Genomic DNA, 47,970 nt, shown 5'->3' on the forward strand with positions numbered 1-47,970 from the left:
GCCGCGCCCTTACCCCTGCCCAGCAACGCCAGGCCACCCTCGGTCTGTACCGCCAGCTGGCGCAACACCCATTGTTCCGCCGCGCCCGGCACATTGCCCTGTACCTGCCCAACGACGGCGAAATCGACCCCTGCCTGCTGCTGCGCGAAGCCCAGCGTCGCGGCAAGCGCACCTACTTGCCGGTGCTGCACGCCTGGCCGCGCACGCGCATGGTGTTCCAGCGTTTCGAACAGGGTGAAAAACTCAAGCCCAACCGTTTCCGCATTCCCGAGCCGGTCACTGACCGCAAGCGCCAACGACCGATCTGGGCGCTGGACCTGATCCTGCTGCCGCTGGTCGGTTTTGACGAAGTGGGCGGGCGCCTGGGCATGGGCGGTGGCTTCTATGATCGCAGCCTGGCCTACCAGGCGCGTCGGCAGACCTGGAAAAAGCCATTGCTGCTGGGGTTGGCACATGAATGCCAAAAGGTCGAGCGGCTGGCACAGGCCAGTTGGGATGTACCGCTGCAGGGCACGGTCTCGGACCGTGGCTGGTACCTGGCGCCGCGTTGAGCGGCGCCAGCGGGGGGCATCAACGTTGCGGCTGGCTGGCGTCGACCGGCATCTGATAGGCGTTGTCCAGCTTGCGCTCCCAGAACCCTTGCGCATAACCGGTAGTGACCACACCCAGGCCAAAAATGAACACCAGGATCCACAGCAGATCCGGCTTTTTACGTTGATTCATCGAAGATTGCCCCCCAGGCAAACTGTTCAGTGCTCGGCGATTTTCTGGGTACCGCCGGCGCATAGCGCTTTAAACGGGGCGCATTTTCCGACAACCTGCGCCCACACGCAAACCTTGACGCCAACCGGCTGTCGGTTTCGTGCAACAGGTTATTTCAAACCTTTTCAGGAGCAACATCCATGGCCTACTGGCTGATGAAATCCGAGCCCGACGAGCTCTCCATCGAAGCGCTCGGCCGCCTTGGCGAAGCGCGCTGGGACGGCGTGCGCAACTATCAGGCACGTAATTTCCTGCGGGCCATGAGCGCGGGGGATGAGTTTTTCTTCTATCACTCCAGCTGCCCGCAGCCGGGCATCGCCGGCATTGCCAGAATCACCCGTACAGCCTACCCCGACCCGACCGCGCTGGACCCGCAAAGCCACTATTACGATGCCAAGGCCACGGCCGAGAAGAACCCATGGAGCGCCGTAGATGTGGCCCATGTGCAAACCCTGCCACGGGTGCTGGAGCTGGGTTGGCTGAAACAGCAGGCCGGCCTGGCCGAGTTGCCACTGGTGCAGAAAGGCAGTCGCCTGTCGGTAATGCCGGTAACGCCCGAACAATGGGCGGTGATTGTCGCGTTGCGCTGAATGTGCAGCTAAGGTCAAGGGTTTGACCGATATCAACACGCCACACGCGGCCACAGGCCATGATGTGCTGTGCATGACCGCAAGGATGCAGAACGATGAATCGATACGCCCCCAGAATCTTCGCCACCGCGCTAATCGCCCTGCTCGCCGCAGCTGGCGGGCTGGGGTATTGGAAGTCGCTCCACGACCAGTTGCCCGAGGGCCTGAGCATGGGCAACGGCCGCCTGGAAGCCACCGAAGTGCAGATCGCCAGCAAGATCCCCGGCCGCCTGGCCGAAGTGCTGGTCGATGAAGGCGACAAAGTCACCCGCGGCCAGCTGTTGGCCCGCATCGACACCCGCACCATGGAAGCCCAGCGCAGCCAGGCCGAAGCCGAAGTGCTGCGCGCCCGGGAAAACTACGCCGCCGCCCAGGCCAGCGTGCAACTGCGCCAGAGCGAGCTGCTGCTGGCCAGCCAGGAGCTCAAGCGCGTGCGCGAAATCTTCCAGCGCAAGTACGCCAGCCAGCAACTGCTCGACCAGCAGCAGGCGCGCTTCGACACGGCCAACGCAGCAGTAGTCGCCGCCCGCGCCCAGCTGGCAGCGATCAAGGCCGCCATCGGCGCCGCCGAAGCCCAGGTGGCTCAGCTCACCAGCGAAATCGACGACAGCAGCCTGCGTGCGCCCATCGACGGCATCATCCAGCTGCGCCTGGCCGAACCTGGTGAAGTGCTGGGTGCCGGCGGCCGTGTGCTGATGCTGATCGACCCCAGCGACCAGTACATGAACTTGTACCTGCCGGCCTCCACCAGCGGCCAGCTGACCGTGGGCGACCAGGCGCGCATCGTGCTCGACGCCCTGCCCGAGCGCGCCCTGCCGGCCAAAGTGGCCTTTGTTGCAGCCAAGGCCCAGTTCACCCCCAAACAGGTGGAAACCCGCGACGAGCGGCAAAAGCTGGTGTTCCGGGTCAAACTGCGCCTGACCGACCCAGGTGTCGTGCCCCAGGCCAAACCAGGCATGCCAGGCGCCGGCTATGTGCGCACGGCTGAGGTGGACTGGCCGGCCAACCTGCAATGAACGCCCCGGCACTGCTGGCCGAAGGCATCAGCCACCGCTACGGCGACCTGACGGCTCTGCACACCCTGGGTTTCAGCCTGCCTGCGGGTACCCGCTGCGCGCTGATCGGCCCTGATGGTGCCGGCAAATCGACCCTGCTGGGGCTGATCGCCGGGGTGAAACGCCTGCAACAGGGTGAGCTGCAGGTGCTCGGCGGCTCGATCCGCCAACGGCGCCATCGCGCAGCGCTGTACCCGAAAGTGGCATTCATGCCGCAGGGGCTGGGCAACAACCTGTACCCGGAGCTGTCGATCAGCGAAAACATCCGCTTTTTCGCCACCCTGTTCGGCCTGGGCCGCCGCGAGTGCGAGCAGCGCATGGCCAACCTGCTGCAGGCTACCGACCTGCAGCGCTTTGCCGAGCGCCCAGCCGGCAAGCTGTCGGGCGGCATGAAGCAGAAGCTGGGCCTGTGCTGCGCCTTGATCCACGAGCCGGACCTGCTGATCCTCGACGAACCGACCACCGGCGTCGACCCGCTGTCGCGGCGGCGTTTCTGGGAGCTGGTCGAGCAGGTTCGCGCACAGCGCCCGCAACTGACGTTGCTGGTGGCCACCGCCTACATGGAGGAAGCCGAACAGTTCGAGCACTGCCTGATGCTCGATGGCGGCCGCCTGCTGGCCGCAGGCCTCAGCGACGAATTGGCCGCAGTCACCCCCAGCGGCAAGCTGGACGATGCCTTCACCCACTACCAGGGCGCGGGCAAGGCGCAACAGCAACCCCTGACCATCCCCCCACGCCCGGCCACGGACGGCCCTGTCGCTATCGAAGCGCATGACCTGACTCTGCGCTTTGGCGACTTCACAGCGGTGAACAAGGTCAGTTTCGCCATTGGCCGAGGGGAGATCTTCGGCTTTCTCGGCTCCAACGGCTGCGGCAAGACCACCACCATGAAAGTGCTCACCGGCCTGATGCCGGCCAGCGAGGGCAGCGCCAGCCTGCTGGGGCGCCCGGTGGATGCCAGTGATCTGGCCACGCGCAAGCGGGTCGGCTTCATGTCGCAGAGTTTCTCGCTGTATGGCGAGCTCAGCACCCGGCAGAACCTGGCCCTGCATGCCCGCTTGTTCGATTTGCCCAAGGCCGAGAGCGCCCAGCGCATCGATGAGCTGATCGAGCGCTTCGACCTCGCCGCCATCGCCGACCAGCCATCTGGCGCCCTGCCCCTTGGCCTGCGTCAGCGCCTGTCGTTGGCCGTGGCGGTGCTGCATCGCCCGGAGGTGCTGATTCTCGATGAACCGACTTCCGGCGTCGACCCGGCCGCCCGCGACGACTTCTGGCGCCTGCTGGTGGAGCTGTCGCGCGAGCAGGGCGTGACCATTTTCCTCTCCACCCACTTCATGAACGAAGCCCAGCGCTGCGACCGTATCTCGCTGATGCACGCAGGCCGGGTGCTGGCCTGCGACACACCCGATGCCCTGCAACGCCAGTACCACGGTGCCACGCTGGAGGACGCATTCGTCCGCTGCCTGGAACAAGCCCAGGAGCTCGCGCCGCAAACTACCGATAACACCGTGTTGGAACAGGCGACTTCGGCTACCCCACCGCTGCGCCAGGGTTTCAGCCTGCGCCGTCTGCTGGCAGTGGCCAGCCGCGAGGGCAAGGAGCTGCTGCGCGACAAGGTACGCCTGGCCTTTGCCTTGCTGGGTGCACTGTTCATGATGGTGATCTTCGGCTACGGCATTTCCCTGGACGTGGAAAACCTTGCCTTTGCCGTGCACGACCAGGACCAGAGCCCGCAAAGCCGCGCCTACCTCGAAGCCTTCCGCGGCTCGCGCTACTTCGCCGAACAGGCGCCGATCCGCGACAGCCGCGAGCTGCACCAGCGGCTGCAACGCTCGGAAATAAAACTGGCGCTGGAGATTCCGCCCGGCTTTGGCCGCGACCTGTACGCCGGGCGCCAACCGGTGGTGGCCGCCTGGCTCGACGGCGGCATGCCGTTTCGCGCGGAAACCAGCCGCAACTACGTGGAAGCCGTGCACCAGGCCAACCTTGAGCAACTGGCCAAGGTCAGCCCACAGCCGCAGCCGCGCCAGGACCTGGTGCGCCTGGAGACGCGCTTTCGCTACAACCAGGACGTGGTCAGCGTGAACGCCATCGGCCCAGGCGTGATGGCCCTGATCCTGGCCTTCATCCCGGCCATGCTCACTGCGCTGGGCATCGTTCGCGAGAAGGAGCTCGGCTCCATCACCAACTTCTACGCCACACCCCTCACCCGCCTGGAGTTCCTGCTGGGCAAGCAAATGCCTTACCTGGCGGTGAGCCTGGTCAACCTGGCGCTGCTGGTGGCGATGAACCGCTGGCTGTTCGCCGTACCGCTAAAGGGCAGCGTACTGGCCCTGGCCTGTGGCGGCGTGGCCTACCTGCTGGCGACGACCAGCCTGGGCCTGCTGATTTCAGCATTCACCCGCACGCAGATCGCCGCCATTCTCGGCACCATGATCATTACCAGCCTGCCGACCATCCAGTTTTCCGGGCTGATCGTGCCACGCTCGTCGCTGGACGGCGCGGCGGCGGTGATGGGCCAGCTGTTCCCGGCGGGTTACTTCCTCGACATCGCGGTCGGCACCTTCACCAAGGCGCTGGGCCTGCGCGAGTTGTGGCCGCAGTGCCTGATCCTGTTGGGCTTCTTCGCCGCATTCACCGGCCTGAGCCTGGCCATGCTGAAGAAGCAGGAGGCCTGACATGTCGCGCCTGAACCACACCCTACGGCTGGGCCTGAAGGAACTGACCAGCCTGCGCCATGACAGCGTACTGCTGCTGTTCCTGTTGTATGCCTTCAGCGTAGCGATCTACATGCCAGCAGCCGGCTCGGTGATCGGCGTACACAATGCCAGCGTCGCGGTGGTGGACGAAGACCACAGCCTGCTCTCGCGCAAGCTCGGCGAAGCACTGCAACCGCCCGAGTTTCAGCCCGCCGTGCCGCTGGCCGCGGAACGCCTGGACCAGGCCATGGACAGCGGCCAGTACACCTTCGTGATCAACGTGCCGGTGAACTTCCAGAGTGACCTGCTGGCCGGGCGTTCGCCTGAGCTGCAGATCAACGTCGACGCCACGGCCATGAGCCAGGCGTTCATGGGCGCTGGCTACATCGGCCGCATCTTCGAGCGTGAGCTGCTCGACTATAGCCAGCGCGGCAACGTGCACAGCCCGGTGCTGATCAACCCCAAGGCGCTGTTCAACCCCAACCTGGAGGGTGGCTGGTTCCTGGCGGTGATCCAGATCGTCAACAACATCACCATCCTGGCGATCGTCCTCACCGGTACCGCGCTGCTGCGCGAGCGCGAGCACGGCACCCTCGACCACCTCCTGGTGCTGCCACTGACCGCACTGGAGATCATGCTGGCCAAGATCGGCAGCAACGCCCTGGTGGTGGTGATCTGCACCTGGATTTCGTTGGTGGTGGTGGTGAAAGGCGCGCTGGGCGTGCCGCTGTCCGGCTCGATGGGGTTGTTCCTGGCGGTGACCGCGCTGTACCTGTTCGCCAGCACTGCGCTGGGTATCTTCCTTGCCACCCTGGCACGCTCGACGCCGCAGTTCGGCCTGCTGGCGATCCCGGTGATCATCCCAATGCTGTTGCTGTCCGGCGGCAGCACGCCGCTGGACAGCATGCCGCAGTGGCTGCAATGGGTGATGCAGGGGTCGCCGTCGACACACTTCGTCAGCCTGGGGGCCGCGATCCTGTTCCGCGATGCCGGGTGGACGGTGGTGTGGCCGGATATATTGGCGCTAGGACTGATCGGCCTGGTGTTTTTCAGCGTGGCCCTGGCGCGGTTCCGCCGCAGCCTGGCGTCCTGATGCCATGCGAGATCATGCGGTTGGCAAATTGAAAAATGCCACAAAGACAAAGGGCGCCTTTCGGCGCCCTACTCACAGACAGGTCGGCTTGTCATCGCCATGTACCTGCCCGGCTCTGTAATTGTTGGTTGAACCAGGATCCGCAGAGTCTTACAAGCCCCTTACGGGAGCAGGATGATTATTGCGCATCAAGCGCACGATTGAGAATAGACAGCCCTGTTGCTGGATATGTGCAGCAGAGTGCCCGCCATGATTCTTTTAGCGCCTTCACGATCGAGCGCCGCCCGCGCGGCGCATCGCAAGCTGCGCTCGCTCCTACATCTGTTTCGGGCCAGTATCGCTTGCGCTTGCGCGCGCGACCGCCTTGATCGTACGACGCGATATCAAGCCGTGCGCCAAGGCGTTCGCGTGTAAATTCCACAGAATTAATTGGTCCGAAACAAACGTAGGAGCGAGCGCAGCTCGCGATGCGCCGCGCGGGCGGCGCTCGATGTACGCCTCCCAGAAAACTCAAGACAGGCAGCTGACAGTCTGCACGCAATCACCTAATGCCAATAGCCGGAAAATGGCCGGCAATAGACCTCACACTGTTTCAGTGTCACTGCACGATCAGGTTGTTGAACAGCAGGTCTTCAACGATCGGCTTGCCCTCTTCCGCTTCCAGCACCTGCTGTACTTGTTTCAGCGCTTCTTGGCGGAGGTGCTCCTTGGCCTCGACGTTGCTCATGCTGTCCACTGTCTGCTGGGTGAACAGTGCCACCAGCTGATTGCGGATCAATGGCTCGTGGTGCTGCACCGCCTTGGCCGCTTCATCACCAGTCACACGCAGGGCCACGTCGGCCTTGTACACGCGCAGCCGTGGGCCGCCGTCGAGGGCATAGTTGCCGACAAAGGGCGGGCTCAGGCTGATGTAGGCGACCTTGGGCGCCCCTTCCTTGGCTTCTTCGGCCATGGCCGCAGCCGGCAGCAGCAGCGCCAGCACCATCAAGATCCACGCTTTCACGAATTCGCTCCTCAATACAATTGGCGCCAGCTTACCCAGCACACCGCTCAAACCCAAGCCCAGGCTTATGCCGGCCCATCAGGGCAGGCCATGCTCGTTGACCCGGCAAACGGCCCTCCTACACTTATCGGCCACTACCCGCAAAGGAATAGCCCCAATGAAAGCTGTGTTGTGCAAAACCCTGGGCCCGGCGCGCAACCTGGTGCTGGACGAGGTGGCCAGCCCGCTGCCGAAGAAAAACGAGATCCTGCTGGACGTTCAGGCTGCCGGGGTCAACTTCCCCGACACCCTGATCATCGAAGGCAAGTACCAGTTCCAACCACCGCTGCCGTTCTCCCCTGGCGGTGAGGCGGCGGGCGTGGTGGCCGCAGTCGGGGAAAAAGCAGGCGCATTCAGGGTCGGCGACCGGGTCATGGCTCTCACCGGCTGGGGTGCGTTTCGCCGAGCAGGTGGCGGTGCCGTTCTACAACGTGCTGCCGATCCCGGCGAGCATGGACTTCACCACCGCTGCGGCGTTCGGTATGACCTACGGCACCTCGATGCACGCCCTGCGCCAGCGCGGCCAGTTGCAAGCAGGCGAGACCCTGCTGGTGCTGGGCGCTTCCGGCGGGGTCGGGCTGGCAGCGGTGGAAATTGGCAAGGCCATGGGCGCACGGGTGATCGCGGCCGCCAGCAGTGCCGAGAAACTGGCCGTGGCCAAAGCTGCCGGGGCGGATGAGTTGATCGACTACAGCCAGGCCAGCCTGCGCGAAGAAATCAAGCGCCTGACCGGCGGCCAAGGCGTGGACGTGATCTACGACCCGGTCGGTGGCGAGCTGTTCGAGCAGGCGGTACGCGGGTTGGCCTGGAATGGCCGGCTGCTGGTGGTGGGGTTTGCCAGCGGCAGCATTCCACAGCTGGCGGCCAACCTGGTGCTGCTCAAGGGTGCGGCGGTGCTGGGGGTGTTCTGGGGCGCGTTTGCCCAGCGCCAGCCGGAGGAAAATGCAGCCAACTTCAAGCAGCTGTTTGCCTGGCATGCCGAAGGCAAGTTGAAGCCATTGGTGTCGCAGACTTATCCACTGGCCGAGGCTGGGGCTGCCATCGAGAAGCTGGGGCAGCGGCAGGCTGTGGGTAAGTTGGTGGTGTTGGCCAAGTAAGACAGTTCTGGCCCTTTCGCGGGCAAGCCCGCTCCTACAGGGATAGTACCGGCCTTGAAAAATGTGCAATACCTGTAGGAGTGGGCTTGCCCGCGAAGAGGCCGGTAAGGTTACTCACACTTCGCGCAGGTTATGGCAGCGCCTGAACCGCGCCTCCAGATTGCGATCAGGCATCTGGTGACTGCGCAGGGCATTCAAGGTCTGCTCGACATAATCGCGCGTAGTGCCATAACGCCCCTTGGCACTGGCCAGGATCTGGCTGAGCAAGGTATCCGGCAGATTCCCCGCATAACACGGTAAATGTCGCTCCAGTACAAAGCCCAGGGCCTGCACCTTGCTGCCATCGCCCAATCGGCAGCTAAGCCAGTGCGGCCGGTAGGCCGGGTACGGCATCTCCCGCTGCCACAGGGCCATCAGCGAGTCATCCAAGCTGCTTTCATCCAACCGGTAGGCAAAACCACTGCAGGACCCACCGCGGTCCAGGCCAAACACCAGGCCCGGGGTTTCCGGGGTGCCACGGTGTTCGTGCGACCACAAGTACAGGCCACGGTGATAACCATGTACCCGCGCACGTTGGCGCTCCACTGAACTGCACTCCGGGCGCCAGATCAACGAACCATAGGCAAACAGCCACACCGGCCCGCCCTGATGCCGAGACATCGTAGTCTTCATGGAGTTGAACAATTGTTCGCGTGTATGTTGCTGACCGAAGTCGAGTGCCGGAGGATATGAAACTTCCCAGGACATACTTTCAAGTGCCGACATAAGCTGCCGCCATTATCCCTGTGAACTACGGATGTAGCGAAATTCGATTACGCTGCAGCGCCAGGCCGCTGTACCAAGGGCGCTTGCGTTAACCATAGGCCAGAATTGCAGGAATACTCAAGCCCTCGCGCCAGTGTTTCATGCGCGGTTCCGACGACTGGGAAGTACTGTTTCGGCCACTGTGAAAGTTAATGGCCAAGGCGGTAACAATTACCGCCTTATACCCACACTTGCAAACTTCGGTTATTAACCGCGGGGGGCGTAGGCAAACACATCGGCACGCATGCGGTGCGCATCCATACCGGCTTCGACCAGGGCGTCGAGGGTGGCATAGATCATGTTTGGCGAGCCGCTGGCATACACGTGCACGGTATTGAGGTCGGCAATATCCTCGCAAACCGCCTCATGCAGCATGCCACAGCGGCCTTCCCAACCGCACAGGTCGCTGACCACCTGATGCAGGAACAGGTTAGGCAGGCGCTGCCATTCGTCCCAGTGCTCGATCTGGTAGAAGTCCTCGGGCCGGCGCACGCCCCAATACAGGTGTACCGGGTGCTTGAAGCCCTGGGCCCGGCAGTGCTCGACCAGGCTGTGCATCTGGCCCATGCCGGTGCCGGCGGCAATCAGCACCAGCGGGCCGTCGGGCAGCTCGGCCAGGTGGGTGTCGCCAAACGGCATTTCGATGCGCGCCAGCCCGTCACGCTTGAGCTGCTCGATCAGTTGCAGCGCACTGGGCTCACGCGCCAGCACATGCAGCTCCAGCTCACGCCCGGCATGCGGCGCGGAAGCCAATGAGAAGGCCGCCTGCTTGCCGCCCTCACGCTCGATCATCAGGTACTGCCCGGCGTGGTAGCGCAGTGGCTTGCCGGCAGGCGCACGCAGGCGCACCCGCCAGACGTCGCCACCGACGTCGACGCACTCACTGACGCTGCACGCCAGCTTGCGCACTGGCAGCTCGCCCAGGGCGAGCACACCGTCCCACAGCAACACACAGTCCTCCAACGGTTCGGCAATGCAGGTGAACAACTCGCCATGGTCGCGGACTTCGCCGTCCTGGCGTACCCGGCCTTCGACCAACAACGCGGCGCAAACATGGCAATTGCCATTGCGGCAGCTGTTCGGGCAGTCATAGCCCAGTCGCCGCGCTCCATCCAGGATCCGTTCCCCGGGTTCGAGCGCCAACACCGCCCCGGACGGCTGCAACGTTACCTGCATCAATCTATTCCCAACTGATCCCACAGCTCATCGATACGGCGGGTGACGGCCTCGTCCTTGACGATAACCCGTCCCCATTCGCGTGTAGTCTCGCCCGGCCACTTGTGCGTGGCGTCCAGGCCCATCTTCGACCCAAGCCCCGATACCGGCGACGCGAAGTCCAGGTAGTCGATCGGCGTGTTGTCGATCATCACCGTATCACGCTTGGGGTCCATGCGCGTGGTAATGGCCCAGATCACATCGTTCCAGTCGCGGGCGTTGATATCGTCATCGGTGACAATAACGAACTTGGTGTACATGAACTGTCGCAGGAACGACCACACACCCAGCATCACGCGCTTGGCGTGGCCCGGATACTGCTTTTTCATGGTGACCACCGCCATGCGGTACGAGCAGCCTTCCGGCGGCAAGTAGAAGTCGGTGATTTCCGGGAACTGCTTCTGCAGGATCGGCACGAACACTTCGTTCAGCGCCACGCCGAGAATGGCCGGCTCATCCGGCGGCCGGCCGGTGTAGGTGCTGTGGTAGATCGGTTTCTGCCGGTGAGTGATGCGCTCGACGGTGAACACCGGGAAGCTGTCCACTTCGTTGTAGTAGCCGGTGTGGTCGCCATACGGGCCTTCCGGGGCCATTTCGCCTGGGTGAATCACGCCTTCCAGAATGATTTCGGCGGTGGCCGGCACCTGCAGGTTGCTGCCACGGCACTTGACCAGCTCGGTGCGGTTACCCCGCAGCAGGCCGGCGAAGGCATATTCGGAGAGGGTGTCCGGTACCGGGGTCACGGCACCGAGGATGGTCGCCGGGTCAGCGCCCAGGGCCACGGCAACCGGGAACGGCTGGCCGGGGTTTTTCTCGCACCACTCACGGTAATCGAGGGCACCGCCACGGTGGCTCAGCCAGCGCATGATGACCTTGTTGCGGCCGATCACCTGCTGGCGGTAGATACCCAGGTTCTGGCGGTCCTTGTTCGGCCCACGGGTAACAGTAAGGCCCCAGGTGATCAGCGGCGCCACGTCGCCTGGCCAGCAGTGCTGGATCGGCAGTGCGCCGAGGTCGACATCGTCACCCTCGACCACCACTTCCTGGCACACCGCGTCCTTGACCACTTTCGGCGCCATCGACACGACTTTCTTGAAGATCGGCAGCTTCGACCAGGCGTCCTTCAGGCCCTTGGGCGGCTCTGGCTCCTTGAGGAAGGCCAGCAGCTTGCCGATTTCCCGCAGTTCATCGACCGACTCGGCGCCCATGCCCATGGCCACGCGCTCTGGCGTACCGAACAGGTTGCCCAATACCGGGATGTCGAAACCGGTGGGCTTTTCGAACAGCAACGCCGGGCCTTTGGCACGCAGGGTGCGGTCGCAGACCTCGGTCATTTCCAGGACGGGGGAGATCGGAACCTGGATGCGCTTGAGCTCGCCGCGCTGTTCCAGGCCACGGATGAAGTCGCGCAAGTCGCGATACTGCATGCAGGAGCCTCGTGTTGGCCGTATCGGTCGGGGGTGCAGAGTGTAGCGCCGTTCGGGCCTTGTTTGGGGGCAAAAATGCATTGGGGCCGCTTCGCATCCCTTCGCGGGCTCGCCCGCTCCCACCAGGGTCGCATTGAACCTGTGGGAGCGGGCGAGCCCGCGAAGGGGCGCGAAGCGGCCCCAATTACTGCCTGATCGGGAAGCTTACTTGCGCTTCATCGATTATGCGAAACCACCTTCGACAGCCCGATACCAAGAGCTTGCAGCACCTTCAGGACGGTCGACAGTTTTGGATCACCATCCGCTGCCAATGCTCGATAGAGATTGGGACGTGCAAGCCCGGTAGCCTGAGAAAGGTTACCCATACCGCCGCGCGCTTCAGCCACGCGCCGAACCGCCGTCAGAAAGCCGGCAGCGCCACCAGGCTCATCGATCTCCTCAAGTGCCACGGCGAGATAGTCGATGGCGAAGAACTCATCGTTACGGAGCATTTCAAGGACACTTTCGTCATGGGAGCACGTACCGGTCATAGCTTCACTTTACTCCTGCGCCAAAGTGATCTGGCTTGGTCAATATCGGCCTGCTGCCGGTCTTTCGAACCACCCCCGAGCAGGAAAATTATCCTCCGCCCAAAGGTGGCGTAATAGATGCGGTAGCCTGGCCCGAAGTCCAGTTTCATCTCGAATACGCCATCCCCAACTGGCTCGGTTACGCCAAAATAGCCCTGCGCTGCCCGGTCGACCCTTGTTGTGATTCGCGCTTTCACCCTTGTATCGAGAATGGTGTCCAGCCATGTCTGGTAGAGATCCACGCCATTGGTGGATAGAACGTGATGAACTGCATACATCCATACTGTACCTTAAAAGAGACAATCCTGTGTCTATTTTTTAACCAGCCGGTTATCCGAGATTTTGGTGGGAGGCGCATGCCCTCGGACAGCAGGGTGGCCTGCGTTCAGGGTGTTGGCGAACAGTCTTTTGTGACAAGCAGCAAAAAGCCGGGTTTCCCCGGCTTTCTGTACGATCGAACGAAGCTTACTTGCGCTTCATCGACAGGAAGAACTCGTCGTTGGTCTTGGTCTGCTTGAGCTTGTCGACCAGGAACTCGATGGCGGCGATTTCGTCCATCGGGTGCAGCAGCTTGCGCAGGATCCACATGCGCTGAAGTTCGTCGTCGGCGGTCAGCAACTCTTCGCGGCGGGTACCGGAGCGGTTGATGTTGATGGCCGGGAACACACGCTTCTCGGCGATGCGGCGATCCAGCGGCAGCTCCATGTTGCCGGTGCCCTTGAACTCTTCGTAGATCACTTCGTCCATCTTCGAGCCGGTTTCGACCAACGCGGTGGCGATAATGGTCAGCGAACCGCCTTCCTCGATGTTACGCGCAGCGCCGAAGAAGCGCTTCGGCTTCTCCAGGGCGTGGGCGTCGACACCACCGGTCAGCACCTTGCCGGAGCTCGGGATCACGGTGTTGTAGGCACGCGCCAGACGGGTGATGGAGTCCAGCAGGATGACCACGTCCTTCTTGTGCTCGACCAGGCGCTTGGCCTTCTCGATCACCATTTCGGCAACCTGCACGTGGCGGGTTGGCGGCTCGTCGAAGGTGGACGCAACCACTTCGCCGCGCACGGTGCGCTGCATTTCGGTCACTTCTTCCGGGCGCTCGTCGATCAGCAGGACGATCAGGTGGCACTCGGGGTTGTTACGGGTGATGTTGGCCGCGATGTTCTGCAGCATGATCGTCTTACCGGCTTTCGGCGGAGCGACGATCAGGCCGCGCTGGCCTTTGCCGATCGGGGCGCACAGGTCGATGACACGACCGGTCAAGTCCTCGGTGGAGCCGTTACCGGCCTCCATCTTCAGGCGCTTGTTCGGGAACAGCGGCGTCAGGTTTTCGAACAGGATCTTGTTCTTCGCGTTTTCCGGGCGGTCGAAGTTGATGGTGTCGACCTTCAGCAGGGCGAAGTAACGCTCCCCTTCCTTCGGTGGGCGGATCTTGCCGACGATGGTGTCGCCGGTACGCAGGTTGAAACGGCGGATCTGGCTGGGCGAGACGTAGATATCGTCTGGGCCGGCCAGGTAGGACGCATCAGCCGAACGCAGGAAACCGAAACCATCCTGGAGAATCTCCAGCACGCCGTCACCCGAGATCTCTTCGCCGCTTTTCGCATGCTTCTTCAGCAGGGCGAAAATCACGTCCTGTTTGCGCGAACGGGCCATGTTTTCGATGCCCATCTGTTCGGCCATTTCCAAAAGATCGGTAATCGGCTTTTGCTTGAGTTCAGTCAGGTTCATAAGGGGAGTGACGTAATCATGTAAGAAGGGAGAATTAAGCTTCTGGCTTAATGAGGCCGCGCCGCTAGATGGCGACAGGATCGCGTACTGATTCGAATTAGGGATGCTTCGGCGACGGCGTGTAGAGGGCACTGGAAAAGCAGTGCGAGGCCGAATGTAACACTTGCTTTTTTCTGCGTCTAGTGCTCTGAAAAAGAAAAGCCCCGCATTTGCGGGGCCTTTTCACATCACAGGTGGGCGTCGAGGAACGCGGCCAGCTGCGATTTGGACAGTGCGCCAACCTTGGTGGCTTCGACGTTGCCGTTCTTGAACAGCATCAGCGTCGGGATACCACGCACGCCGTGCTTGGCCGGGGTTTCCTGGTTCTCGTCGATGTTCAGCTTGGCGACGGTCAGTTTGCCCTCGTAGGTGGCAGCGATGTCGTCCAGAACCGGAGCGATCATCTTGCATGGGCCGCACCATTCAGCCCAGTAGTCGACCAGCACCGGGCCTTGAGCCTGCAGTACGTCGGCTTCGAAGCTGGCGTCGGTGACGTGTTTGATTTTGTCGCTCATGGAAATCTCCAAGGTCGTAAGCAATAAAAAACGTTGCCCATCATAGCCGCCCCCGCCGCCTACAGGAAGCCGCGGACGATTGAGTGTAACTATAGTTGTGCAAGAAGCCGCGAATCGAAACTGTCATATCGCCGTCATAGAATCGAATGGCACATTGCCTTGCATCAAGGCCAGCACACCGGCTGAGTGTCACGCGTTGGCGACAGCCTGCTATCGTGGCACGATTGCCAGGTTAACGACCGAGAACAACCAGATCATGCCGCATACCATCGCGAAGAACCTGTCCCTGATCGCCGCCATCGACCTTGGCTCCAACAGTTTCCACATGGTCGTGGCCAAGGCCCACCATACCGAAATCCGCATCCTCGAGCGGCTCGGCGAGAAGGTTCAGCTAGCCGCCGGCATCGACGAAGAACGCAAGCTCAGTGAAGAGTCCATGGAAAGAGGCCTGGAATGCCTCAAGCGCTTTTCCCAACTGATCAACGGCATGCCGCCTGGCTCCGTACGCATCGTCGGTACCAACGCCTTGCGCGAAGCGCGCAACCGTAACGAATTCATCCAGCGCGCCGAGGCCATCCTCGGCCACCCGGTGGAGGTCATCTCCGGCCGCGAAGAAGCACGCCTGATCTACCTGGGCGTATCGCACACCCTGGCCGACACGCCCGGTAAACGCCTGGTCGCCGACATCGGTGGCGGCAGTACCGAGTTCATCATTGGCCAGCGCTTCGAGCCGCTGCTGCGCGAAAGCCTGCAGATGGGCTGCGTAAGCTTCACCCAACGCTACTTCCGCGACGGCAAGATCACCCCGGCCCGCTACGCCCAGGCCTACACCGCCGCGCGCCTGGAGCTGATGAGCATCGAAAATGCCCTGCACCGCCTGACCTGGGACGAGGCCATTGGCTCGTCCGGGACCATTCGCGCCATCGGCGCCGCCATCAAGGCCGGCGGCCTGGGCAATGGCGAGGTCAACGCCGAAGGCCTGGCCTGGGTCAAACGCAAGCTGTTCAAGCTGGGCGAGGTCGACAAGATCGACTTCGACGGCGTCAAGCCGGACCGTCGCACCATCTTCCCCGCAGGCCTGGCCATTCTCGAAGCGATCTTCGATGCCCTGGAGCTGCAGCGCATGGACCACTGCGACGGTGCCCTGCGCGAAGGCGTGCTGTTCGACCTGCTCGGCCGCCACCACCACGAGGATGTGCGCGAGCGCACCCTGAACTCGCTGATGGAGCGCTATCACGTGGATCAGGGCCAGGCGGCGCGTGTCGAGCGCAAGGCCCTGCACGCGTTCGATCAGGTTGCCGAAAGCTGGCAGCTACAAGGTGGAAACTGGCGCGATCTGCTTGGCTGGGCGGCGAAAGTGCACGAAATCGGCTTGGATATCGCCCATTACCATTACCACAAGCACGGTGCCTACCTGATCGAGCACTCCGACCTTTCGGGCTTCTCCCGCGAGGACCAGCAGATGATGGCCTTGCTGGTGCGCGGCCACCGCCGCAACATCCCCAAGGACAAGTTCGCCGAGCTGGGCGAGGAAGGCGTGAAACTGCTGCGCCTGTGCGTGCTGCTGCGCTTCGCCATCCTGTTCCACCACATCCGCGGTAACCAGCAGATGCCAAAGGTAGAACTGAAGGGCGGGGACAACAGCCTGGATGTAGCCTTCCCTGAAGGTTGGCTGGAGCAGAACCAGCTGACCCAGGCCGACTTCGCCAACGAGGCGGAGTGGCTGGCCCGGGTCGGCTTCGTCCTCAGCGTACGTTGAGGACCGGGTTGCTCAGGCGCTCCAGTAGGGTCGCCTGGGCGCTGCGCGGGTTCTGGTTGCCGGTCGGGGTGCTGCGCACGTAGCGCCCGTCAGGCTGCAAGGTCCAGGCGTGGGTGTTGTCGGTCAGGTAGCCTTCCAGCTCCTTCTTCACCCGCAGCAACAGCTTCTTGCCTTCCACCGGGAAGCAGGTCTCGACACGCTTGTCGAGGTTGCGCTCCATCCAGTCGGCGCTGGACAGGTAGATCTGCTCTTCACCGCCATTGAGGAAGTAGAACACCCGCGTGTGCTCGAGGAAGCGGCCGATGATCGAGCGCACCTGGATGTTGTGCGAAACCCCCGGAATGCCTGGGCGCAGGCAGCACATGCCGCGCACCACCAGGTCGATTTTCACGCCCGACTGGCTGGCCTTGTACAGCGCCTTGATGACCTTGGCGTCGGTCAGCGAGTTGAACTTGGCGATGATGTGCGCCGGCTTGCCTTCGAGAGCGAACTGGGTTTCCCGCGCGATCATGTCGAGCATGCCCTTCTTCAGGGTGAACGGCGCGTGCAGCAGCTTTTTCATGCGCAGGGTCTTGCCCATGCCGATCAGCTGGCTGAACAGCTTGCCGACGTCCTCGGTGAGCGCATCGTCAGAGGTCAGCAGGCTGTAGTCGGTGTACAGGCGGGCGTTGCCGGCGTGGTAGTTGCCGGTACCCAGGTGCGCATAACGCACGATCTCGCCCTGCTCGCGGCGCAGGATCAGCATCATCTTGGCGTGGGTCTTGAAGCCGACCACGCCGTAGATCACCACCGCACCGGCCGCTTGCAGGCGGCTGGCCATCTGCAGGTTGGACTCTTCATCGAAGCGCGCCCGCAACTCGATCACCGCAGTGACCTCCTTGCCGTTACGCGCCGCATCCACCAGGGCGTCGACGATTTCCGAGTTGGCCCCGGAGCGGTACAGAGTCTGGCGCACGGCTAGCACGTGCGGGTCCTTGGCGGCCTGGCGCAGCAGGTCGATCACCGGGGTGAAGGACTCGAAGGGGTGCATCAGCAGGATGTCCTGCTTGCCGATGACGCTGAAGATGTTGTCGGCGTTCTGCAGCAGCTTGGGGATCGCCGGGGTGAACGGCGTGTATTGCAGCTCGGGGTGGCTGTCCAGGCCGGTGATGCTGAACAGGCGGGTGAGGTTGACCGGGCCGTTGACCTGGTACAGCTCGCTTTCGCTGAGGCTGAACTGCTTGAGCAGGTAGTCCGACAGGTGTTTCGGGCAGGTGTCGGCCACCTCCAGGCGCACGGCATCGCCGTAACGGCGCGAGAACAGCTCGCCGCGCAGGGCGCGGGCCAGGTCGTCGACTTCTTCGGAGTCCAGCGCCAGGTCGGCGTTTCGGGTCAGGCGGAACTGGTAGCAGCCCTTCACCTTCATGCCCTGGAACAGGTCGTCGGCGTGCGCGTGGATCATCGACGACAGGAACACGTAGTTGGCGCCCGGGCCGCCCACCTCTTCAGGCACACGGATAACCCGCGGCAACAGGCGTGGGGCCGGGATGATCGCCAGGCCCGAGTCGCGGCCGAAGGCGTCGACACCTTCGAGCTCGACGATGAAGTTGAGGCTCTTGTTCACCAGCAGCGGGAACGGGTGGGTCGGGTCGAGCCCGATCGGGGTGATGATCGGGGCGATTTCGTCGCGGAAATAGCGGCGAACCCAGGTCTTGAGCTTGGGCGTCCAGTAACGGCGGCGGATGAAGCGGATCTGGTGCTTTTCCAGCTCCGGCAACAGCACGTCGTTGAGGATCGCGTACTGGCGCTCCACCTCGATGTGCACCAGTTCGCTGATGCGCGCCAGCGCCTGGTGCGGCTGCAGGCCATCGGCACCGGCCTGTTCACGAGCAAAATTGATCTGCTTCTTCAACCCGGCGACGCGGATTTCGAAGAACTCGTCGAGGTTGCTGGAGAAGATCAGCAGGAACTTGAGGCGTTCAAGCAACGGGTAGTTCTCGTCCAGTGCCTGTTCCAGCACACGGATGTTGAACTGCAACTGCGAGAGTTCGCGATGAATGTACAGGCTGCTGTCGTCCAGGCCAGGGACGGTGATTGCCGGAGCAGGCGCGGGGGCCGGCGCCACAGGCTCGGCCACCTGTTCCACGACGGGTTCGGGCGGCAGGTCTGGCGGGGTCTGCACCATCTCTTCTGGGAGCTCCTGGGCATCCTTGATTGCGACAGGGGTGAGCACTTCATTATTCATCTGGCGTTCCTGAGGACGTTAACGCCCTATCATCAATTGAGCGGCAAGATAAGCGCCCATTATGACGCCTGTGTTACACGCCAGGGCAAGCCATGGCGCGTGGCCTCTGGCATTGTCTGCGTAGGCATTGTTCACGTCGAGACACATTTGGACACTTTCACGAACGCGCGCGAAGGGGTAGGCTTCGCGTTCATTTCGCCAGCACCTCAGAAAATGCTTCAACAATTCCTGCAGGATTTCGGCTACTTTGCCCTTTTTCTAGGCACCTTCTTTGAAGGCGAGACCATCCTGGTGCTTGCGGGGTTTCTTGCGTTCCGTGGTTACATGGACATCAAGCTGGTGTGCCTGGTGGCCTTCTTCGGCAGCTACGCAGGCGATCAGCTGTGGTACTTCATGGGCCGTCGCCATGGGCGCAGGATCCTGGCACGCAAGCCGCGCTGGCAGGCAATGGGTGACCGGGCGCTGGACCACATCCGCCGCCATCCTGATATCTGGGTGCTGAGCTTCCGCTTCGTCTATGGCCTGCGCACGGTCATGCCGGTGGCCATTGGCCTGTCGGGCTACCCACCCCGCCGCTACCTGCTGCTCAATGGCATTGGCGCGGCCATCTGGGCAATCGCATTGGGCGCGGCCGCGTACCACTTCGGTGCCATCCTCGAAGGCCTGTTGGGCAACGTGAAGCGTTACGAGCTATGGGTGCTCGGCGGCCTGTTGGCGCTGGGCGGCCTGCTGTGGCTGCGCCGGCGCTTCCGTACCCTGCGCGCGGAGCGCAAAGCGGCGGGCCAGGCCCAGGCCCCAGAGGCTGAACAGGCTGTAAGCCACGAGCAGGAACCAGGCCAGCGGCGCGACCACCGCTAAGCCCAGGGCGCCGGCCAGGTACAATGCCGGCGCATTCAGCAACAGCCGCGCCAGCTCCAGGCGCACAGCCCAGCGCCGGTTCTCCAGCAACGCCCCCAGTACGAACAAGCCAAACGCCATCAGCGACCAGCCGAGCAGCAACGCGGCGGCCGGCACGCGTTCAGCCACGTCCATCAAATAGCTGCCCAAGGCGATGTAAACCACGAACTGTGCCGCCACATAGACTTGTTGCGCACGGCCCAGGGCGATCTCGAACTTGCGAAACAGCAGCAAGTCCTGCTTGGCCTGCGGGTAGCGTGCGGCCACATCGGCCGGGCGCCAGCCGGTGGGCATGAACCAGATGCGCAGCTTGTCCCACAGGCTGGCGGTTCGCCGGGCGTCCTGCCAGAGCTGGGCGTAGAACTGCAGGTTGGCCCACAGCGGGTTCCAACTGGCCAGCGGCGTGGTTACCCCGAACACCACCGGTTCGGCCGGGTCTTCCTCTTTGAAGGTGCCGAACAGACGGTCCCAGAGAATGAACACACCGCCATAATTGCGATCCAAGTAAGCAGGATTTTGCGCATGGTGGACGCGATGGTTGGATGGCGTGATCAACACCCACTCGAGCCAGCCCAGCTTGGGAATGTGCCGGGTATGCACCCAGAACTGGTACAACAGGTTGAGCGATGCCACGGTGATGAACACCAGCGGCGGCACGCCCAGCAGTGCCAGAGGCAGGTAGAACAGCCACGAGAAGATGAACCCGCTGCTGGTCTGGCGCAGCGCCGTGGTGAGGTTGTATTCCTCGCTCTGGTGATGCACCGAATGTGCCGCCCACAGCACGTTGCGCTCATGCCCCAGACGGTGCAGCCAGTAGTAACAGAAGTCGTACAGGACAAAGGCCAGCAACCATACCCACCCTGCCTCTGCCGGCAGGCGCATCAGCGCCAGGTGTTCGAAGGCCAGGGTATAGGTGACCAGCCCTATGCCTTTGGTCAGCAGCCCGGTACTGGTCGACAGCGCACCGGTGCTCAGGCTGTTGATCGAGTCGGCCAGGGTGAAATTGCGCTGGCCACGCACGCGGTCGGCGACCAGCTCGACGGCAATCAGCACGAAAAAGAACGGCACGGCCAGCAGTATCAGGTCCATGGGCACGACCTCAGGCGTTATCTACCAAGATTAGGCCGCACCCGCGGGAATCCCTATGGCGACATCTGCCAAACTAGAGGACATTTAGCGCCTCGGCATTGGAGTAAACAGCATGACAAAAAAAGTAGCGGTGATTCTTTCCGGCTGTGGCGTGTATGACGGCGCCGAAATCCACGAAAGCGTGATCACCCTGCTGCGCCTCGACCAGCGTGGTGCGCAGGTGCAGTGCTTCGCGCCGAACATTGCACAGATGCATGTCATCAACCACCTGACCGGCGAGGAAATGCCCGAGTCGCGCAATGTGCTGGTGGAATCGGCGCGCATTGCCCGTGGCGAGGTCAAGGACATCCGTGAGGCCAAGGCCGAGGACTTCGATGCGCTGATTGTGCCCGGCGGTTTCGGGGCAGCGAAAAACCTGTCCAACTTCGCCGTCGAAGGCGCCAACTGCAGCGTCAACCCGGACGTGCTTGCCCTGGCCGAAGCCTTTGCCGACGCCTGCAAGCCGGTGGGCCTGATCTGCATTTCGCCGGCACTGGCCGCGAAGATCTACGGGCCAGGCGTGGTCTGCACCATCGGTAGCGACGCCGGCACTGCGGCGGCTGTCGTGAAGATGGGTGGCACCCATGAAGAATGCGATGTGCACGATATTGTCGAAGACACCCAGCGCAAGCTGGTGACTACGCCGGCTTACATGGAAGCCAAGTCGATCAGCGAAGCGGCTGGCGGCATCTACAAGCTGGTAGACCGGGTGCTGGAACTGACGCACGAGTAAGCCTGTAGGAGCAGCCTTGTGCTGCGAAAGGGCCGGCGCGGCAATCGAATCAGCGTTGATTTCACTGGCCCCTTCGCAGCGCAAGGCTGCTCCTACAGGTACCGCGTCAGTGCTCAGGGCTTGGACAGCCGGGCAATTATCCGGTCCAGGGCATTGGCAAACGCCTGCTTCTCACGCTCACCGTAAGGCGCCTGCCCTCCCCCCACTTGGCCCTGCTCGCGCAGCTCGGTGAACAAATTGCGCGCCGCCAGGCGGTCGCCCATGTTGCGTTCGTCGAACTCTCGCCCACGCGGGTCCAGTGCCGCCACGCCCTTTTTCACCAGGCGGTCGGCCAGCGGTACGTCACTGCAGATCACCAGCTCGCCAGGCACGGCGTGCTCGACCAGGTAATCGTCGGCTGCATCCATGCCGCTGGGCACCACGATCAGGCGCACGATCGCGAACGCCGGCTTGGCCACAGCCTGCCCCGCCACCATCACCACCTCGAACTTGCGCTTGAGGGCGAACTTGACGATCAGATCCTTGGCCGCTTTGGGGCAGGCATCGGCATCGATCCATACACGCATCGGAAACACTCGACATGAATTCAATGCGCCCATCATGCCTGAAGCGCAGCAAAAGCTGGAGCGCGCGAGCGCTGGAAAAATGGCGCCAAAATTACAATTACCGCTTATCCGACCACGCCACTCAGGCTAAACTCGCCACAGCTTCACTGGCCTGCCCGAGCGCGCAATGAACCACCCTCACGAAATCCGCCCTGACCTGGACGAAGGCATCGACCGCAAGGTCCTGGCGACATTGCGTGCGCGCTTCCTGAGGCTTAACCAGGGTCGGCTGCAACGGGCAATGGAAGGCCTGTCGACACGCCAGCAACAGGTACTGACGCTGCTGCCGCTGCTGTTCCACGTAAACCATCCGCTGTTGCCGGGCTACGTCTCGGGCAGCACGCCTGCCGGCGTATCGGGCTACGAGCCGGGCGCCGAGCTGGTGGCAGAGGCCCAGCGCCTGGCACGTTCGTTCACCTACAAGGCCGCGCATGGCAACCCACCACGCCCGATCCACGGCCTGTTCCTGATGGGCAGCCTGGGCTCGCTGGCCCAGGCCGAGCACAGCGACATGGACCTGTGGGTGTGCCACGCACCCGGCTTGCCCGAACAACGGCTGAATGAACTGCGGCGCAAGTGCCAACTGCTGGAGGCCTGGGCGGCAAGCCTGGGTGCCGAAGCACACTTCTTCCTGATCGACACGCAGGGTTTCGCCCAGGGCCAGCGCGATGGCCAGCTCGGCTCCGACGACTGCGGCACCACCCAGCACTACCTGCTGCTTGACGAGTTCTACCGCACCACCCTGTGGCTGGCCGGGCGCACACCGCTATGGTGGCTGGTGCCGGTGTACCAGGAACACAACTACCACAGCTACACCCAAACCCTGCTGTCCAAGCGTTTCATCCGCAGCCATGACGCCCTCGACCTCGGCAACCTGGCGCACATTCCGCCCGGCGAGTTCATCGGCGCTGGCCTGTGGCAACTGTTCAAAGGCATAGACTCGCCCTACAAGTCGCTGCTCAAGCTGCTGCTGACCGAAGCCTACGCCAGCGAGCACCCCGCCGTGCACTGCCTGAGCCTGGACTACAAGCAGGCCGTGTTTGCCAACCAGCTCGACCTCGACGCACTAGACCCCTACGTGATGGTTTACCGGCGCATCGAACGCTACCTGCTGCAACGTGGCGAACACGCGCGCCTGGAACTGGTACGGCGCAGCCTGTACCTCAAGGTGAACAAGAAGCTCAGCGACCAGAGCCGCAGCGATGGCTGGCAACGCCGGTTGCTGCGGCGCCTGGCCGACGAGTGGGGCTGGGACCAGCACCACCTGGCCCTGCTGGACAGCCGCCGGCAATGGAAAGTGCAGCAGGTGGCCGTGGAGCGTCGCGAGCTGGTGGCCGAGCTGAACCACAGCTACCGCTTCCTCAGCCAGTTTGCGCTGACCCAGAACGCCAACAGCCGCGCCGACCAGCGCGACCTCAACGTGCTGGGCCGACGCCTGTACGCGGCCTTCGAGCGACGCGCAGGCAAGGTCGAAGTGATCAACCCCGGCATCGCCCCCGACCTCGCCGAAAGCACCCTGACCCTGGTTCAGGCGCCTAACCGCAGGGAGCCGGGCAGCCACCACTGGGAGCTGTACAGCGGCAACCTGAGCACCCACGAGGTGGAGCACTTCAGCCCGATCAAGCGCTGCCGCGAGCTGCTGGAACTGCTGGCCTGGGCCCATCGCAACGGGGTGATCGACAGCAGCACCCGCCTGGCGCTGCACCCGGGCACCAGCGACCTCAACGAATACGAGCTGTTCAACCTGCTGGGCTGCCTGCAGCAAAGCATCCCCCTGCCTTTGCCGACCGTCAGTGAAGTGCGCCTGCTGCAGCCCAGCGTTGCCGACGAGGTGCTGTTGTTGGTCAACGTCGCCATCGACCCGCTGCGCCACCACCGCGACCTGAACATCCTGATGACCACAGAGCGCACCGACTCGTTGAGCTACGCCGGCGTGCGCGAAAACCTGGTGCTCACCCTGGACCAGGTCACTATCAATAGCTGGAACGAAGTGCTGGTCCAACGCTATGACGGCGAACACGCGCTGGTGCGCTGCCTGCGCGACTTCCTCAACAGCCCGGCGCTGCGCGGCCACCGGCCACGGGTGCGGGTACGCTGCTTCTGCCAGAGCCGCGCCCAGGCCATCGGCCAGCGTGTGGAAGAGATATTCGACACCGTGCAGTTGCTGCTGAACCAGGGCCTGCACCATCGCTACCTGCTGCAGGTGGCCCAGCACACCCATGTGCTGGAGCTGCTACCCGAGCATGTCAGCCTGACTACGCTGGCCGAGCATGAGGCGCTGCTGAGCTACCTGGGCGAAGAACGCGGCGTCTACAGCCCGCTGTACCTGGACGCCAATGCGCTGCAAGACCACGACCTGCGCCTGGTGCTTGAGCAAGGCCGGCCGGCCTGCATCCAGGTGTTCTACCGCCTGCAAGGCGGCTGGGCCGAGCTGTATGTGCTGGATGAATGCAACGCCCTGTGGCAGCAACGCCTGCCCCTGCACGACGAAGCCCACCTGCTGTTGCCGCTCCAGCGTTTTTTGCGTTCCGTGGTGATGCGCCGCGATGCCCGGCTACCGCTGGATAACCAGCGCGCGGCCTCACTGAACATCCACTACGCACAGCTGTTGCCTGCCGGCCCTGGCAAGGCGCGCAGCATCGAGCCGTGCCTGGCCCCGGTCGAGGGCAGTGACCAGCCCTACTATGAGGTGCAGGCCATCATCCAGGCCGGTGTGGGGGGGGCGGCGCATGTGACGCTGTACTGCGACCAGCAAGAGTTTTCCGAGCTGGAGCATGGTGACCAGTTGTATGCGGTGGTGGCCCGGCAGATCATCGGACAGCGCCAGGGTGCCAGGCGGTACCGGTGCTACATCACCGACCTGGATTTGTCTGAATTGCTGGATGACCGACTGGGGGCGACGCAGATCTACCTGAACTACAAGCGGGTGCTGGAGCAGGCGTTGAATGAGGGGTTGGAGCAGGTTTCGGCGCAGGGATGGTAGGAGCAGCCTTGTGCTGCGAATGGGCCGCAAAGCGGCCCCCAGGCCCTTACAGGTCGAAATCGCCCGCTGCTTCCGGCTGGTATTCCACTTCCAGCAATTTCAACTTGAGGGTTTTGCCCCCCGGCGCCGGCCAGTCGATCTGTTCGCCCACCGACAGCCCCAGCAAAGCACAGCCGATCGGCGCCAGGATCGAGACCTTGCCTTCCGGCCCGGCATCCTTCGGGTACACCAAGGTCAGGTGGTAATCCTTGCCGCTGGCTTCCTCACGGCAATGCACGCGCGAGTTCATGGTCACCACGCCCGCCGGCACTTCCTCGTGACCGACCACCTGCTCGGCGCGGTCCAGCTCGTCCTGCAGGGCGAGCACACCCGGCGTACTCTCGTCGAGGCTGTCGATCAGACGCTCCAGACGTTGTACGTCCAATCGGGTGAGGATGAGGGAAGGCTTGGTGCTCATGATCCAGTCAGACTCCTTTGAACAGGCAGTTTTCAATGTGCAAATAAAGCAAAACCCCGCCCAAGGGCGGGGTTTGAGAAGGCTTTGGCGTCACCGACGCAGAACCTGACACTACCACAGCCGGGCAAATACTCAAGCCCCTGCTGTCAGTGTGCCTTCGCCTGCTCGCGCAAGGCCTGGGCCTCGCGGCAGATCTGCCGGCGCCGATCGTCGTCGGCCGAGCGCCATTCGCGGATGTGCTCGACATGCCGATGGCAACCCGTGCACACCCGCTGTTCGTCCAGCCGGCATACGCTGATGCACGGTGATGGCACTGCGGGGCTGACGTTGCTGTAAAGAGGCTTGGGCGGCCGGGCCTGGGCGCTACTCATGTCAGATTTCGTCGAAGTCCAGCTTCTCGCCGGCCCGCTCCCAGACGATGCGCTCAAGCATTTCGCCCAGCAGCTCTTCGCTCTTCTCGCATACCCACTTGCCGCTGTCTTCGTCGTAATCGAAGTGGAAACCACCGGAACGGTCGGCCAGCCACAACTGGCGCAGCGGCTCCTGGCGGCTGAAGATCAGCTGGGCGCCGCCCTCGAACTTGACGGTGAGGACGCCGGCGGAGTTCTCCATGTCCAGGTCCAGGCCGCTCTCGTCGAACAGGTCTTCCAGGGCCTGTTGGGTCGCGTCGACCAGGTCATGGAAACGCGCTTCACTCAAACTCATTGCAGGAACCTCGAAATTGGCTGCGTTACAGGCAAGCCGGGCAAGATACGGGCGCTTGCCGCCGAATGCAAAGATTAGCCACTGAAGGCGGTAAGAATAGCCCGCCCGGCGGACCGGCCCTTGCATAGGCAAGCCGCCGGTCGCTCGGTATACTCGGGCGCAATACTGCATTTTCTAAGGATTTCACCCATGAAGCGCCTGATTTCCTCCTTCGCGGCGCTGGTCGCTGTTGCCTGCCTCGTTTCGGCCTGCGGCCAGAAAGGCCCGCTGTATCTGCCTGAAGACGGCGATAACGGCAAAGCGCACAAGTCGCACCAGCACCAGCCAAAAGCCAAGCCAGCCCCGGTGCAAGAGCAGCCCGAGCTGCAGTCCGAGCCCGAGCAGTCGCCAGCGCAGTAAGGAAACCAGATGAACGCTTTCAACTACCGCGACGGTGAGCTGTTCGCGGAAGGCGTGGCCCTGTCGGCCATCGCCGAGCGCTTCGGCACCCCCACCTACGTGTATTCGCGCGCCCACATCGAGGCCCAGTACCGCAGCTACGCCGATGCCCTGCAAGGCACCGAGCACCTGGTGTGCTTCGCGGTCAAGGCCAACTCCAACCTGGGCGTGCTGAACGTGCTGGCGCGCCTGGGCGCAGGCTTCGACATTGTCTCTGGCGGTGAGCTGGAGCGTGTGCTGGCCGCCGGTGGGCGCGCCGATCGCGTGGTCTTCTCCGGCGTCGGCAAAACCCGTGAAGACATGCGCCGCGCCCTGGAAGTTGGCGTGCACTGCTTCAACGTCGAATCCACCGACGAACTGGAGCGGCTGCAGGTAGTCGCCGCCGAGATGGGCAAGGTTGCCCCGGTGTCGCTGCGGGTCAACCCCGACGTCGATGCCGGTACCCACCCGTACATCTCCACGGGCCTCAAGGAAAACAAGTTCGGCATCGCCATCGCCGACGCCGAGGCCATCTACGTGCGTGCCGCGCAGCTGCCAAACCTGGAAGTGGTCGGTGTCGACTGCCATATCGGCTCGCAGCTGACTACCGTGGAGCCGTTCCTCGACGCCCTCGACCGCCTGCTGGTACTGGTCGATCGCCTGGCCGAATGCGGCATCCACCTGCGCCATCTGGACCTGGGCGGCGGTGTTGGCGTTCGCTACCGCGATGAACAGCCACCGCTGGTGGCCGACTACATCAAAGCCATTCGCGAGCGCGTGGGCGAGCGCGACCTGGCCCTGGTGTTCGAGCCGGGCCGCTACATCGTGGCCAACGCCGGCGTGCTGCTGACCCGCGTGGAATACCTCAAGCACACCGAACACAAGGACTTCGCCATCATCGATGCGGCGATGAACGACCTGATCCGCCCAGCCCTGTACCAGGCCTGGATGGGTGTCAGCGCGGTCAAGCCCCGTGCAGGCGAAGGCCGTGCCTATGACCTGGTCGGCCCAATCTGCGAGACTGGCGACTTCCTCGGCAAAGACCGCGTGCTGAACCTGGCCGAAGGTGACCTGCTGGCCGTAGCGTCCGCGGGCGCCTATGGTTTTGTCATGAGCTCCAACTACAACACCCGTGGCCGTTGCGCTGAAATCCTGGTCGACGGCGACCAGGCGTTCGAAGTACGCCGCCGCGAGACCGTCGCCGAACTGTACGCTGGCGAAAGCCTGCTGCCGGAGTAAGCCCATGCTGCTGCGTTTTACCAAGATGCATGGGCTGGGCAACGACTTCATGGTCCTCGACCTGGTCAGCCAGCACGCGCACATCCAGCCCAAGCACGCCAAGCAATGGGGTGATCGCCACACCGGCATCGGCTTCGACCAGTTGCTGATCGTCGAGGCGCCAAACAACCCGGAAGTGGACTTCCGCTACCGCATCTTCAATGCCGACGGCTCCGAGGTCGAGCAGTGCGGCAATGGTGCGCGTTGCTTCGCCCGCTTCGTGCTGGACAAACGCCTGACCGCGAAAAAGCGCATTCGTGTGGAAACCAAGAGCGGCATCATCGTGCTGGACGTGCAGAACGACGGCCAGGTGAGTGTCGACATGGGGCCTCCGCGCTTCATCCCTGCCGAAATCCCCTTCGTCGCCGAGGCACAAGCGCTGAACTACCCACTGGACGTTGACGGCCAACTGCATTCGATTGCCGCCGTGTCCATGGGTAACCCGCACGCCGTGCTGCGTGTCGACGACGTGCGTACCGCCCCCGTGCATGAGCTGGGCCCGAAGATCGAAAACCACCCACGCTTCCCACAGCGGGTGAATGCCGGCTTCATCCAGGTCATCGACCGCCACCGCGCCAACCTGCGGGTATGGGAGCGCGGTGCGGGTGAAACCCAGGCCTGCGGCACCGGTGCCTGCGCCGCGGCCGTGGCGGCGATCAGCCAAGGCTGGATGGACTCCCCGGTATCCCTCGACCTGCCTGGTGGCCGCCTGCACATCGAATGGGCCGGCCCCGGCCAGCCCGTACTGATGACCGGCCCGGCCGTACGCGTCTACGAAGGACAGGTTCGTCTCTAAGCGAGTAACCGCCATGACCGATCAGCCCAAGGTTGTACCCAAGCAGTCCGCCGAGCTCGACGCCGAAGCGGTGGTCGCCTACCTGCGCGCCCACCCCACCTTCTTCGCCGAGCACGACGAGCTGCTGATCGAACAGCACATCCCGCACCAGCGGGGTGACAGCGTGTCGCTGGTGGAACGCCAGCTCAAGCTGCTGCGTGACCGCAACATCGAGATGCGCCACCGCCTGTCGCAACTGATGGACGTGGCCCGCGACAACGATCGGCTGTTCGACAAGACCCGCCGGCTGATCCTCGACCTGCTCGATGCCGCCTGCCTGGAAGAAGTGGTCATGGCGGTCGAAGACAGCCTGCGCCAGGAATTCCAGGTGCCCTTCGTCAGCCTGATCCTGTTCGGTGACAACGTCGCGCCAGTCGGGCGCTGGGTCAGCAACGCCGAGGCCCAGCAAGCCATCGGTGCCTTGCTGGGCGGCGGCAAGACGGTCAGCGGTAACCTGCGCGAGCACGAGCTGGCCTTCCTGTTCGGCGAAGAACAACGCCGGGAAGTAGGTTCCAGCGCCGTCGCCGCTTTGGAGTATCAGGGGCTGCACGGGGTGCTGGCCATCGGCAGCCGCGACCCGCAACACTACAAGAGCAGCGTCGGCACCCTGTTCCTCGGCTATATTGCCGAAGTGCTCGGCCGCGTGGTGCCACGCGTCACCCAGACCCTGCGCCCGGTGCGCTGATGGAACGCCAGCTGGAGGCTTATTGCGCACACCTGCGCAACGAGCGCCAGGTGTCGGAGCACACCTTGCTGGGCTACCGTCGCGACCTGGACAAGGTCATGGCCTACTGCAAGGAACACGGCATTGCCGACTGGCCGGCGCTGCAGATCCAGCAACTGCGTCAGCTGATCGCCCGCCTGCACCACCATGGCCAGTCGTCGCGCAGCCTGGCGCGGCTACTGTCGGCCGTGCGCGGTCTGTACCGCTACCTCAACCGCGAGGGCCTGTGCCAGCACGATCCGGCTACAGGCTTGAGCGCACCCAAGGGTGAACGCCGGCTGCCCAAGGTACTGGACACCGACCGCGCCCTGCAGCTGCTCGATGGCGGCGTCGACGACGACTTCATCGCCCGACGTGACCAGGCGATTCTCGAGCTGTTTTACTCGTCCGGCCTGCGCCTGTCCGAGCTGACCAACCTCGACCTCGATCACCTCGACCTCGCCGCCGGCCTGGTGCAGGTACTGGGCAAGGGTGGGAAAGCCCGCGTGCTGCCTGTTGGTCGCAAGGCCCGCGAGGCACTGCAAGCCTGGTACCGCCTGCGCGGCATCGGTAACCCACGCGACCGCGCGGTGTTCATTACCCGCCAGGGCAACCGTATCAGCCCCCAGGCCGTTCGCCTGCGGGTGAAGGCCGCTGGCGAGCGCGAGCTGGGCCAGCACCTGCACCCGCACATGCTTCGCCATTCCTTCGCCAGCCATGTGCTGGAATCGTCCCAGGACCTGCGCGCAGTGCAAGAGCTGCTCGGCCATGCCGATATCAGCACCACGCAGATCTACACCCACCTGGACTTCCAGCACCTGGCCGCGGTGTACGACAGCGCCCACCCTCGGGCCAAACGCAGCAAAGGCAAAGACTCATGAGCATCAAGCTGATCACCTTCGACCTCGACGACACCCTGTGGGACACCGCGCCGGTGATTGCCAGCGCGGAGGTCGTGCTGCGCGACTGGCTAGAGGCCAACGCCCCGATCCTCGGCGGCGTGCCGGTGGAGCACCTGTTCGCCATCCGCGAGCGCTTGGTGCAGGCAGAGCCTGGCCTCAAGCACCGCATAAGCGCCCTGCGTCGCCGCGTGTTGTTCCATGCTTTGGAAGAGGCCGGCTACAGCGAGAAACATGCGCAGGAGCTGGCCAATGAAGGTTTCGAAGTGTTCCTGCATGCTCGCCATCAGGTAGAGATCTTCCCCGAAGTGCAGCCGGTGCTGGAGATTCTGCGCCATCACTACACCTTGGGCGTGGTCACCAACGGCAATGCCGATGTGAGCCGGCTGGGGCTGGCGGACTACTTCCGCTTTGCCCTGTGCGCAGAAGACCTCGGCATCGGCAAGCCGGACCCGGCGCCGTTCCTGGAAGCCCTGCGGCGCGCAGAGGTGAATGCCAGCGCGGCGGTGCACATTGGCGATCACCCCGGCGATGACATCGCCGGCGCCCAGCGCGCCGGGCTACGGGCGGTGTGGTTCAACCCTCAGGGCAAGGCATGGGCGGGTGAGCAGGCACCGGATGCCGAGATCCAGCGCCTGTCGCAGTTGCCCGACGTGCTCGCGCGCTGGCGCTGACTGGGGTCGCCTCGGAATTTGCGGTGGTGCATACATCGAGCGCCGCCCGCGCGGCGCATCGCGAGCGAAGCTCGCTCCTACATTTGTTTCGGGCCAATTATGCCTGTGGGATTTGCGCGCGAACGCCTTGGCGCATGGCTCGATATTGCGTCGTACAAACAAGGCGGTCGCGCGCGCCTGTCACAGACGATACTGGCCCGAAACAAATGTAGGAGCGAGCTTCGCTCGCGATGCGCCGCGCGGGCGGCGCTCGATCCCACAGGCACTAAAAATCTCCCACCGAACACCCACAAAAAAGCCCGCAGCGACGGCGGGCTTTTTTGCGATCAGCCACTCAGATAGGGCGGCTGCCGTACTTGTTGTCCGGCTTCTTGGGCGGGTCGGCGACCACGTTGGCCTCGACTTCCTGCACCTTGCCACCGCGCGAAAGGAATTCTTCCATCGCCTTGGCCAGGGCATCACGCTCTTTCTGCTTGGCTTCCATGCTCGGCATCTCGTCTACCGAGACGGCCGCCTTGGATTTGCCCTTGGCAACGGGTGCCGGGCTGCTGTCGTCATCGCCAGCGTCTTCCACGCCGTCATCAGCCGCCGCTTCGAGGCCTTCATCACCCTCGTCTTCGTCACCTACTTCGAGGTCATCATTTTCCAGATCGTCGTCGCTCATGTTCTACCTCATGACTTGCGAAAAGCAGGTTAGTTATAGACCAGTGCAGCCGTAGACCGGCAGCCACCAGTGAAAATTCAACTGGCCGTGGGTTAGGCCACTGCCCTTGGGTCGGCACTCCTGATGGGAGGCGGCACCCAGCAGGCCCTGCTCCTGGCAGGACCTGACAAATCCATTAACCCCTGCTGGCCACACGCTATTGGCAAGCCTAGCAAAGGCTGGCGAAGTGTGTGGACTGCTCGTCAAACACCCTTCGGCGCGCATTCTAGCGCGCCCGTGGAAAAAGCAAAGCACCATAAACGCCCTAAGACTTGTAAGTTTTTTACCTACGTCGCGAACGTGTCGGATAAACCGTTTGCTGTGCGAGAAATGCTGAAAATCTGACAAAAAAATGCCCGGCAAGCCGGGCAAGTTTTTACCGCGTCGCAGTTACAGGTTGTAGCCGCGCTCGTTGTGCTGAGCCAGGTCAAGGCCGACCGACTCTTCTTCTTCGTTGACCCGCAGGCCCATCACCACATCCAGCACCTTGAGGATCACGTAGGTGACGATGGCGGTGTAGACCACGGTGAAGATCACGCCCTTGGCCTGGATCCAGACCTGCATGCCGATATCGGTGACGGTGCCGAAGCCACCCAGTGCAGGGGCTGCGAACACGCCGGTGAGGATGGCACCGATGATGCCGCCAACGCCGTGCACACCGAAGGCATCCAGCGAGTCGTCATAGCCCAGTTTGCGCTTGAGGGTGGTGGCGCAGAAGTAGCAGATCACACCCGAAGCCAGGCCGATCACCAGGGCGCCCATGGGGCCCACGGTGCCTGCGGCCGGGGTGATGGCAACCAAGCCGGCGACCACACCCGAGGCGATGCCCAAGGCACTGGGTTTACCGTGACCAATCCACTCGGCGAACATCCAGCCCAGCGCCGCGGCGGCGGTGGCGATCTGGGTGACCAGCATGGCCATGCCAGCGGTGCCGTTGGCCGCGGCGGCGGAGCCTGCGTTGAAGCCGAACCAGCCGATCCACAGCATGGCGGCGCCCATCAGGGTGTAGCCCAGGTTATGCGGAGCCATCGGAGTGGTCGGGTAGCCTTTGCGCTTGCCCAGCACCAGGCAGCAGACCAGGCCTGCGATACCGGCGTTGATGTGCACCACGGTGCCGCCAGCGAAGTCCAGTACGCCCCAATCCCACATCAGTGCGCCGTCGCCGCTCCACACCATGTGCGCGATCGGCGCATACACCAGGGTGAACCAGATACCCATGAACACCAGCATCGCGGAGAACTTCATGCGCTCGGCGAAGGCACCGACGATCAGCGCCGGAGTGATGATGGCGAAGGTCATCTGGAAGGTGATGAATACCGCTTCAGGGAACAGTGCGGTGGCCGAGGTCAGGTTCTCGGGCGTGACGCCGCTGAGGAAGGCCTTGGAGAAACCGCCCACGAAGGAGTTGAAGTTGAGCACGCCCTTTTCCATACCGGAGGTATCGAAGGCCATGCTGTAGCCGTAGACGACCCAGAGAATGCTCATCAGGCCGGTGATTGCAAAGCACTGCATCATCACCGACAGCACGTTCTTGGAACGCACCATGCCGCCATAGAACAGGGCCAGGCCCGGAATGGTCATGAACAGCACCAGCGCCGTCGCGGTCAGCATCCAGGCGGTGTCGCCGGAGTTCAGCGCTGGGGCAGCTTCCTCTGCCAGGGCAAGCCCGGGCATTACGAGGGACAATAGGGCTCCTAGCCCTGCGATCTTACGCAGAGTCATGTTGTTTTCTCCTGGGGCGTTGGGTTTGGTGAGGCTTTTTTGCTGCTTAGATCGCGTCGGTATCGGTTTCGCCGGTACGGATACGGATCGCCTGCTCCAGATTCACCACGAAAATCTTGCCGTCACCGATCTTGCCGGTGTTGGCTGCCTTGGTGATGGCTTCGATTACCCGATCAAGGTCCTTGTCATCGATGGCGACATCGATCTTCACCTTGGGCAAAAAATCGACCACATATTCAGCACCGCGGTACAGCTCGGTGTGGCCCTTCTGCCGACCGAAGCCTTTGACTTCGGTGACGGTGATGCCCTGCACGCCGATTTCCGACAGCGACTCGCGCACGTCGTCCAGCTTGAACGGCTTGATGATGGCTGTGACTAGCTTCATGAAACTCTCTCCCGATTTGGTGGACTTGCCCCAGGAAAACAAACCCGTCTCAAGTCTAAGCGCAGCGCTTGGCTTTGTAACGCGTCGTCGGCATCCGGCTCCGCGTGCGCACTGCCTGGTCACAAGGAACTGCATCAGTGCATGGCTCGTTCAGGTCTTTGCAGAAACCTTGCCAGTTCTGGCAAAGCACCAGAAAACAGTGGCTTATGTGAAATGGTCGGGATTGGCCAGTCGCCAGCATGGAAAACATGCACATTTTCGGTGCGCGCCGGCAGGGCGCATTGCGCGAAAAATGTGCAAGGGTGCGAACCCTGAGACGCTGAACGGCCCGTGCTACACTGCCGACCATTTCTCAGATTCAGTGGACCGCCCATGCTCGCGCCCAAAGCCCTTCTCGATGCCCTGAGCGACCAAGCCTCGCGCTTGTTCAGCAACGATGCCGCCCAGCCCCGCGCAGAACTGGAAAGCCAGTTCAAGGTGCTGATGCAAGGTGCCTTCAGCAAGCTGGACTTGGTCAGCCGCGACGAATTCGATAGCCAGATGGTCGTGCTGGCGCGCACCCGTGCACGCCTGGAGGCCTTGGAAAAACAAGTAGCCGAGCTGGAAGCACGGCTGAACCCGACCCCGCAGGGTGAGTGAATGCAGCCCTCCAGCGCATACCCGGTACTGCTGTTTTCCTACGGCACGTTGCAGGACAAAGCCGTGCAACTGGCCAACTTCGGCCGTGAGCTGAGCGGCCAGGCCGACCGTATGCTGGGTTACCGCCAGGACTGGGTCGAGATCACCGACCCGGGCGTGCTGGCGGCCAGTGGCAAGTCCCATCACCCCATCGTTTCCCCCAGCAGCCAGGCCGACGACAGCGTGGCCGGCATGGTCTTCCAGATCAGCGAAGAAGAGCTGGCGGCGGCGGACCGCTATGAAGTTGCCGACTACAAGCGCGCCGCCGTCACCCTTGCCTCGGGCCTGACTGCCTGGGTTTATGTGCGCGCCTGAATCCCTCGGGCGCGGGTTGTTACACGGAGCGTTTCCCCATGAAAGTCAGCGCACGCAATGTTTTCGAAGGCAAAGTCACCAACGTTCAGCCCGGTGCGGTCAATGCCGAAGTCGAGCTAACCCTCGGGGGTGGTGAAAAGCTGGTAGCGGTGGTCACCATGGCCAGCCTGCATAACCTCAACATCAATGTCGGTAAAGACGCCGTGGCACTGGTCAAGGCGCCATGGGTGGTACTGCTGACGGATGCTGCCGGCTACAAGCTGTCGGCCCGTAATGCCCTGGAAGGCGAAGTGGTGCGGGTTGGCGATGGTGCGGTGAACGCCGAAGTGGTGCTGAAGCTGGCCGGTGGCACCGAGGTGTATGCCATCGTGACCCGCGAAGCCGTGCAGGAGCTGGGCCTGGCACCAGGTGTGAAAGCGACTGCGCTGATCAAGGCCTCGCACATTATCCTCGGCGCCAAGGCCTGAATGACAAGGGGCTGCTTTGCAGCCCTTCGCGGGCACGCCCGCTCCCACAGTTTCTGAGCCACCCTGTGGGAGCGGGCGTGCCCGCGAAGGGCCGCAAAGCGGCCCCGATCTAATTCATGCAGAGCTGTTTCGGCGGCAGCTCGCTGGCATGCAAGGTGCCCCGGAACAATGCCGCACCACACTGGGTAAACAACGTTTTCACCCGGTTGTGTGAGTTGAGGATCTCGGCCTGGATGTCTTCGATGGCCGTATCCCCCGGCTGCAATCTGGCCGCCCGGTTGGCCCATTCGATGGCGGCAAAGCGGCTCTGCTTACGGGTGCCACGGCCCTGCATCCAGGCCAGCCCCAGTTCGGCGCTGGCACGCCCGGCAATCCACGGGTCCGGGTGCTCGACCAGGCTCGACAGGTAAGCGACGGCCTCGGCACGCTCCTGCGCTTCGCCAAACTGGCGCAACAGAATTCCCAGGTGCAAGCGCGCACGGGCGTTGGTCTGCGCATTACCCAGTGCGTCGACCAGCAGGCGCCTGACGGCCAACATGGCACTGCGCTCGCTCAGGTCCTCATCGCCATCCATGCGCAGACAGGCGAGGTTGTACTTGGCCTGCCGGCTCCCCGCCTCCACCGCACGCTGCAGCCAGTACTCGGCTGCCTCGTCATCCAGGTAATGCACCGGGGTGTTGGCCAAGCCGCCATTGTGCAGCTCATACAGACCCAGGGCAGCCCCAGGCAAGTTCAATTCCGCGCAACGCTCATACAGATAACAGGCTACTTCATGCCGGTTGGCTGACCACAGCAAGCGTGCCACCTCCAGCACCTCGAACCCCGGGGCCTGACCGGTGCACTGGCGTTTGACCGCCCGCTGCGACCATACCCTTGCCTGCTCGGCCGAGCGTGGCAGCCCCCACAACCCGAATCGGTGCCCAGCAGCGCGCAATGCACAGGCAGCCGCATGTGAGCGGCCTTCGCACAGGCGCTCGATGGCGCTGCGCAACAGGTGCTTCTCATCCGCCATGCCATCGCGCAGTATCAACTCGACCAGGCAACGAAAAGGCTCGCCCATGGCGCGGATGGCGCCGTGCTCGGCATTGCACGCCAAGCTTGCGCAAAAGTCCTGCATGGCGCCGGTGTGGTCTTGCAAGGCACGGCTGCGTAGCGCCCCCCGCCAGGCCAGCACCACAGCGCTTTCCCGGAGCCTTGTCGGGCGCTGCGACCAGCTTTCGAACACCTGCAGCCAGTCGGCAACGGCCTGAAGCTGATCGGCATGCGGCAGCGCCAGCCTGTCCTCGACGGCCATCCAGCGCAGCGCATTGCGCAAGCTTTCGTCCCAGGTTGAACACAACGGGCCATTGGCCAAAAGCTCGAGCGCATCGAAACTGCCACCCCAACGGGGCAGCAGATAAACGGCAAGAGCCTGGATCGCTTCAAAGCAACCGGGGCGAGCAACCAGCGCATGGCGCAGCCAGTAATAGCGGGGGTCTTCATTCTCGTGATCGACGCGCCTGCCCAAACAAGTCGGTAGTACCTGTGGCAGCTCGGCCAAGGGTAGCACCCCATGCTTCACCAGCAATGGCGCTGCGCCTTCCTGTACTTCCACATCGGCATGGGCATTGGGCCTGTAGCGCGCAGGGCGCCCCTGAAACAGCTCGACCAACCAACCAGGCTCGCGTAGCTGCGCACTGATGCGCAGCATGCCAATGACCGCGGCCACAGGCTGCGCAGAGCGGTCCATTGCACGCAACAGGTGCGCGGTCGCGGTTTCACACATTTGCTCGACGGCCAGCAAGCGTGCAGCGTTGCCTTGGCCACCACCCTGCACCTGGCAGGCCCGGTGGAAGCAGTGCATGCCCATTACAACGTGTGGGTGATATGCCTGGGGGCAGGCATCAACCCAGGCTTTTAGCACTTGGCTCAAGGCCCGGCCACCCTGGTTTTCCACATCGACCAGCATGTCCCCGTCGATGGCCGCCAGGTAGGCCGGGAACTCGCCGGCTGGGGCTTGCCGCCAGCGTGCCTCGAGGCTGTCGAAAAAACGGTTGAGTTCAACGAATGCACTGGCCTGCACCAGTTCGCGGATTACCTGGCGCGTGCGGGTGAGCGTTTGCACGGCGCAATACCTCAAGTCCATTTGAAAGAAAACACGGTGCCATTCCATGGCAACGGCAGTTGACCAACAACACTAAGCCATACCTGGCGACTGCGCAAAGTCTATTGGATCCATTTTTGCCAAGCGGCATGAAAACACAGGGAAAACCACTGCCCTGAAAAACCACGACGCACTCTTGTTGCGCCCGTCGTGGCCGTGCTGGCTATTCTTTGCCCAGCCGCAGGAAGCGGCCCTTTCCAGCGACAACGGAGTGTCCATGTCCCTAGCCCTCGTCCACAGTCGTGCCCAGGTGGGCGTGCAGGCACCTGCGGTCAGCGTCGAAACCCACCTGGCCAATGGTTTGCCCCATCTCACCCTGGTCGGTCTGCCAGAAACCACGGTCAAGGAAAGCAAGGACCGGGTGCGCAGTGCCATCGTCAACTCCGGGCTGAACTACCCGCAGCGGCGCATTACCCAGAACCTCGCCCCCGCCGACCTGCCCAAGGATGGCGGGCGTTATGACCTGGCCATTGCCCTGGGCATCCTGGCTGCCGACGGCCAGGTGCCAACTGCCAGCCTTGCCGACGTCGAATGCCTTGGAGAACTGGCATTGTCCGGCAAATTGCGCCCAGTGCAGGGCGTGCTGCCGGCGGCACTGGCGGCACGTGAGGCGGGCCGGGCGCTGGTGGTGCCGCGGGAGAATGCCGAGGAAGCCAGCCTGGCCGGCGGCCTGGTGGTGTACGCGGTGGGGCACCTGCTGGAACTGGTCGCCCACCTGAACGGCCAAGTGCCGCTGCCGCCGTACGCTGCCAACGGCCTGATCCTGCAGCAACGGCCCTACCCGGACCTGAGCGAAGTGCAGGGGCAGTTGGCGGCCAAGCGTGCCCTGTTGCTAGCCGCCGCCGGGGCGCACAACCTACTTAAGTTGTGTAAGAATACACCAACAGCATCAGGATCAGACCGATGAAGCCGAAGGCCTACAGTTACATTCGTTTCAGCAGCCCCGAACAGGCGAAGGGAGATAGCTACCGGCGGCAACGAACGGCGGCCCTTGAGTACTGTGCGGAAAACGGCCTCGAACTGGCCGATACCAAGGAGTACCGATTCTTTGACTCCGGCAGATCGGCCTACAAAGGCAAGCATGTTAGTGACGAAGGGGAATTTGGCCGGTTTCTCGCGCTGGTAAACGATGGAGTAATCAAATCCGGCTCCGTCTTACTAGTCGAGTCCCTGGACCGCTTATCCAGGGATAAAGTAAACATCGCCCTGGGCCAACTCCTTAACCTGCTGGGAGCCGGCATCAAAGTCGTCACCCTTTCGGATAAACGTACCTATTCAAATGACTCACCCGACCTTGCCACGGAATTGATTATCAGCATCGCGGTAATGATGCGAGCACACAACGAATCCAGCGAGAAAGGCAACCGAGTGGCGAAAGCCTGGCGTAATAAACGCGAGCTTGCACGAAGCGAGAAAACCCCACTCGGGGCTGCGTGCCCGTACTGGTTGAAACTCGCGGACGGCGTTTACGAGCAGGTGCCAGAGCGCGTAGAGGTAGTCCGTCGCATTTTCGATATGACGATCCAGGGATATGGCCAGGCGATGATTTCTCGCCGCCTGAACCATGACAACGTGCCCGTGTTCGGTAGCACACGGTCATCAAAGGAAAAACCCAGGAACAAAAGTGGCCTTTGGGGCACAAGCTCGGTAGAAAAAATTCTGAATAACCGGGCGTTGCTGGGCGAATACCAACCGACGCACCTTGTAGGCCGTGTGCGAGAAAACGACGGCGATCCAGTGGAAGGCTTTTACCCGGAAATCATCACCCCGGATTTGTTCCTGCAAGCCAAGGCCGCACGGGAACAGCGGAAGACGGCAGGGGCTACAAAGCAGTCGAAGAACTTCAACGTATGGCAGGGCCTGGCCAAGTGCTATCTATGCGGCGATGCGATGCACCTGATTAACAAGGGGCGCCCGCCCAAGGGGTACACGTACCTACAGTGTTACTCAGCGAAGAAAGGCATTTGCCGTAGCGGCAGTATTCGGATCGAGCAGACGGAGGCCATATTCAAGGAAATCCTGGCTAACGTGGACAGCATGTCGCTGGTGCACGGAAAAAGTGCGGACATTCGTAAAAGCCTGGAGGTAGTGGAGGGCAAACTGGCAGTCATAGCTGGCAACCTTGAGGGGGCAATCGAGGCGCAAACTGCCTTCCCCACGATTGCAGGTGCCAAGGTGCTCTACAAATTTGAGCAGGACCATGCACAGTGCTCGGCAGAACGGGACGAACTCAGGCAGCAGCTTGCATCACACCGCGTCATCAGCCGGGAAGACTTTTTTAGGCAGATCGACCTTGTGACCTACGAAGGCAGGGCCGCTGCTAACAGCCTTCTGAAACGCCTGGGTTTGCAAGTTCTGTTCAGGCGTCACAACCCGAGTCACTGCCAATGCTGGGTACTGGACAAGTCGGACGAGGCGGTTACAGACGAGGTCCAGCAGATGCTGTTCAGCGTACTTTACGAGGACGGCCATGCCACTACCCAACCACTTGACCCCGATATCTACGGCAGGCAGGTCGAGCAGGGACTAACCACAACAGAAGCCGCGTTGCGTGAGCAGGAAGAAGAAGGAATCGGCTGGCAATGGTTTGGCGGCAAACTCTCCCAAGGCCGGAAAATCTAAATATTTTCTGGCACCCTGCTCTGGCGAAAGCGGCATCCAAAAAGCTGGCCAAACTATCACGGCGGGGATTGGGGAAATCGGTGAAAACGGGCCAATTGGTGAGCGGTGCTAAGAGCCATTCCCGTGCCAACTCGTTGCCGACAGCCAGAATCGGCAAATATCGTAGGCCGGGGCCGTTAGCTGCGAAGGCGTTCTATCGCTGTGGCGATGGCATCGGCGTTGCCATCAAGGGCCTGGAGGCAGGTCATTGTGCTGTCGTGTACATGCACGGAGCCTCGCTGACGTATCCATGTACTGACTTCTTCAATCGCTGCCCTCAAAGCAATCTGGTTCATATGCAGCAACTCCAACGTGTCCGCTATTGCTGCGTTCTGGTCGTCCATGTTCCGTCCTCAAGGTGGGTAGGCAACGCATCGTATGGCGCCTGTTAGGCGCCGGCTTTCATTGCACGTTGTACGGTGCTCAGGCTTACGCCAAGGCTTTCTGCGGCCTTGCGGAACGATAGCCCACCACTGACAGCGGCACGTATTGCTTCGTCATCCACGGTCTTCGTGCGGCCCTTATATACGCCTTTCTCCTTGGCCTTGGCGATGCCTTCTCGCTGGCGTTCCTTAATCATCGCACGCTCGAACTGGGCCACCGCTCCCATCATCGACAGCATAAGTTGCTGGGTTGGATTGTCCTCACCGGTGAACTCCAACTGTTCCTTGTGGAAGCGGATGTGGATACCACGCTTGGTTAGGTCTTCCACCAGCTTGAGCAGGTCGGCCAGGGAGCGGGCTAGGCGGTCAATGCTGTGAACAACGATGGTATCCCCCTCCCGCACGTACTCAAGCATCGCCTGGAGTTGGGGGCGGTCAGTCGTAGCACCGCTCACCTTCTCGGTGAAAACCTTGTCCAGGGCGATACCGTCAAGCTGCCGCTCCGTGTTCTGGTCAACCGAGCTAACGCGAATGTACCCGACCTTTGCCATTTCCCTGCCCTCTGTATTCATTTGCTTCTAGATACTGTGAGTGTGCATGTATTCAAATTCTAAATCAAGGCAAATGAATACGGAAAATGGCGGGGTTGTCGTTTTCAGAAGACGGCTGCACTGAACGTCAGAAGCCGACTGCACTATAGCAGCGGAGGGGTTGGATCCATCAGGCAACGACGGGCTGCTGCCGGCCAATAGCCGACAATGACGACACTGGAAATCCCCGCCTGTGAGCGTCGGCTCAGGGCGGGACAGCGTCATCCAGCTACCTGCGCCACTGACTCAGCCTTGTCCAGCCGGCCGCGCCGCACGAACAGACTGACCAGCCGTTGACGGATCGCCACCTGGAGTTCCGCCAGTTGTTCCGGCGTGATGCGAATTTCACCCGCTCGACGAGCGCAACACCGGCGCCGCCTACGCCAAGAACCGGCGAATCGAACTCAAACTCACGAACCGCTGAGCGCCGCGTCACCGCGCTGCTGCGCCAGCCAGTCGCGCGGGGCGCAGCCCATGCGCACGCGGAAGGCGCGCGCCAGAGCGTTCGGGCTGCCGTAGCCGACGCGGTCGGCCACCACCGCCACCGGCCGCCCCTGCTTGAGCAGGGTGCAACTGACGTTCATCCGCCAGTCGGCCAGATAGTCGCCCGGCGTGACGCCCACCGCGTCCTTGAACGCGGCGGCGAAGCGCGCGCGTGACATGCCCGCCTTCGCCGCCAGCGCCTCGAGCGACCACGCGGTCTGCGGCGCATCGTGCATGGCGGTTATGGCGCGCGCGAGTTTCGGGTCGGCCAGGCCCGCCAGCAGTCCGGTGGCGCCAAGCCGCCCATCCATCAGATAACGCAGCAACTGGATCAGTAGCAACTCGCACAAGCGGTCGATGGCGGCCTGCCGACCGCACTGGTCGCGCTCGGCTTCGGCAAACAGCAACTCTAGCGTCGGCCCGAGGCCGGGCAAGTCCGCCAACGGAATCAGCAGCATCGACGGCAAGGCCATGGCCAACGGATTGCCCGTCGAAGCGCCCAGGTCGACCTCCGCACACAACCGCTCAGCGGTATCGCCGGGGGCGGCGACAAAACGATGCGACGCCACGCGCGGATAAAACAGCAGGCTCGGCTCGGTAACCAGCAGATCTTCATGCACGGGCGAACGCACCGTAATCGGGCCGCGCCGCACCAGATGGATATAGCCATGCGGCGCCGCGTAATGATGCTGCCCACAGAAGGCGCCGCTGTGAAAAACGCGCGCCGAAAGCGAGTAGTGCCGGAGCAAGCCGGCCAGTCGATCCGCCATTCCACTCTCCATATAAGACGATAGGTTACGTATTTGATACTTTACGTGCCATATCGTACCAAACAAAGGGCGATCATGCCCACGTGCTCTTGCACCTCACCCACTACGGAGATAGACATGACCCAAATCGCCCCCCTGACCATCGACACCGCTGACGCCGCTACCGCTGCCACACTCAAGGCCGTCAAAGCCAAGCTTGGCATGGTGCCGAACCTGTTCGCCACGCTGGCCCACGCGCCGGCGGCGCTCAATGGCTACCTCGGCTTGTCCGAAACGCTGGGCACCGGCCGCCTGAATGCCTCCCAGCGCGAGATCGTTGCGCTCGCTGCCGGTCAAGCCAATCGCTGCCAGTATTGCCTGAGCGCACACACCCTGATCGGCAAAGGTGCCGGACTGTCGGCAGAGGCCATCGCCGCGGCCCGCACCGGCCAGGCGGCCAACGCACTTGACGATGCAATCGCCGGCTTTGCCCGCGCGCTGGTCGAGCAACGCGGCGTGGTGTCGGCCGACGCCATGGCCAACTACCGCCGCGCGGGGCTCGACGACGGCCTGATACTGGAAGTGATCGCCAACGTCGCGCTGAACACGCTCACCAACTACACCAACCACATCGCCGACACCACGGTGGATTTCCCCGTGGTCGCCGTCTGATCTCCATAGGCATATAAGGAGAACACGATGAAAATCGCACTCACCGGCGCTCTGCTCGCCAGCGCCCTCGTCCTGCCACTGGCCGTCACGGCCGGCGACTTTTCGCCCTATGTGGACAGCCAGGGCGGCATCAGCCGCCCCACAGACTTCCGCACAAACTTCGTCCACCTGGGCTCATATGCGGTGTTGGACGAAAAATCCGCCTCTCGCGGCTTGCACGATGTGTACACCGAAAAGGCCTCGGCCGAGCACTACCGCAAGACCGGCAAGTTCTTGGACGGCGCCACGCTGGTGAAAGAGATCCGCAAGCTCGAAACCAGCGCCATGACCACTGGCAACCCTGTGGTCTGGGGTTCCGATGCGGCCGTGTGGTTCGTGATGGTCTAGGACGCCAAAGGCCGTTTCGCCAGCAACCCCTTGTGGGGCGACGGCTGGGGCTGGGCGCTGTTCAAGGCCGACGCCCCCGCCAAGAATGTCGCCGTCAGCTACGAAGCCGACTGCATGGGCTGCCATGTGCCGGCGGCCAAGACCGACCGCGTATTCATCCAGGGCTATCCGACACTGACCCAGCACTGACTTGCTGCCGGGTTACGCTTCGCGCAGGATGGCACCTCCGTCCTGCGCGAGCCACCCTTTCCGGAAGCGCGCCATGCCGACACTCGACGCCTTTCTGACCGACGTCCGCGCCTGCACGCGCTGCGCACCGCATCTGCCACACGGCGTGCAGCCGGTCTTCCAGTTTCACCCGAGTGCGCCCATCCTCATCGCCGGCCAAGCACCGGGGGCCCGGGTCCATGCCTCAGGCGTGCCCTTCGACGACGCCAGCGGCGCGCGTCTGCGCGCCTGGCTGGGCGTGGACCGCGACACCTTCTACGACCCTACCCGCATCGCCATTCTGCCCATGGGCTTCTGTTATCCGGGCACCGGCAAAAGCGGTGACCTGCCGCTACGCCCGGAGTGCGCCCCCCGCCTGGCGCGAAGCCTTCATGCAGCGTTTCGAGCGCCTGTCGCTGGTCATCGTGCTGGGCAGCTACGCCATGGACTACCACCTCGGTACTGGCAAGACGCCGCTCACCCGGGTGGTCGAAGCCTGGCGCGAGCACTGGCCGCAAGCGTTCCCCCTGCCTCACCCTAGCCCGCGCAACAATCGCTGGCTGGTGCGCAACCCCTGGTTCCAACAAGACGTGCTGCCCGCGCTGCAAGCACGCGTCCAGGCAGTCCTCACCGCCAACCCCAAGGAAACCCCATGACCGACGACACCGCCGCCATTACCGAGCTGCTGCACAAGTACTACGACACCCTGGCCTGGGCGAACGGAGACAGGCACCGGCTTTGGAGCGATGAACGACGGCTTCAGGTGCGGTAGCTGACGCCTGGGACCTCAATCACCGTATGACCGGGTCGAAAGCGGTCCTTTCTCTGACAACATCGCCCTAGCCCGCACTCAACCCCCACAACACATCCAGCACATGTTGCGTAGGCCGCTCGACGTCCCCACCACGGTGGGCAATACCAAGTTGACGCCACAATAAGGGCTGTAATGGCCGCATGACGATCCTGGTATCGGGCAATGGCGTGGAGGCTTCATGCGGCAACAACGTCGCACCATAACCGGCCGCCACTAGGCTTTTGATCGCATCGTTGTAGTTCAGTTGAATACGCGGCGTGGGCTGCCGTCCATCACTGGCGAACCACTCCGAGGTCAAGCGCGAAAGCCGAGTAGTTTTGTCATTCAGAATTAATGGCTGGGCGGCCAGCCAACCGGGGGTCACAACATCCGGGCATTCCCAGCGAGCCGGCAAGAAGGCCATGACCGGGTCCCGCCGCCATGGCTCGATCCGCAATTCCTTCACCGGGGTCTGTGGCAGCGCGACCAGACCGATCTCCAAAGAGCCCTCGGCAAGCTTCTTCAAAGTTTCCTGCGACGTGAGCACCGCGACCTGCACATCGATAGCGGGGTGGCGTTGGCCCAACGTCTCCAAAGCTTGCGGCATCAACTGTGCGATGGCCCCTGTGGAGGCACCCAGCCGCACACGCCCGGCCAAGCCCTGCACCTGACGCTCCACGTCCTCAAGCGCCTGCTCCGCATCCGCCAACAGGCGCCGCGCGCGCTCCACCAGCGTTTCTCCAATCGCCGAAGGCTGAATGCGCCCACGTGTGCGCGACAACAGCTTTCCGCCAACCCGCGACTCCAGGTCGGCAATATGCAAACTGACCGTGGGTGGCGCGAGGTGCAGCACACGGGCCGCCTCGGCAAACGAACCCAGGTCGGCAATGGCCACCAACGTGCGCAGACGGTCCAGGCTGATTTCGCGCATGAGTCACTCCTTGTTCAGAAAAGCTGAATTTCATCGTTTAGAAATTCAACTTTTCCTATCTTAGCCCCTCACTGAAGATTGGAACTCCTGATTTCCTATGTCCGAGAGCATTCCATGGCAAGTCCTCTTATATTCATCGACGGCGACCAAGGCACCACCGGGTTGCAAATCCATCAACGTCTACGCGACCGGACCGATCTGCGGCTTATCACGCTCAGCCCCGAACATCGCAAGGATCCGCAACGTCGCGCCGAAATCATCAACGCCTGCGACATCGCGATTCTCTGCTTGCCCGACCAAGCCGCACGCGACGCTGTAGCGAGCATCGAAAACCCCGCCGTTCGGGTGATCGATGCGAGTTCGGCGCACCGCACCCATCTAGACTGGACCTATGGTTTCGCGGAGATGAACTCGCAGCAGGCCCAACGCATCGCCACGGCACGGCGGGTCAGCAATCCCGGTTGCTATCCCACGGGGGCGATAGGGCTGCTGCGCCCATTGCTGGAGGCCGGGTTGCTGCCCAGGGACTATCCGACGAACATTCATGCTGTGTCGGGCTATTCCGGAAAAGGGCGCGTTGGCGTGCAAGAGCATGAGGGAGAGGGCGCATCACAGGCGCCCGCGTTTCAGGTTTATGGTCTGGGGCTGGCACACAAACATATTCCGGAGATTCAGCAGCAAAGCGGTCTGATGGAGCGGCCGATGTTTGTGCCGGCTTATGGGGCTTTTCGGCAGGGGATCGTGCTGACCATACCGTTGCAACTTCGCTTGTTGGCGCCGGGCGTGGATGCGGTGCGGTTGCATGCGTGTCTTATGCAGCACTACGTCGATGCGGACCATGTACAGGTGATGTCGATGCAGGAGGCCAAAGGGTTGACGTGCCTTGATCCTCAGGCGCTTAACGGGACTGATAGTTTGCGATTGGTGGTGTGTGAAAATGATGAGACGGGGCAGGTTTTGTTGGCTGCGGTGTTTGACAATCTTGGGAAGGGAGCCGCTGGAGCGGCGGTGCAGAATCTGGATTTGATGGTTGCAGGAACATGACTCCGACTACCCACTGGCTCTAGAGTCTATGGCTCGAATTTTCGAGCGGTTGTTTCCTCTCTGTTTATGGCCTGGCATCGACGGCATTAAACGAGTCGAAAACAGAATCTACGCGTGTCAGCAGTTTGCAATCCAGTCAGGCTTTGAAGTTAAACGGTCGTCCACGACAGGCAGCAATCGGCCAACAGCGGCCGTTTTAGAGTAGGGAAAATAAATCCCCTTTTCTGCTGTCTACGCTTCGCAGCGCCGGTTACCCGGTCACCACGCAAGACTCGCTTCCGGTCGGTGGCTAACCTTTACCGGGCGGGGGTCATACCCGCTGGGTTTCTTACGCCATTTCGTGACGGCTTGCGCCGTCATTCCCAGGCGACCAAGCTTTGCCTGGCGCACATAAATCAGTCCCCTTTTTCTCTTTGCGCAGCAATGGCGTCGATCCTTCGCGCCTGCAAACCTTTGGTGCAGGCTCCAGCTCGCCCATTGCCCCCAACGACACCGCCGAGGGTCGCGCCCAAAATCGCCGCGTTGAAATCAAACTGGTGCCCCGTAGCGGCGCTGTAGCTCAAGGGTAATGGTGCCTTGGTGCTCTTTTCGTCGGATGCCCAGCTATCTTTTAATGGGTTACGGGCGATTTGCAGTGGGCTCCAAAACCTGGCCTCAGGAGGTGCAAGCTCCCGTGGCACCGGCTTTGGACTGGGCAGACCAATACGCCGGCCCATAAGCCCATAAGGATCCCGGCCTCGGCCGGGTTCTTTATGCCCGCTTCGCGGGCTTGAGCCCAGAAGGGAGCGGCGTGCGCCGGATTCGCATCTGCCAGCCAGTACGCAGCCCGTTTGGAACTCAGTTGATCCGTCTTTTTCAACGGTTTAACAGCCAAATCAATACGTTCACAAGTACACTCGCCACCCTAGGGATGGTGAAGCATCCACGAGCGGTACTAGAATTTTCAGCTTTTCGGTGCCGCCGCACGAATTCAAGGGGCAAGCATGGATTACGAACAACTGCCGAGGGCCGCCTTGGTCCGTATGCTGCAGGAGCATGATGCGGCGCTTGCCGATGCTGGCAAGAATGGCATCGTTATGAGTTACACCGGGCGGGCTGCTCCCTGGCAGATCATCCGCCAGGTCAAGCCGAAGCTGCATCGTATTATCAAGAAAGTATCCTTTGGAGAGGAAACCGCCCAGTCAGAGAATGAGATCTGGGACGGTGAAAACCTTTCTGCGATGGTCACGCTCTATAAATATCGTGGTCAAGTTGATCTTGTAGTAACAGACCCGCCGTACAACACCGGCGAGGACTTCCGCTATAACGACAAGTGGGACAAGGATCCAAACGATCCAGATCTCGGCGATGTAGTTCCTAAAGATGATGGGTCCAAGCACAGCAAATGGTTGCGCTTCATGACACCCAGAATCTGGATGATGCGTGAGATGCTAACCCCAGGCGGGGTTATGGCTATCTGTATTGATCATAGGGAACTATTTAGACTTGGCATGCTCATGGACGAAATCTTCGGCGAAGAGAATCGCATTGGCATAATCAATTGGCAGAAAAGCTATTCACCTCGCAGTGATAATAAGGGGGCGGCGGCGAAAACTGAGTGCAACACCTGACCTTTCCGGTACGGTGCTGTCCCTATGTCTTATTCCGAACTCAGCGTTGAAGAGCGCGCCACCATTCAAATCGGTCATG

Annotated in this window: 46 protein-coding genes and 5 pseudogenes (1 of these 51 cut by a window edge); 28 read left to right on the forward strand and 23 right to left on the reverse strand. The window is 62.4% G+C overall.

Going from position 1 to position 47,970, the window contains the following annotated elements:
- A protein-coding gene (locus tag ACNFBR_RS02785) for a 5-formyltetrahydrofolate cyclo-ligase (RefSeq protein WP_416733573.1) crosses the window boundary here: on the forward strand, nucleotides 1-551 show its 3' portion. The gene continues 58 nt to the left of window position 1, outside the view; only the last 551 of its 609 coding nucleotides appear in the window; the start codon falls outside the window, past its left edge; the stop codon is at nucleotides 549-551.
- A gap of 19 nt (nucleotides 552-570) precedes the next feature.
- On the opposite strand, the gene ACNFBR_RS02790 is transcribed toward ACNFBR_RS02785, so the two are convergent.
- The gene (locus ACNFBR_RS02790; protein WP_003253683.1) at nucleotides 571-723 is read right to left on the reverse strand and encodes a hypothetical protein; all 153 of its coding nucleotides are present in this window, start codon (nucleotides 721-723) and stop codon (nucleotides 571-573) included.
- A gap of 179 nt (nucleotides 724-902) precedes the next feature.
- Here ACNFBR_RS02790 and ACNFBR_RS02795 point away from each other — a divergent pair, with 179 nt between their 5' ends.
- The 4 genes from ACNFBR_RS02795 to ACNFBR_RS02810 all read left to right on the forward strand — a co-directional run bounded on the left by ACNFBR_RS02795 (nucleotide 903) and on the right by ACNFBR_RS02810 (nucleotide 6,238).
- Nucleotides 903-1,352: an EVE domain-containing protein gene (locus tag ACNFBR_RS02795; protein WP_416733574.1), complete on the forward strand. Its 450-nt coding sequence runs from the start codon at nucleotides 903-905 to the stop codon at nucleotides 1,350-1,352.
- Between the two features lie 95 nt (nucleotides 1,353-1,447).
- Complete coding sequence (locus ACNFBR_RS02800; RefSeq protein ID WP_012274760.1) at nucleotides 1,448-2,407, forward strand: HlyD family secretion protein; 960 nt, start codon at nucleotides 1,448-1,450, stop codon at nucleotides 2,405-2,407.
- The gene (gene rbbA, locus ACNFBR_RS02805; protein WP_416733575.1) at nucleotides 2,404-5,124 is read left to right on the forward strand and encodes a ribosome-associated ATPase/putative transporter RbbA; all 2,721 of its coding nucleotides are present in this window, start codon (nucleotides 2,404-2,406) and stop codon (nucleotides 5,122-5,124) included. The genes ACNFBR_RS02800 and rbbA overlap by 4 nt, the downstream gene beginning before the upstream one ends.
- Nucleotide 5,125: 1 nt before the next feature.
- Nucleotides 5,126-6,238 (forward strand): ABC transporter permease, encoded by a 1,113-nt coding sequence (locus ACNFBR_RS02810; RefSeq protein WP_416733576.1) that lies wholly within the window; start codon nucleotides 5,126-5,128, stop codon nucleotides 6,236-6,238.
- Nucleotides 6,239-6,836: 598 nt separating this feature from the next.
- On the opposite strand, the gene ACNFBR_RS02815 is transcribed toward ACNFBR_RS02810, so the two are convergent.
- A complete protein-coding gene (locus tag ACNFBR_RS02815) occupies nucleotides 6,837-7,241 on the reverse strand; it encodes a flagellar basal body-associated protein FliL (RefSeq protein WP_016712618.1) in 405 nt (134 codons plus the stop codon).
- Nucleotides 7,242-7,398: 157 nt separating this feature from the next.
- Between ACNFBR_RS02815 and ACNFBR_RS02820 the strand changes: the two are divergent.
- A pseudogene (locus ACNFBR_RS02820) lies at nucleotides 7,399-8,377 on the forward strand (NADPH:quinone oxidoreductase family protein).
- A gap of 114 nt (nucleotides 8,378-8,491) precedes the next feature.
- Here ACNFBR_RS02820 and ACNFBR_RS02825 read toward each other — a convergent pair.
- From ACNFBR_RS02825 to trxA, 7 genes are all read right to left on the reverse strand, one after another.
- Nucleotides 8,492-9,142 carry a gamma-glutamylcyclotransferase gene (locus ACNFBR_RS02825; protein ID WP_416733577.1) on the reverse strand — a complete coding sequence of 217 codons (651 nt, stop codon included), beginning with the start codon at nucleotides 9,140-9,142 and terminating at the stop codon, nucleotides 8,492-8,494.
- Between the two features lie 246 nt (nucleotides 9,143-9,388).
- A complete protein-coding gene (locus tag ACNFBR_RS02830) occupies nucleotides 9,389-10,357 on the reverse strand; it encodes a CDP-6-deoxy-delta-3,4-glucoseen reductase (RefSeq protein WP_416733578.1) in 969 nt (322 codons plus the stop codon).
- On the reverse strand, nucleotides 10,357-11,823 hold the full coding sequence (gene ubiD / locus ACNFBR_RS02835) for a 4-hydroxy-3-polyprenylbenzoate decarboxylase (protein WP_016489755.1): 1,467 nt from the start codon (nucleotides 11,821-11,823) through the stop codon (nucleotides 10,357-10,359). The genes ACNFBR_RS02830 and ubiD overlap by 1 nt, the downstream gene beginning before the upstream one ends.
- Before the next feature lie 215 nt (nucleotides 11,824-12,038).
- On the reverse strand, nucleotides 12,039-12,353 hold the full coding sequence (locus ACNFBR_RS02840; RefSeq protein WP_416733579.1) for an addiction module antidote protein: 315 nt from the start codon (nucleotides 12,351-12,353) through the stop codon (nucleotides 12,039-12,041).
- Complete coding sequence (locus tag ACNFBR_RS02845) at nucleotides 12,350-12,670, reverse strand: type II toxin-antitoxin system RelE/ParE family toxin (RefSeq protein ID WP_416733580.1); 321 nt, start codon at nucleotides 12,668-12,670, stop codon at nucleotides 12,350-12,352. Before ACNFBR_RS02845 ends, ACNFBR_RS02840 begins: the two co-directional genes overlap by 4 nt.
- 187 nt (nucleotides 12,671-12,857) lie before the next feature.
- Nucleotides 12,858-14,117: a transcription termination factor Rho gene (gene rho, locus ACNFBR_RS02850; protein ID WP_003253661.1), complete on the reverse strand. Its 1,260-nt coding sequence runs from the start codon at nucleotides 14,115-14,117 to the stop codon at nucleotides 12,858-12,860.
- A 227-nt stretch (nucleotides 14,118-14,344) separates the two neighbouring features.
- Nucleotides 14,345-14,671, reverse strand: a complete 327-nt coding sequence (gene trxA, locus ACNFBR_RS02855; protein WP_012274768.1) for a thioredoxin TrxA — start codon at nucleotides 14,669-14,671, stop codon at nucleotides 14,345-14,347.
- 256 nt (nucleotides 14,672-14,927) lie between these two features.
- Between trxA and ppx the strand changes: the two genes are divergently transcribed.
- Nucleotides 14,928-16,430 (forward strand): exopolyphosphatase, encoded by a 1,503-nt coding sequence (gene ppx, locus ACNFBR_RS02860; RefSeq protein WP_416733581.1) that lies wholly within the window; start codon nucleotides 14,928-14,930, stop codon nucleotides 16,428-16,430.
- On the opposite strand, the gene ppk1 is transcribed toward ppx, so the two are convergent.
- Complete coding sequence (ppk1, locus tag ACNFBR_RS02865) at nucleotides 16,417-18,654, reverse strand: polyphosphate kinase 1 (protein ID WP_416733582.1); 2,238 nt, start codon at nucleotides 18,652-18,654, stop codon at nucleotides 16,417-16,419. The genes ppx and ppk1 overlap by 14 nt on opposite strands.
- Nucleotides 18,655-18,867: 213 nt before the next feature.
- Here ppk1 and ACNFBR_RS02870 point away from each other — a divergent pair, with 213 nt between their 5' ends.
- Nucleotides 18,868-19,512, forward strand: a complete 645-nt coding sequence (locus ACNFBR_RS02870) for a DedA family protein (protein ID WP_416733583.1) — start codon at nucleotides 18,868-18,870, stop codon at nucleotides 19,510-19,512.
- 501 nt (nucleotides 19,513-20,013) lie between these two features.
- Here ACNFBR_RS02870 and ACNFBR_RS02875 read toward each other — a convergent pair.
- A pseudogene (locus tag ACNFBR_RS02875) lies at nucleotides 20,014-20,640 on the reverse strand (sterol desaturase family protein); the annotation flags it as partial.
- Between the two features lie 112 nt (nucleotides 20,641-20,752).
- Here ACNFBR_RS02875 and elbB point away from each other — a divergent pair.
- Nucleotides 20,753-21,412 carry an isoprenoid biosynthesis glyoxalase ElbB gene (gene elbB, locus ACNFBR_RS02880; protein ID WP_201201121.1) on the forward strand — a complete coding sequence of 220 codons (660 nt, stop codon included), beginning with the start codon at nucleotides 20,753-20,755 and terminating at the stop codon, nucleotides 21,410-21,412.
- A gap of 113 nt (nucleotides 21,413-21,525) precedes the next feature.
- Here the strand turns inward: elbB and ACNFBR_RS02885 are convergent, their stop codons facing one another.
- Nucleotides 21,526-21,978: a YaiI/YqxD family protein gene (locus ACNFBR_RS02885; protein ID WP_013974739.1), complete on the reverse strand. Its 453-nt coding sequence runs from the start codon at nucleotides 21,976-21,978 to the stop codon at nucleotides 21,526-21,528.
- Between the two features lie 166 nt (nucleotides 21,979-22,144).
- Here ACNFBR_RS02885 and ACNFBR_RS02890 point away from each other — a divergent pair, with 166 nt between their 5' ends.
- On the forward strand, nucleotides 22,145-25,000 hold the full coding sequence (locus ACNFBR_RS02890; protein ID WP_416733584.1) for a class I adenylate cyclase: 2,856 nt from the start codon (nucleotides 22,145-22,147) through the stop codon (nucleotides 24,998-25,000).
- A 46-nt stretch (nucleotides 25,001-25,046) separates the two neighbouring features.
- Here ACNFBR_RS02890 and rnk read toward each other — a convergent pair whose 3' ends face one another.
- The 3 genes from rnk to cyaY form a co-directional block, all read right to left on the reverse strand.
- Nucleotides 25,047-25,457: a nucleoside diphosphate kinase regulator gene (gene rnk, locus ACNFBR_RS02895; protein ID WP_016712630.1), complete on the reverse strand. Its 411-nt coding sequence runs from the start codon at nucleotides 25,455-25,457 to the stop codon at nucleotides 25,047-25,049.
- 146 nt (nucleotides 25,458-25,603) lie between these two features.
- Nucleotides 25,604-25,828 carry a DUF1289 domain-containing protein gene (locus ACNFBR_RS02900; protein ID WP_416733585.1) on the reverse strand — a complete coding sequence of 75 codons (225 nt, stop codon included), beginning with the start codon at nucleotides 25,826-25,828 and terminating at the stop codon, nucleotides 25,604-25,606.
- A gap of 1 nt (nucleotide 25,829) precedes the next feature.
- A complete protein-coding gene (cyaY, locus tag ACNFBR_RS02905; RefSeq protein WP_004575827.1) occupies nucleotides 25,830-26,162 on the reverse strand; it encodes an iron donor protein CyaY in 333 nt (110 codons plus the stop codon).
- A 189-nt stretch (nucleotides 26,163-26,351) separates the two neighbouring features.
- On the opposite strand from cyaY, the gene lptM reads away from it, so the two are divergent.
- Genes lptM through ACNFBR_RS02935 form a run of 6 tightly spaced genes read left to right on the forward strand, consistent with a single transcriptional unit; the run spans nucleotide 26,352 to nucleotide 30,968 of the window.
- On the forward strand, nucleotides 26,352-26,561 hold the full coding sequence (lptM, locus tag ACNFBR_RS02910) for an LPS translocon maturation chaperone LptM (protein WP_416733586.1): 210 nt from the start codon (nucleotides 26,352-26,354) through the stop codon (nucleotides 26,559-26,561).
- Between the two features lie 9 nt (nucleotides 26,562-26,570).
- Nucleotides 26,571-27,818: a diaminopimelate decarboxylase gene (gene lysA, locus ACNFBR_RS02915; RefSeq protein WP_416733587.1), complete on the forward strand. Its 1,248-nt coding sequence runs from the start codon at nucleotides 26,571-26,573 to the stop codon at nucleotides 27,816-27,818.
- A 4-nt stretch (nucleotides 27,819-27,822) separates the two neighbouring features.
- Nucleotides 27,823-28,653, forward strand: coding sequence for a diaminopimelate epimerase (gene dapF / locus ACNFBR_RS02920; protein ID WP_416733588.1), 831 nt, complete (start codon nucleotides 27,823-27,825; stop codon nucleotides 28,651-28,653).
- Nucleotides 28,654-28,666: 13 nt separating this feature from the next.
- On the forward strand, nucleotides 28,667-29,377 hold the full coding sequence (locus ACNFBR_RS02925; protein WP_416733589.1) for a DUF484 family protein: 711 nt from the start codon (nucleotides 28,667-28,669) through the stop codon (nucleotides 29,375-29,377).
- Nucleotides 29,377-30,276: a tyrosine recombinase XerC gene (gene xerC / locus ACNFBR_RS02930; RefSeq protein WP_416733590.1), complete on the forward strand. Its 900-nt coding sequence runs from the start codon at nucleotides 29,377-29,379 to the stop codon at nucleotides 30,274-30,276. The genes ACNFBR_RS02925 and xerC overlap by 1 nt, the downstream gene beginning before the upstream one ends.
- Nucleotides 30,273-30,968, forward strand: coding sequence for an HAD family hydrolase (locus ACNFBR_RS02935; RefSeq protein WP_416733591.1), 696 nt, complete (start codon nucleotides 30,273-30,275; stop codon nucleotides 30,966-30,968). Before xerC ends, ACNFBR_RS02935 begins: the two co-directional genes overlap by 4 nt.
- A 334-nt stretch (nucleotides 30,969-31,302) precedes the next feature.
- On the opposite strand, the gene sutA is transcribed toward ACNFBR_RS02935, so the two are convergent.
- The 3 genes from sutA to glnK all read right to left on the reverse strand — a co-directional run bounded on the left by sutA (nucleotide 31,303) and on the right by glnK (nucleotide 33,778).
- Nucleotides 31,303-31,632, reverse strand: coding sequence for a transcriptional regulator SutA (gene sutA / locus ACNFBR_RS02940; protein ID WP_021783509.1), 330 nt, complete (start codon nucleotides 31,630-31,632; stop codon nucleotides 31,303-31,305).
- Nucleotides 31,633-32,061: 429 nt separating this feature from the next.
- Complete coding sequence (locus ACNFBR_RS02945; protein WP_416733592.1) at nucleotides 32,062-33,393, reverse strand: ammonium transporter; 1,332 nt, start codon at nucleotides 33,391-33,393, stop codon at nucleotides 32,062-32,064.
- A gap of 46 nt (nucleotides 33,394-33,439) precedes the next feature.
- Complete coding sequence (glnK, locus tag ACNFBR_RS02950; protein ID WP_002555808.1) at nucleotides 33,440-33,778, reverse strand: P-II family nitrogen regulator; 339 nt, start codon at nucleotides 33,776-33,778, stop codon at nucleotides 33,440-33,442.
- Between the two features lie 372 nt (nucleotides 33,779-34,150).
- Between glnK and ACNFBR_RS02955 the strand changes: the two genes are divergently transcribed.
- The 3 genes from ACNFBR_RS02955 to ACNFBR_RS02965 are packed head-to-tail and all read left to right on the forward strand — an operon-like array spanning nucleotide 34,151 to nucleotide 35,238.
- The gene (locus ACNFBR_RS02955; protein WP_416733593.1) at nucleotides 34,151-34,417 is read left to right on the forward strand and encodes an accessory factor UbiK family protein; all 267 of its coding nucleotides are present in this window, start codon (nucleotides 34,151-34,153) and stop codon (nucleotides 34,415-34,417) included.
- Nucleotides 34,418-34,771 carry a gamma-glutamylcyclotransferase family protein gene (locus ACNFBR_RS02960; RefSeq protein WP_416733594.1) on the forward strand — a complete coding sequence of 118 codons (354 nt, stop codon included), beginning with the start codon at nucleotides 34,418-34,420 and terminating at the stop codon, nucleotides 34,769-34,771. It abuts the gene before it with no gap.
- A 38-nt stretch (nucleotides 34,772-34,809) separates the two neighbouring features.
- Nucleotides 34,810-35,238 (forward strand): TOBE domain-containing protein, encoded by a 429-nt coding sequence (locus tag ACNFBR_RS02965; protein WP_416733595.1) that lies wholly within the window; start codon nucleotides 34,810-34,812, stop codon nucleotides 35,236-35,238.
- Nucleotides 35,239-35,347: 109 nt separating this feature from the next.
- On the opposite strand, the gene ACNFBR_RS02970 is transcribed toward ACNFBR_RS02965, so the two are convergent.
- Nucleotides 35,348-37,342 (reverse strand): DUF4034 domain-containing protein, encoded by a 1,995-nt coding sequence (locus ACNFBR_RS02970; RefSeq protein ID WP_416733596.1) that lies wholly within the window; start codon nucleotides 37,340-37,342, stop codon nucleotides 35,348-35,350.
- A 256-nt stretch (nucleotides 37,343-37,598) separates the two neighbouring features.
- Here ACNFBR_RS02970 and ACNFBR_RS02975 point away from each other — a divergent pair.
- Both ACNFBR_RS02975 and ACNFBR_RS02980 read left to right on the forward strand, forming a co-directional pair.
- Nucleotides 37,599-38,243 (forward strand): annotated as a pseudogene (locus tag ACNFBR_RS02975) (magnesium chelatase domain-containing protein); the annotation flags it as partial.
- Nucleotides 38,244-38,284: 41 nt separating this feature from the next.
- Complete coding sequence (locus tag ACNFBR_RS02980) at nucleotides 38,285-40,003, forward strand: recombinase family protein (RefSeq protein WP_416733597.1); 1,719 nt, start codon at nucleotides 38,285-38,287, stop codon at nucleotides 40,001-40,003.
- A 176-nt stretch (nucleotides 40,004-40,179) separates the two neighbouring features.
- Here the strand turns inward: ACNFBR_RS02980 and ACNFBR_RS02985 are convergent, their stop codons facing one another.
- The 3 genes from ACNFBR_RS02985 to ACNFBR_RS02995 form a co-directional block, all read right to left on the reverse strand.
- The gene (locus tag ACNFBR_RS02985; protein ID WP_416733598.1) at nucleotides 40,180-40,386 is read right to left on the reverse strand and encodes a hypothetical protein; all 207 of its coding nucleotides are present in this window, start codon (nucleotides 40,384-40,386) and stop codon (nucleotides 40,180-40,182) included.
- Nucleotides 40,387-40,430: 44 nt separating this feature from the next.
- Nucleotides 40,431-40,976, reverse strand: coding sequence for a recombinase family protein (locus tag ACNFBR_RS02990; protein WP_416733599.1), 546 nt, complete (start codon nucleotides 40,974-40,976; stop codon nucleotides 40,431-40,433).
- A gap of 449 nt (nucleotides 40,977-41,425) precedes the next feature.
- Complete coding sequence (locus tag ACNFBR_RS02995) at nucleotides 41,426-42,268, reverse strand: helix-turn-helix transcriptional regulator (protein WP_049275859.1); 843 nt, start codon at nucleotides 42,266-42,268, stop codon at nucleotides 41,426-41,428.
- 117 nt (nucleotides 42,269-42,385) lie between these two features.
- Between ACNFBR_RS02995 and ACNFBR_RS03000 the strand changes: the two genes are divergently transcribed.
- The 4 genes and pseudogenes from ACNFBR_RS03000 to ACNFBR_RS03015 all read left to right on the forward strand — a co-directional run bounded on the left by ACNFBR_RS03000 (nucleotide 42,386) and on the right by ACNFBR_RS03015 (nucleotide 44,169).
- A complete protein-coding gene (locus tag ACNFBR_RS03000) occupies nucleotides 42,386-42,919 on the forward strand; it encodes a carboxymuconolactone decarboxylase family protein (RefSeq protein WP_020309197.1) in 534 nt (177 codons plus the stop codon).
- Nucleotides 42,920-42,946: 27 nt separating this feature from the next.
- A pseudogene (locus ACNFBR_RS03005) lies at nucleotides 42,947-43,495 on the forward strand (cytochrome P460 family protein).
- Between the two features lie 73 nt (nucleotides 43,496-43,568).
- On the forward strand, nucleotides 43,569-44,054 hold the full coding sequence (locus ACNFBR_RS03010; RefSeq protein ID WP_020309195.1) for a uracil-DNA glycosylase family protein: 486 nt from the start codon (nucleotides 43,569-43,571) through the stop codon (nucleotides 44,052-44,054).
- On the forward strand, nucleotides 43,957-44,169 hold the full coding sequence (locus ACNFBR_RS03015) for a hypothetical protein (RefSeq protein WP_223866296.1): 213 nt from the start codon (nucleotides 43,957-43,959) through the stop codon (nucleotides 44,167-44,169). The genes ACNFBR_RS03010 and ACNFBR_RS03015 overlap by 98 nt, the downstream gene beginning before the upstream one ends.
- A gap of 183 nt (nucleotides 44,170-44,352) precedes the next feature.
- Here the strand turns inward: ACNFBR_RS03015 and ACNFBR_RS03020 are convergent, their stop codons facing one another.
- Nucleotides 44,353-45,237, reverse strand: coding sequence for a LysR family transcriptional regulator (locus ACNFBR_RS03020; RefSeq protein ID WP_003465017.1), 885 nt, complete (start codon nucleotides 45,235-45,237; stop codon nucleotides 44,353-44,355).
- 114 nt (nucleotides 45,238-45,351) lie between these two features.
- Between ACNFBR_RS03020 and argC the strand changes: the two genes are divergently transcribed.
- The 3 genes and pseudogenes from argC (at nucleotide 45,352) to ACNFBR_RS03035 (ending at nucleotide 47,891) form a co-directional block, all read left to right on the forward strand.
- A complete protein-coding gene (argC, locus tag ACNFBR_RS03025) occupies nucleotides 45,352-46,281 on the forward strand; it encodes an N-acetyl-gamma-glutamyl-phosphate reductase (RefSeq protein WP_049275860.1) in 930 nt (309 codons plus the stop codon).
- A 413-nt stretch (nucleotides 46,282-46,694) separates the two neighbouring features.
- A pseudogene (locus tag ACNFBR_RS03030) lies at nucleotides 46,695-46,850 on the forward strand (OmpA family protein); the annotation flags it as partial.
- 414 nt (nucleotides 46,851-47,264) lie between these two features.
- Entirely contained in the window at nucleotides 47,265-47,891 is a 627-nt protein-coding gene (locus ACNFBR_RS03035) for a DNA methyltransferase (RefSeq protein WP_003465024.1), read from the forward strand.
- Nucleotides 47,892-47,970: the final 79 nt, after the last annotated feature.

This window comes from Pseudomonas sp. NY11955 (assembly GCF_048068035.1).
Lineage (GTDB): Bacteria > Pseudomonadota > Gammaproteobacteria > Pseudomonadales > Pseudomonadaceae > Aquipseudomonas.

What these genes read in the sequence shown, in the direction of transcription:
- ACNFBR_RS02965 (WP_416733595.1), top strand. Translation starts at nt 34,810, where the DNA reads ATGAAAGTCAGCGCACGCAATGTTTTCGAAGGCAAAGTCACCAACGTT.
- ACNFBR_RS02890 (WP_416733584.1), top strand. Translation starts at nt 22,145, where the DNA reads ATGAACCACCCTCACGAAATCCGCCCTGACCTGGACGAAGGCATCGAC.
- cyaY (WP_004575827.1), bottom strand. Translation starts at nt 26,162, where the DNA reads ATGAGTTTGAGTGAAGCGCGTTTCCATGACCTGGTCGACGCGACCCAA.
- ACNFBR_RS02955 (WP_416733593.1), top strand. Translation starts at nt 34,151, where the DNA reads ATGCTCGCGCCCAAAGCCCTTCTCGATGCCCTGAGCGACCAAGCCTCG.
- ACNFBR_RS02990 (WP_416733599.1), bottom strand. Translation starts at nt 40,976, where the DNA reads ATGGCAAAGGTCGGGTACATTCGCGTTAGCTCGGTTGACCAGAACACG.
- trxA (WP_012274768.1), bottom strand. Translation starts at nt 14,671, where the DNA reads ATGAGCGACAAAATCAAACACGTCACCGACGCCAGCTTCGAAGCCGAC.
- ACNFBR_RS02795 (WP_416733574.1), top strand. Translation starts at nt 903, where the DNA reads ATGGCCTACTGGCTGATGAAATCCGAGCCCGACGAGCTCTCCATCGAA.
- ubiD (WP_016489755.1), bottom strand. Translation starts at nt 11,823, where the DNA reads ATGCAGTATCGCGACTTGCGCGACTTCATCCGTGGCCTGGAACAGCGC.
- ACNFBR_RS02900 (WP_416733585.1), bottom strand. Translation starts at nt 25,828, where the DNA reads ATGAGTAGCGCCCAGGCCCGGCCGCCCAAGCCTCTTTACAGCAACGTC.
- rho (WP_003253661.1), bottom strand. Translation starts at nt 14,117, where the DNA reads ATGAACCTGACTGAACTCAAGCAAAAGCCGATTACCGATCTTTTGGAA.
- ACNFBR_RS02840 (WP_416733579.1), bottom strand. Translation starts at nt 12,353, where the DNA reads ATGACCGGTACGTGCTCCCATGACGAAAGTGTCCTTGAAATGCTCCGT.
- ACNFBR_RS02800 (WP_012274760.1), top strand. Translation starts at nt 1,448, where the DNA reads ATGAATCGATACGCCCCCAGAATCTTCGCCACCGCGCTAATCGCCCTG.
- lptM (WP_416733586.1), top strand. Translation starts at nt 26,352, where the DNA reads ATGAAGCGCCTGATTTCCTCCTTCGCGGCGCTGGTCGCTGTTGCCTGC.
- ACNFBR_RS03000 (WP_020309197.1), top strand. Translation starts at nt 42,386, where the DNA reads ATGACCCAAATCGCCCCCCTGACCATCGACACCGCTGACGCCGCTACC.
- ppx (WP_416733581.1), top strand. Translation starts at nt 14,928, where the DNA reads ATGCCGCATACCATCGCGAAGAACCTGTCCCTGATCGCCGCCATCGAC.
- xerC (WP_416733590.1), top strand. Translation starts at nt 29,377, where the DNA reads ATGGAACGCCAGCTGGAGGCTTATTGCGCACACCTGCGCAACGAGCGC.
- glnK (WP_002555808.1), bottom strand. Translation starts at nt 33,778, where the DNA reads ATGAAGCTAGTCACAGCCATCATCAAGCCGTTCAAGCTGGACGACGTG.
- sutA (WP_021783509.1), bottom strand. Translation starts at nt 31,632, where the DNA reads ATGAGCGACGACGATCTGGAAAATGATGACCTCGAAGTAGGTGACGAA.
- ACNFBR_RS02985 (WP_416733598.1), bottom strand. Translation starts at nt 40,386, where the DNA reads ATGGACGACCAGAACGCAGCAATAGCGGACACGTTGGAGTTGCTGCAT.
- ACNFBR_RS02830 (WP_416733578.1), bottom strand. Translation starts at nt 10,357, where the DNA reads ATGCAGGTAACGTTGCAGCCGTCCGGGGCGGTGTTGGCGCTCGAACCC.
- ACNFBR_RS03015 (WP_223866296.1), top strand. Translation starts at nt 43,957, where the DNA reads ATGGACTACCACCTCGGTACTGGCAAGACGCCGCTCACCCGGGTGGTC.
- ACNFBR_RS02810 (WP_416733576.1), top strand. Translation starts at nt 5,126, where the DNA reads ATGTCGCGCCTGAACCACACCCTACGGCTGGGCCTGAAGGAACTGACC.
- ACNFBR_RS03010 (WP_020309195.1), top strand. Translation starts at nt 43,569, where the DNA reads ATGCCGACACTCGACGCCTTTCTGACCGACGTCCGCGCCTGCACGCGC.
- ACNFBR_RS02960 (WP_416733594.1), top strand. Translation starts at nt 34,418, where the DNA reads ATGCAGCCCTCCAGCGCATACCCGGTACTGCTGTTTTCCTACGGCACG.
- ACNFBR_RS02845 (WP_416733580.1), bottom strand. Translation starts at nt 12,670, where the DNA reads ATGTATGCAGTTCATCACGTTCTATCCACCAATGGCGTGGATCTCTAC.
- ppk1 (WP_416733582.1), bottom strand. Translation starts at nt 18,654, where the DNA reads ATGAATAATGAAGTGCTCACCCCTGTCGCAATCAAGGATGCCCAGGAG.
- ACNFBR_RS02995 (WP_049275859.1), bottom strand. Translation starts at nt 42,268, where the DNA reads ATGGCGGATCGACTGGCCGGCTTGCTCCGGCACTACTCGCTTTCGGCG.
- ACNFBR_RS02825 (WP_416733577.1), bottom strand. Translation starts at nt 9,142, where the DNA reads ATGTCGGCACTTGAAAGTATGTCCTGGGAAGTTTCATATCCTCCGGCA.
- rbbA (WP_416733575.1), top strand. Translation starts at nt 2,404, where the DNA reads ATGAACGCCCCGGCACTGCTGGCCGAAGGCATCAGCCACCGCTACGGC.
- ACNFBR_RS03035 (WP_003465024.1), top strand. Translation starts at nt 47,265, where the DNA reads ATGGATTACGAACAACTGCCGAGGGCCGCCTTGGTCCGTATGCTGCAG.
- elbB (WP_201201121.1), top strand. Translation starts at nt 20,753, where the DNA reads ATGACAAAAAAAGTAGCGGTGATTCTTTCCGGCTGTGGCGTGTATGAC.
- ACNFBR_RS02925 (WP_416733589.1), top strand. Translation starts at nt 28,667, where the DNA reads ATGACCGATCAGCCCAAGGTTGTACCCAAGCAGTCCGCCGAGCTCGAC.
- dapF (WP_416733588.1), top strand. Translation starts at nt 27,823, where the DNA reads ATGCTGCTGCGTTTTACCAAGATGCATGGGCTGGGCAACGACTTCATG.
- lysA (WP_416733587.1), top strand. Translation starts at nt 26,571, where the DNA reads ATGAACGCTTTCAACTACCGCGACGGTGAGCTGTTCGCGGAAGGCGTG.
- ACNFBR_RS02790 (WP_003253683.1), bottom strand. Translation starts at nt 723, where the DNA reads ATGAATCAACGTAAAAAGCCGGATCTGCTGTGGATCCTGGTGTTCATT.
- ACNFBR_RS02885 (WP_013974739.1), bottom strand. Translation starts at nt 21,978, where the DNA reads ATGCGTGTATGGATCGATGCCGATGCCTGCCCCAAAGCGGCCAAGGAT.
- ACNFBR_RS02935 (WP_416733591.1), top strand. Translation starts at nt 30,273, where the DNA reads ATGAGCATCAAGCTGATCACCTTCGACCTCGACGACACCCTGTGGGAC.
- ACNFBR_RS02945 (WP_416733592.1), bottom strand. Translation starts at nt 33,393, where the DNA reads ATGACTCTGCGTAAGATCGCAGGGCTAGGAGCCCTATTGTCCCTCGTA.
- ACNFBR_RS02980 (WP_416733597.1), top strand. Translation starts at nt 38,285, where the DNA reads ATGAAGCCGAAGGCCTACAGTTACATTCGTTTCAGCAGCCCCGAACAG.
- ACNFBR_RS02870 (WP_416733583.1), top strand. Translation starts at nt 18,868, where the DNA reads ATGCTTCAACAATTCCTGCAGGATTTCGGCTACTTTGCCCTTTTTCTA.
- argC (WP_049275860.1), top strand. Translation starts at nt 45,352, where the DNA reads ATGGCAAGTCCTCTTATATTCATCGACGGCGACCAAGGCACCACCGGG.
- ACNFBR_RS03020 (WP_003465017.1), bottom strand. Translation starts at nt 45,237, where the DNA reads ATGCGCGAAATCAGCCTGGACCGTCTGCGCACGTTGGTGGCCATTGCC.
- rnk (WP_016712630.1), bottom strand. Translation starts at nt 25,457, where the DNA reads ATGAGCACCAAGCCTTCCCTCATCCTCACCCGATTGGACGTACAACGT.